Source organism: Sphingomonas sp. PP-CE-1G-424 (assembly GCF_004341085.1).
Classification (GTDB): Bacteria; Pseudomonadota; Alphaproteobacteria; order Sphingomonadales; family Sphingomonadaceae; genus Sphingomonas.
In genome coordinates, this window is the sequence record NZ_SLXW01000004.1 from 223455 (window position 1) to 280127 (window position 56673).

At 65.4% G+C, this 56673-nt stretch carries 57 protein-coding genes (2 of these 57 running past the window's edge); 32 read left to right on the plus strand and 25 right to left on the minus strand.

The window, feature by feature from the left end:
• The 4 genes from C8J43_RS15185 to C8J43_RS15200 form a co-directional block, all read left to right on the plus strand.
• On the plus strand, positions 1 to 1011 hold the 3' portion of the coding sequence (locus C8J43_RS15185; RefSeq protein ID WP_133031641.1) for an efflux RND transporter periplasmic adaptor subunit. It extends 372 nt beyond the left edge of the window; the window shows 1011 of its 1383 coding nt (coding positions 373–1383); its start codon lies beyond the left edge, outside the window; it ends in the stop codon at positions 1009 to 1011.
• Between the two features lie 55 nt (positions 1012 to 1066).
• A complete protein-coding gene (locus tag C8J43_RS15190; protein ID WP_133031849.1) occupies positions 1067 to 1723 on the plus strand; it encodes an ABC transporter ATP-binding protein in 657 nt (218 codons plus the stop codon).
• Positions 1724 to 1803: 80 nt separating this feature from the next.
• Complete coding sequence (locus tag C8J43_RS15195) at positions 1804 to 2166, plus strand: DUF559 domain-containing protein (protein ID WP_133031642.1); 363 nt, start codon at positions 1804 to 1806, stop codon at positions 2164 to 2166.
• Positions 2167 to 2169: 3 nt separating this feature from the next.
• Positions 2170 to 3378: an ABC transporter permease gene (locus tag C8J43_RS15200; protein WP_121886052.1), complete on the plus strand. Its 1209-nt coding sequence runs from the start codon at positions 2170 to 2172 to the stop codon at positions 3376 to 3378.
• Here C8J43_RS15200 and C8J43_RS15205 read toward each other — a convergent pair.
• The 6 genes from C8J43_RS15205 to C8J43_RS15230 form a co-directional block, all read right to left on the minus strand.
• A complete protein-coding gene (locus C8J43_RS15205; protein WP_133031643.1) occupies positions 3353 to 3970 on the minus strand; it encodes a nucleotidyltransferase family protein in 618 nt (205 codons plus the stop codon). The two genes, C8J43_RS15200 and C8J43_RS15205, sit on opposite strands and share 26 nt — an antisense overlap.
• Positions 3957 to 4880: an XdhC family protein gene (locus tag C8J43_RS15210; RefSeq protein WP_133031644.1), complete on the minus strand. Its 924-nt coding sequence runs from the start codon at positions 4878 to 4880 to the stop codon at positions 3957 to 3959. The genes C8J43_RS15205 and C8J43_RS15210 overlap by 14 nt, the downstream gene beginning before the upstream one ends.
• A 145-nt stretch (positions 4881 to 5025) precedes the next feature.
• Entirely contained in the window at positions 5026 to 7230 is a 2205-nt protein-coding gene (locus tag C8J43_RS15215) for a xanthine dehydrogenase family protein molybdopterin-binding subunit (RefSeq protein WP_133031645.1), read from the minus strand.
• 207 nt (positions 7231 to 7437) lie between these two features.
• Complete coding sequence (locus tag C8J43_RS15220) at positions 7438 to 9669, minus strand: xanthine dehydrogenase family protein molybdopterin-binding subunit (protein WP_133031646.1); 2232 nt, start codon at positions 9667 to 9669, stop codon at positions 7438 to 7440.
• Between the two features lie 2 nt (positions 9670 to 9671).
• Positions 9672 to 10652 (minus strand): xanthine dehydrogenase family protein subunit M, encoded by a 981-nt coding sequence (locus C8J43_RS15225; RefSeq protein WP_133031647.1) that lies wholly within the window; start codon positions 10650 to 10652, stop codon positions 9672 to 9674.
• Complete coding sequence (locus C8J43_RS15230; RefSeq protein ID WP_082441359.1) at positions 10649 to 11212, minus strand: 2Fe-2S iron-sulfur cluster-binding protein; 564 nt, start codon at positions 11210 to 11212, stop codon at positions 10649 to 10651. The genes C8J43_RS15225 and C8J43_RS15230 overlap by 4 nt, the downstream gene beginning before the upstream one ends.
• A 141-nt stretch (positions 11213 to 11353) precedes the next feature.
• On the opposite strand from C8J43_RS15230, the gene C8J43_RS15235 reads away from it, so the two are divergent.
• Together C8J43_RS15235 and C8J43_RS15240 are read left to right on the plus strand one after the other, a co-directional pair.
• On the plus strand, positions 11354 to 12370 hold the full coding sequence (locus C8J43_RS15235) for a glycerophosphodiester phosphodiesterase (protein ID WP_133031850.1): 1017 nt from the start codon (positions 11354 to 11356) through the stop codon (positions 12368 to 12370).
• A complete protein-coding gene (locus C8J43_RS15240; protein ID WP_056060708.1) occupies positions 12371 to 12649 on the plus strand; it encodes a hypothetical protein in 279 nt (92 codons plus the stop codon).
• A gap of 219 nt (positions 12650 to 12868) precedes the next feature.
• On the opposite strand, the gene C8J43_RS15245 is transcribed toward C8J43_RS15240, so the two are convergent.
• Positions 12869 to 13534, minus strand: coding sequence for a TIGR02117 family protein (locus tag C8J43_RS15245; protein ID WP_133031648.1), 666 nt, complete (start codon positions 13532 to 13534; stop codon positions 12869 to 12871).
• Positions 13535 to 13556: 22 nt separating this feature from the next.
• Between C8J43_RS15245 and phhA the strand changes: the two genes are divergently transcribed.
• Entirely contained in the window at positions 13557 to 14435 is an 879-nt protein-coding gene (gene phhA / locus C8J43_RS15250; RefSeq protein WP_133031649.1) for a phenylalanine 4-monooxygenase, read from the plus strand.
• A 215-nt stretch (positions 14436 to 14650) separates the two neighbouring features.
• Here phhA and C8J43_RS15255 read toward each other — a convergent pair whose 3' ends face one another.
• The 4 genes from C8J43_RS15255 to C8J43_RS15270 form a co-directional block, all read right to left on the minus strand.
• A complete protein-coding gene (locus tag C8J43_RS15255; RefSeq protein ID WP_133031650.1) occupies positions 14651 to 15586 on the minus strand; it encodes a 50S ribosomal protein L11 methyltransferase in 936 nt (311 codons plus the stop codon).
• Positions 15576 to 16265, minus strand: coding sequence for an SDR family oxidoreductase (locus C8J43_RS15260; RefSeq protein ID WP_056047423.1), 690 nt, complete (start codon positions 16263 to 16265; stop codon positions 15576 to 15578). The genes C8J43_RS15255 and C8J43_RS15260 overlap by 11 nt, the downstream gene beginning before the upstream one ends.
• A 227-nt stretch (positions 16266 to 16492) precedes the next feature.
• Entirely contained in the window at positions 16493 to 17881 is a 1389-nt protein-coding gene (locus C8J43_RS15265; RefSeq protein ID WP_121886042.1) for a methyl-accepting chemotaxis protein, read from the minus strand.
• Between the two features lie 8 nt (positions 17882 to 17889).
• Positions 17890 to 19233, minus strand: coding sequence for a methyl-accepting chemotaxis protein (locus tag C8J43_RS15270; RefSeq protein ID WP_133031851.1), 1344 nt, complete (start codon positions 19231 to 19233; stop codon positions 17890 to 17892).
• A gap of 276 nt (positions 19234 to 19509) precedes the next feature.
• Between C8J43_RS15270 and sdhC the strand changes: the two genes are divergently transcribed.
• From sdhC to C8J43_RS15290, 4 genes are read left to right on the plus strand one after another with little or no spacing between them, the layout of a single operon-like run.
• The gene (sdhC, locus tag C8J43_RS22370) at positions 19510 to 19920 is read left to right on the plus strand and encodes a succinate dehydrogenase, cytochrome b556 subunit (RefSeq protein ID WP_279388841.1); all 411 of its coding nucleotides are present in this window, start codon (positions 19510 to 19512) and stop codon (positions 19918 to 19920) included.
• A complete protein-coding gene (sdhD, locus tag C8J43_RS15280) occupies positions 19920 to 20306 on the plus strand; it encodes a succinate dehydrogenase, hydrophobic membrane anchor protein (RefSeq protein WP_060524023.1) in 387 nt (128 codons plus the stop codon). The genes sdhC and sdhD overlap by 1 nt, the downstream gene beginning before the upstream one ends.
• On the plus strand, positions 20303 to 22105 hold the full coding sequence (sdhA, locus tag C8J43_RS15285; RefSeq protein WP_120299368.1) for a succinate dehydrogenase flavoprotein subunit: 1803 nt from the start codon (positions 20303 to 20305) through the stop codon (positions 22103 to 22105). Before sdhD ends, sdhA begins: the two co-directional genes overlap by 4 nt.
• A gap of 16 nt (positions 22106 to 22121) precedes the next feature.
• Positions 22122 to 22394, plus strand: a complete 273-nt coding sequence (locus tag C8J43_RS15290) for a hypothetical protein (protein WP_133031652.1) — start codon at positions 22122 to 22124, stop codon at positions 22392 to 22394.
• 108 nt (positions 22395 to 22502) lie between these two features.
• Here C8J43_RS15290 and C8J43_RS15295 read toward each other — a convergent pair whose 3' ends face one another.
• Entirely contained in the window at positions 22503 to 22796 is a 294-nt protein-coding gene (locus C8J43_RS15295) for a type II toxin-antitoxin system RelE/ParE family toxin (RefSeq protein WP_133031653.1), read from the minus strand.
• Positions 22783 to 23031 carry a type II toxin-antitoxin system prevent-host-death family antitoxin gene (locus C8J43_RS15300; RefSeq protein ID WP_133031654.1) on the minus strand — a complete coding sequence of 83 codons (249 nt, stop codon included), beginning with the start codon at positions 23029 to 23031 and terminating at the stop codon, positions 22783 to 22785. Before C8J43_RS15300 ends, C8J43_RS15295 begins: the two co-directional genes overlap by 14 nt.
• A gap of 99 nt (positions 23032 to 23130) precedes the next feature.
• On the opposite strand from C8J43_RS15300, the gene C8J43_RS15305 reads away from it, so the two are divergent.
• The 13 genes from C8J43_RS15305 to C8J43_RS15365 all read left to right on the plus strand — a co-directional run bounded on the left by C8J43_RS15305 (position 23131) and on the right by C8J43_RS15365 (position 37791).
• Entirely contained in the window at positions 23131 to 23712 is a 582-nt protein-coding gene (locus C8J43_RS15305; RefSeq protein ID WP_056484564.1) for an ATP-dependent Clp protease proteolytic subunit, read from the plus strand.
• A 132-nt stretch (positions 23713 to 23844) separates the two neighbouring features.
• Entirely contained in the window at positions 23845 to 24639 is a 795-nt protein-coding gene (locus tag C8J43_RS15310; RefSeq protein WP_133031655.1) for a succinate dehydrogenase iron-sulfur subunit, read from the plus strand.
• Between the two features lie 146 nt (positions 24640 to 24785).
• Positions 24786 to 25277: a PaaI family thioesterase gene (locus tag C8J43_RS15315; RefSeq protein WP_133031656.1), complete on the plus strand. Its 492-nt coding sequence runs from the start codon at positions 24786 to 24788 to the stop codon at positions 25275 to 25277.
• Between the two features lie 122 nt (positions 25278 to 25399).
• Positions 25400 to 26491 (plus strand): cell division protein ZapE, encoded by a 1092-nt coding sequence (gene zapE / locus C8J43_RS15320; RefSeq protein WP_133031657.1) that lies wholly within the window; start codon positions 25400 to 25402, stop codon positions 26489 to 26491.
• 260 nt (positions 26492 to 26751) lie between these two features.
• A complete protein-coding gene (gene mdh / locus C8J43_RS15325; protein ID WP_133031658.1) occupies positions 26752 to 27714 on the plus strand; it encodes a malate dehydrogenase in 963 nt (320 codons plus the stop codon).
• A 75-nt stretch (positions 27715 to 27789) separates the two neighbouring features.
• Complete coding sequence (locus C8J43_RS15330) at positions 27790 to 28086, plus strand: GIY-YIG nuclease family protein (RefSeq protein WP_347812376.1); 297 nt, start codon at positions 27790 to 27792, stop codon at positions 28084 to 28086.
• A 55-nt stretch (positions 28087 to 28141) separates the two neighbouring features.
• Positions 28142 to 29026, plus strand: a complete 885-nt coding sequence (sucD, locus tag C8J43_RS15335; protein WP_132896083.1) for a succinate--CoA ligase subunit alpha — start codon at positions 28142 to 28144, stop codon at positions 29024 to 29026.
• A 160-nt stretch (positions 29027 to 29186) separates the two neighbouring features.
• A complete protein-coding gene (locus C8J43_RS15340; protein WP_133031659.1) occupies positions 29187 to 32123 on the plus strand; it encodes a 2-oxoglutarate dehydrogenase E1 component in 2937 nt (978 codons plus the stop codon).
• A gap of 126 nt (positions 32124 to 32249) precedes the next feature.
• On the plus strand, positions 32250 to 33512 hold the full coding sequence (gene odhB, locus C8J43_RS15345) for a 2-oxoglutarate dehydrogenase complex dihydrolipoyllysine-residue succinyltransferase (protein ID WP_133031660.1): 1263 nt from the start codon (positions 32250 to 32252) through the stop codon (positions 33510 to 33512).
• 7 nt (positions 33513 to 33519) lie between these two features.
• Positions 33520 to 33756 carry a DUF433 domain-containing protein gene (locus C8J43_RS15350; protein WP_056060652.1) on the plus strand — a complete coding sequence of 79 codons (237 nt, stop codon included), beginning with the start codon at positions 33520 to 33522 and terminating at the stop codon, positions 33754 to 33756.
• A 3-nt stretch (positions 33757 to 33759) separates the two neighbouring features.
• Positions 33760 to 34119, plus strand: coding sequence for a DUF5615 family PIN-like protein (locus tag C8J43_RS15355; RefSeq protein ID WP_133031661.1), 360 nt, complete (start codon positions 33760 to 33762; stop codon positions 34117 to 34119).
• Position 34120: 1 nt separating this feature from the next.
• Positions 34121 to 35515 (plus strand): dihydrolipoyl dehydrogenase, encoded by a 1395-nt coding sequence (gene lpdA, locus C8J43_RS15360; RefSeq protein WP_133031662.1) that lies wholly within the window; start codon positions 34121 to 34123, stop codon positions 35513 to 35515.
• Between the two features lie 1079 nt (positions 35516 to 36594).
• Entirely contained in the window at positions 36595 to 37791 is a 1197-nt protein-coding gene (locus tag C8J43_RS15365; RefSeq protein WP_133031663.1) for a GGDEF domain-containing protein, read from the plus strand.
• A 50-nt stretch (positions 37792 to 37841) separates the two neighbouring features.
• On the opposite strand, the gene C8J43_RS15370 is transcribed toward C8J43_RS15365, so the two are convergent.
• Positions 37842 to 38447, minus strand: a complete 606-nt coding sequence (locus C8J43_RS15370; protein WP_133031664.1) for a hypothetical protein — start codon at positions 38445 to 38447, stop codon at positions 37842 to 37844.
• A gap of 102 nt (positions 38448 to 38549) precedes the next feature.
• Positions 38550 to 39371, minus strand: a complete 822-nt coding sequence (locus tag C8J43_RS15375) for an energy transducer TonB (RefSeq protein ID WP_133031665.1) — start codon at positions 39369 to 39371, stop codon at positions 38550 to 38552.
• A gap of 203 nt (positions 39372 to 39574) precedes the next feature.
• Here C8J43_RS15375 and uvrA point away from each other — a divergent pair, with 203 nt between their 5' ends.
• Positions 39575 to 42469 carry an excinuclease ABC subunit UvrA gene (gene uvrA / locus C8J43_RS15380; RefSeq protein ID WP_133031666.1) on the plus strand — a complete coding sequence of 965 codons (2895 nt, stop codon included), beginning with the start codon at positions 39575 to 39577 and terminating at the stop codon, positions 42467 to 42469.
• Here uvrA and C8J43_RS15385 read toward each other — a convergent pair.
• From C8J43_RS15385 to C8J43_RS15395, 3 genes are read right to left on the minus strand one after another with little or no spacing between them, the layout of a single operon-like run.
• Complete coding sequence (locus C8J43_RS15385) at positions 42466 to 44235, minus strand: DNA repair ATPase (protein ID WP_165899644.1); 1770 nt, start codon at positions 44233 to 44235, stop codon at positions 42466 to 42468. The genes uvrA and C8J43_RS15385 overlap by 4 nt on opposite strands.
• A complete protein-coding gene (locus C8J43_RS15390) occupies positions 44187 to 44486 on the minus strand; it encodes a BrnA antitoxin family protein (protein ID WP_133031668.1) in 300 nt (99 codons plus the stop codon). Before C8J43_RS15390 ends, C8J43_RS15385 begins: the two co-directional genes overlap by 49 nt.
• The gene (locus tag C8J43_RS15395; protein WP_133031669.1) at positions 44446 to 44718 is read right to left on the minus strand and encodes a BrnT family toxin; all 273 of its coding nucleotides are present in this window, start codon (positions 44716 to 44718) and stop codon (positions 44446 to 44448) included. The genes C8J43_RS15390 and C8J43_RS15395 overlap by 41 nt, the downstream gene beginning before the upstream one ends.
• 170 nt (positions 44719 to 44888) lie before the next feature.
• On the opposite strand from C8J43_RS15395, the gene C8J43_RS15400 reads away from it, so the two are divergent.
• The 7 genes from C8J43_RS15400 (at position 44889) to C8J43_RS15430 (ending at position 49044) form a co-directional block, all read left to right on the plus strand.
• Complete coding sequence (locus C8J43_RS15400; protein ID WP_133031670.1) at positions 44889 to 45218, plus strand: hypothetical protein; 330 nt, start codon at positions 44889 to 44891, stop codon at positions 45216 to 45218.
• A gap of 540 nt (positions 45219 to 45758) precedes the next feature.
• On the plus strand, positions 45759 to 46001 hold the full coding sequence (locus C8J43_RS15405; RefSeq protein ID WP_133031671.1) for a hypothetical protein: 243 nt from the start codon (positions 45759 to 45761) through the stop codon (positions 45999 to 46001).
• A complete protein-coding gene (locus C8J43_RS15410; RefSeq protein ID WP_133031672.1) occupies positions 45998 to 47293 on the plus strand; it encodes a hypothetical protein in 1296 nt (431 codons plus the stop codon). Before C8J43_RS15405 ends, C8J43_RS15410 begins: the two co-directional genes overlap by 4 nt.
• Positions 47290 to 47733 carry a DUF3597 domain-containing protein gene (locus C8J43_RS15415; protein WP_133031673.1) on the plus strand — a complete coding sequence of 148 codons (444 nt, stop codon included), beginning with the start codon at positions 47290 to 47292 and terminating at the stop codon, positions 47731 to 47733. Before C8J43_RS15410 ends, C8J43_RS15415 begins: the two co-directional genes overlap by 4 nt.
• Positions 47734 to 47806: 73 nt before the next feature.
• Positions 47807 to 48220: a glycine zipper 2TM domain-containing protein gene (locus tag C8J43_RS15420; RefSeq protein ID WP_183128697.1), complete on the plus strand. Its 414-nt coding sequence runs from the start codon at positions 47807 to 47809 to the stop codon at positions 48218 to 48220.
• 278 nt (positions 48221 to 48498) lie between these two features.
• On the plus strand, positions 48499 to 48711 hold the full coding sequence (locus tag C8J43_RS15425) for a cold-shock protein (protein ID WP_031394996.1): 213 nt from the start codon (positions 48499 to 48501) through the stop codon (positions 48709 to 48711).
• Positions 48712 to 48816: 105 nt separating this feature from the next.
• The gene (locus C8J43_RS15430; protein WP_056047490.1) at positions 48817 to 49044 is read left to right on the plus strand and encodes a hypothetical protein; all 228 of its coding nucleotides are present in this window, start codon (positions 48817 to 48819) and stop codon (positions 49042 to 49044) included.
• 669 nt (positions 49045 to 49713) lie between these two features.
• Here the strand turns inward: C8J43_RS15430 and C8J43_RS15435 are convergent.
• From C8J43_RS15435 to C8J43_RS15465, 7 genes are all read right to left on the minus strand, one after another.
• The gene (locus tag C8J43_RS15435) at positions 49714 to 50709 is read right to left on the minus strand and encodes a cell wall hydrolase (protein WP_133031674.1); all 996 of its coding nucleotides are present in this window, start codon (positions 50707 to 50709) and stop codon (positions 49714 to 49716) included.
• Positions 50710 to 50866: 157 nt separating this feature from the next.
• The gene (locus tag C8J43_RS15440) at positions 50867 to 53692 is read right to left on the minus strand and encodes a pitrilysin family protein (RefSeq protein ID WP_133031675.1); all 2826 of its coding nucleotides are present in this window, start codon (positions 53690 to 53692) and stop codon (positions 50867 to 50869) included.
• Between the two features lie 8 nt (positions 53693 to 53700).
• A complete protein-coding gene (locus tag C8J43_RS15445) occupies positions 53701 to 53898 on the minus strand; it encodes a hypothetical protein (protein ID WP_197978314.1) in 198 nt (65 codons plus the stop codon).
• Positions 53895 to 55046, minus strand: coding sequence for a tRNA guanosine(34) transglycosylase Tgt (tgt, locus tag C8J43_RS15450; protein WP_133031676.1), 1152 nt, complete (start codon positions 55044 to 55046; stop codon positions 53895 to 53897). The genes C8J43_RS15445 and tgt overlap by 4 nt, the downstream gene beginning before the upstream one ends.
• A 1-nt stretch (position 55047) precedes the next feature.
• Positions 55048 to 55521, minus strand: coding sequence for an EF-hand domain-containing protein (locus tag C8J43_RS15455; protein WP_243645598.1), 474 nt, complete (start codon positions 55519 to 55521; stop codon positions 55048 to 55050).
• An 8-nt stretch (positions 55522 to 55529) separates the two neighbouring features.
• Entirely contained in the window at positions 55530 to 56555 is a 1026-nt protein-coding gene (gene queA / locus C8J43_RS15460; RefSeq protein WP_133031678.1) for a tRNA preQ1(34) S-adenosylmethionine ribosyltransferase-isomerase QueA, read from the minus strand.
• Between the two features lie 7 nt (positions 56556 to 56562).
• Positions 56563 to 56673: the final stretch of a peptidylprolyl isomerase gene (locus C8J43_RS15465; RefSeq protein ID WP_056047501.1), read on the minus strand. Its footprint extends 612 nt past the window's final position; only the last 111 of its 723 coding nucleotides appear in the window; its start codon lies beyond the right edge, outside the window; the stop codon is at positions 56563 to 56565.

Sequence of the window (56673 nt, forward strand, 5' to 3'; positions counted from 1 at the left end):
AACGAGGCGCAGGTCGCGCAAGCTCAGGCCACCGTCGCCGAATCGCGCGCGCAGCTGAACCGCCTCGAAGAGGTTTCGCGCCTCTCGGGTGGTCGCGTACCGTCGAAGACCGAGCTCCAGACCGGCCGCGCCGATTACGCCCGCGCCGTCGCCGCACAGAAGGTCGCCGAAGCCAACGTCGTCGCCAGCCGCGCGCTCCTCGCCCAGAACCAGACGCAGCGGGCGCGTGCGATCATCCGCTCGCCGGTGACGGGGGTGGTGCTCGCGCGCCAGATCGACCCGGGCCAGACCGTCGCCTCGTCGTTCAACACGCCGACGCTGTTCGTTATCGCCGAAGACCTCACCAAGATGAAGCTCGAGGTCGCGATCGACGAAGCCGACGTCGGCGAGGTCAAGGTCGGCCAGAAGGCCAGCTTCACGGTGGATGCGTTCCCCGGCCAGACCTTCCCCGCGACGATCACGCGCGTCGATCTCGGTTCGAACCTGACGGTCAGCTCGGCGACCTCGTCGACGACGACCACGGCGACGACCTCCACCGGCCAGGTCGTGTCCTACGCCGCCGACCTGACCGTCGCGAATCCGTCGCTGACGCTGCGCCCGGGCATGACCGCGACTGCGGACATCGTCACCTCGGATAAGCGCAACGTCATGCTCGTCCCCAACGCGGCGTTGCGCTTCAAGCCGAGCGCGGATGGCGCGAAGGATCAGGGCGGCGGCATCGCCGGCTCGCTGACCTTCCGGCCACGGCGCGGCGCCGGTGGCAACGCGCGGACCGCCAAGCTCGATCGCGGCTCGCAGCAGACGATCTACGTCAAAGGCGCCGACGGCACCCCGCAGCCGGTGCAGATCACGACCGGCGACACCAACGGGACGATGACCGAAGTCCTGTCGGGCAATCTCCAGCCCGGCGCGCAGATCATCATCGGCCAGCTCGCCACCGGCACCGACACGACCAAGACCGCCGCGCGTCGGTCGGGCGGGGCCAGCAAGGGTGCGGGTGGTGGCCAGTAATCCGCCGCTGATATCGTTGCGCGGCGTCACCAAGACGTATGGTACCGGCGCGACGATGTTCCAGGCGCTCAAGGGCGTCGACCTCGACATCGCGGCGGGCGATTTCGTCGCGGTGATGGGCCCCTCGGGGTCGGGCAAGTCGACGACGATGAACATCCTCGGCTGCCTCGACGTGCCGAGCGCGGGGACGTTCACGTTCCAGGGCCACCATGTCGAGACGCTCGACCGCGATCAGCGCGCGCTGCTCCGCCGCAATCACCTCGGCTTCGTGTTCCAGGGCTTCAACCTCCTCTCGCGCACGTCCGCGCTGGAGAATGTCGAACTCCCCTTGCTCTACCGCGGCGACGAAAAGCGCGCCCGCCGAGATGCGGCGATGGCGAGCCTCGACACCGTCGGGCTCGCGGACTGGTGGGATCACACCCCCGCGGAACTGTCGGGCGGCCAGCAACAGCGCGTCGCGATCGCCCGCGCGCTGGTCACCAGCCCCGACGTGCTGCTCGCCGACGAACCCACCGGCAACCTAGACAGCGAACGCTCGGTCGAGATCATGCAATTGCTCATGCGGTTGAATGCGGAAAAGAATATCACGGTCCTGATGGTCACCCACGAACCCGACATGGCCGCGTTCGCGCGGACGGTGGTCCACTTCAAGGACGGCCTGGTAGAACGCATCGAAACCCAGCACCGCCAAGGCGAAAGCGTGGACTCGTGAGTGGCGTGGCGCCGAAAAGCCCCTCCCCTTCAGGGGAGGGGTTGGGGTGGGGAGCAACGCTGGCCGTTCACGCGAAACATATGCGTCGAGAACCAACCGAGCCAGAGAAGCGCTTGTGGCGCGGCGTATCCAACAGCCAATTGGGTGGCTTGAAGTTCCGGCGGCAGGCTGTGCTCGGCAGTCGCATCGTCGATTTCTTCTGTCCTGCGATCGGCCTCATCCTCGAAGTGGATGGCCATACCCACGACCAGGCGACAGATCGGAACAGGGACGCCTTGATGCAGGACTTGGGATTCACGACTGTTCGGGTGACCAACGTCGACGTCATGACCAATGCCGAAGGTGTTCTCCTTCACGTTCTTTCGGTTGCCCGATCATTACCGGCGCGTGTGAACTGGCGGCTTCCCCACCCCAACCCCTCCCCTGAAGGGGAGGGGCTTTAGATCATGTTCGGCACCACCCTCGTCCTCGCGCTCCGCTCGATCCGTCGGCACATGCTGCGGTCGTTCCTCACCATCCTCGGCATCGTCATCGGCGTCGGTGCGGTCGTCACGATGGTCACGCTCGGCAAGGCGACCACCGCCGCGGTCCAGCAGTCGATCTCGTCGCTCGGCACCAACATCCTCCAGATCCGTCCCGGCCAGGGCTTCGGTCGCGGGGGCGGCGGACCGCCCCCGCCGCCGCTCAAGATGGACGACATCGACCCGATCGCACGGCAGATCGCCGGCGTTACCGCGGTCGCCCCGACCGAACAGCGCAGCGCCACCGCGATCTACAACGGCGCCAACTGGAGCACCACGATCAACGGCACCACCGGCGCCTATTTCGAGGTCCAGCCCTGGCCGCTCGCCGGCGGCCGCGTCTTCACCGGCCAGGAGGAAGCCGCGGGCAAGGCGGTCTGCATCCTAGGCAATACCGTCATCCAGAACCTGTTCCGCGGCGCCGATCCGATCGGCCAGCGAATCCGCCTCAACGACATCTCGTGTGACGTGATCGGCACGCTCAGCACGCGCGGGCAGGCGGGCTTCGGCGGCGACCAGGACGATGTCGTGGTCATGCCGATCAAGACCGTCCAGCGCCGCTTCACCGGCAACCAGAACGTCGCGGCGATCCTCGTCGGCGTCGACCAGGGCTATGACACGCAGCAGGTTCAGGCGTCGCTGACCGACCTGCTGCGCGAGCGTCGCCATCTCGCCGCGGGGCAGGACAACAACTTCAACATCTTCGATACCAAGCAGATTTCGGACACGCTGACCGGCACCACGACCCTGCTCACCGGTATCGTCGCCGCGGTCGCCGGGATCAGCCTGGTGGTCGGCGGGATCGGCATCATGAACATCATGCTGGTGTCGGTGACCGAGCGCACGCGTGAGATCGGCATACGGTTGGCCATCGGCGCAGTCGCGCGCGAGGTGCTGTTGCAGTTCCTCGTCGAGGCGATCGCGCTCTCGTGCCTCGGCGGCGTCATCGGGCTGATCGTCGCGCAGGCGGCGATTGCGATCATCGCGCCGCTGATCAAGGTTCAGTGGCTGTTCGTGCCCGAGATCAACATCTTCGCCTTCGCGATCTCCGCGGTGATCGGCGTCGTCTTCGGCTATTTCCCGGCACGACGCGCGGCGGCGATGAACCCTATCGACGCGTTAAGGCACGAGTGATCGCCGCCTTGGGATCGCGGACCAGCGCCTGCAGCCGGTCCAGATCCTCGGGCGTATCGATATCGATCAGCTCCGCGGGCGCGGTGACGACGTGCCGCCCCGCCTGCACCAGATCGCGCGCACCCGCATCGCCGTCCAGCGTCAGCAGGAAATCGAACCGCTCGCGCCCGAACAGGGCAGGGGGCGAGGGCTTCTCGCCATCGCTCGACGCGACCACTGCATCCGCGCTGTCGGCGGCATCGAGCATCCGGTAGATATGTGCGGCAGTCACGCGCGGCATGTCGGCGAGCGCGATCAGCACCGCCTCCGCACCCTCGTCCTTGGCGCACTGCACGCCGAGCTTCACCGACTGCGACATGCCCGACGACGGATCGTCGTTATGCACCACCTCGAAATGATGGCTGATGAAGTCGAGCTTGCAGCCATCGGTGACCACCAGCCGGCGCTTGAACGGAATGTTCTCGAACGCCGTGACGACGTGCATGCCCAGCGGCTTGTTGAGGAACGGCACCTCGAGCTTGTTCGGAATGCCGAACCGCTCCGAGCGGCCCGCGGCGAGCAGTATGAGGAAGACGTTTTCAGCGGCGATCATTGAACGCTCCTATCATCGCCGCCGCGACCGACAGCGCGATTTCCGATGGTCCGATCGCGCCGATGTCGAGCCCGACCGGCGCGTCGATCCGGTCGATGTTCTCCTCCGTAACGCCTTCCGAGGCAAGCCGCTCGCGCCGCGCCGCATGACTCTTGCGGCTGCCGAGCGCACCGACATACGCGGCATCGGACGCGAGCGCGGCGATCAACGCGGGGTCGTCGATCTTGATGTCGTGGCTCAGCGTCACGACCGCGGTCGAGGGGCCGGGGCGGAGCGCGGCGATCGCCTCGTCCGGCCAGCGATCGTCGAGCGTCACGCCCGGAAACCGCTCCTCGGTCAGGAAGCGCGCGCGCGGATCGATCACGACCGTCTCGATCCCGAGTTCGCGGGCCAGCCCTGCCAGAGCCTGCGCGATCTGCACCGCGCCGACGATCAGCAGCCGGCGCGGCGGATCGTAGCGGTTGACGAACACCTCGCCTGTTTCCAACGGTCGCGCGTCGCTGTGCCCGGTCGCGAGGTCGGTCGTCACCGTCAGCGCATCGCCCTGGTCGCGCGCATCGGCGATGCGATCGAACAGCTCCGGATCGAACCCTTCGGCGGACACCGGCTGCACCATCACCGCGATCTCGCCGCCGCACGGAAGCCCGACTTCCCACGCCGCCGCATCCGCCACGCCGTAGTTGCGCACCTGGAACGGCGCCCCTGCGATCACCTCGGCTGCGGTCGCCAGGATATCGCTCTCGACGCACCCGCCGGAGACCGATCCCTCGAACCGCCCATCGGCGTGGACGAGCATATGGCTCCCCTTGGGCCGCGGCGCGGAGCCCCAGGTCGAGACGACCGTGGCGATCGCCATCTTCTCGCCCTTCCAGGTCTTTGCAGCAGCGAGCACGCTATCGTTTTCTGCCATGTCTCGTTCTCTTTCTAATCCTCCCCGCACGCGGGGAGGGGGACCAGCGCAGCTGGTGGAGGGGGCCAGCCGCAGACGTTACGCTTGGGGTCGCCCCCCTCCACCACGCCAAGGGGCGCGGTCCCCCTCCCCGTGCCGGGGAGGATCAGATGGCCGGCAACCCTTCGAGCAGCTTGTCGAGCGTCACGGGAAAGTCCCGAACCCTCACCCCCGTCGCGTTATAGATGGCATTCGCCACCGCAGCCCCCGCGCCGGAAATCCCAAGCTCGCCAACGCCCTTCGCCCCCACCGGGTTCGCGGAGTCGTCGATCTCCTCGATGAAATGCACTTCCAGCTGAGGAATGTCGGCATTCACCGCGACGTGATATTCGCCGAAATCGGGGTTCACGAACGCCCCGGTGCGCGTGTCGACGATGCCTTCCTCGCTCAGGGCATAGGCGATCCCCCACGCCATCCCGCCGGTAATCTGGCTCGTAGCGGTCTTGCGATTGAGCACCCGCCCGACATCGAACACGCCCAGCATCCGCCGCACCCGCGTCTCGCCCGTCACCGCGTTCACCGCGACCTCGACGAAGTGCGCGCCGTGGCTCGCCTGGCTGGTGCGCTTGCTCTCGGCACCCGGCCCGGTCTTGCCCATCGCCACGATCGGTTCGCCTCGGACCAGATCGGCCAGCTTCACCGATCGCCCACCAGCGCTCACGCAGCCATCGTGCAGGCTCAAATCCTCGGGCGCGGCGTTCATCCGCAACGCCAGCTCGCCGAGGATATCCTCGCACGCCAGCACCACCGCCGAACACGCGCTGCCAGCGCCGAACGACCCGCCCGACCCAGCACTCGGCGGGAAGTCGGTATCGCCGAGCCGCACATTCACCTCGGCGACCGGCAACCCGAGCATCTCGCCCGCGGTCTGCGCGAGGATGGTGTACGTCCCAGTACCAATGTCCGTCATGTCGCACTCGACCGTCGCGCGACCATCCGCCTCCAGCCGCACGCGCGCCTGCGCCTCGACGGTGAAATTGCCACGCAGGCTCGCCGCCATGCCGATCCCGACCAGCCACTCGCCGTCACGCACCGACCCCGGCGCGGGCACGCTCGCAGGCCAGCCGAACCGCTCAGCGCCTTCCGTGTAGCAATCGAGCATCCGCCGCGTGGAGAACGGCTTGCCGCTCACCGGATCGGTCTCGGGCTCGTTGCGCCGCCGCAGTTCGATCGGGTCGATCCCGAGCTGCTCGGCCAGTTCGTCCATCGCGCACTCGACCCCGAACGTGCCCACCGCCTCGCCCGGCGCCCGCACCGCGCCACTTGCGGGCAGGTCGACGCGCACGAGGTCGGTCTTGAACCGCCGCGCGTCGCCTCGGTACAGCGGCAACGTCCCGAACGGCACCGGCTCGAGAAACTCGCCATCGTCGTTTTGCGCGACGACACTCTCATGCCCCATGCCGAGGATCACGCCGTTTGCGTCGGCGGCGATACGGATGCGCTGCGTCGTGTGCGAGCGGTGATGCACCATATACGCAGTCTGGCGGCGGGGCAGGGCGACCTTGACCGGCCGCCCGACGACCTCCGCCGCGATCGCCGCGAGAATCGCCTCGGGACCGACGCCGGTCTTCCCCCCGAACCCGCCGCCGACGTAGGGCGCCAACACACGCACCTTGTCCGCATCGATCTTCAGCGCCTTGGCGATCGTTTTCCGCGCGCCGCCGATCACCTGGTTGCTCGACCGCACGGTGAGTTTGTCGCCCTCCCACCACGCGGTGGTCGCATGCGGCTCCAGCGCGGCGGGGAAGTGCACGGGCGTCGTGTAGGTCCGGTCGAACGTCACCGCTGCGTCCGCCATCACCGCGTCGAGATCGCCATTGTCGATCGGCGGCAGGAAGCCGATCTTCGGCGCAGTATCGACCGGCTGTGCCTCGACGTCGAACCGATCCTCGCCCGCCTCGGTGCGAACCACGACCAGCGCCGCGGCGTCGCGCGCGATCGCCTGGTCCTCCGCGACGACGATCGCGACCGGCTGGCCGAGGTGGAGAATGACGTCGGTATCGAACAGCGGCATCGCGCGCGAGTTGGACTCGCCAGCCGGCATGCGCGGGTCGTTATGGATGATGGCGATGACGCCGGGCAGCGCCTCGGCCGCACTCACGTCGATACCGAGAATGCGCCCGCTGCCAATTGGCGTACCGACGATCGCCGCGTAGGCGATGCCGTCGGGCGTACCCTCATACGCATAGTCCGCAACGCCGGTGACCTTCGCCGGCCCCTCGATCCGGTCGAGCCCAAGCCCGAGAACGCCCTGCTTCGCGCGGTCGAGACCGCCCGGCCGAAACGCCGCATCCATCACGTGTTCGTTCATTCTGCGGTCCTCGGGTGGAGGGAAGGATATGGGTAGGGCGGGGGTGTTTGACGAGGGTGCTACGCATCCCCCCCAACACCACCCCGGCGAAGGCCGGGGCCCAGTTGGAAAGGTCTTGATAACGGAGGACGACCCTTCGTTATCTTCGTCTCCCAACTGGGCCCCGGCCTTCGCCGGGGTGGTACCTGTTTATGGTATCGTCAGCCCTCAAACAGCCGGCAACTGATCCAGCAGCTTGTCGAGCGTGATCGGGAACTCGCGCACCCGGATCCCCGTCGCATTATACACCGCGTTCGCCACCGCAGCACCCGCGCCCGAAATCCCCAGCTCGCCGATCCCCTTCGCGTGGATCGGGTTCGCATGGATGTCGCGCTCGTCGACGAAGTGGACGTCCATCTGCGGCACGTCCGCATTGGCTGGCACGTGATATTCGCCGAGGTCGTGGTTCACCAGCTTGCCGGTCCGCGTGTCATGCACGAGGTCCTCGGTCAGCGCGGTGCCGATCCCGAAGGTCATGCCGCCCAGACACTGCGACCGCGCGGTCTTCGCGTTGAGCACGCGCCCCGCCGCGAACGACCCGAGCATCCGCCGCACCCGCGTCTCGCCGGTGATCACGTTGACCGCGACCTCCGCGAAATGCGCGCCGAACCCGGCCTGCGACGTCTCCTTCTCCTGCTTGCCCGGCTTGATGTGCCCGGTAGCCTCGAGACCCTTGCCGACCAGCTCGCCGATCGGCGTCGAGCGATTGTCGCCGATCGCCTTGCCGTCCTTCAGCGTCAGGCCGTCCTCGTCGACGCCAGCCGCCTTGGCCAGCTTCCCACGCAGCATCTCGCAAGCCAGATACACGGCAGTCCCCGAAGACGCCGCACCCCAGGACCCGCCCGAACCAGCCGCCGGAGGATCGTTGGTATCGCCCAGCGACATCGTGATGTTCTCGACCGGGATGCCCAGGATCTCCGACGCGATCTGCGCCAGGATCGTGTAGCTGCCGGTGCCGATATCGGTCATCGCCGACGACACCGTCGCCGAGCCGTCCGGGTGGATCTCGACCTTGGCGGACGATTCCATCATCATGTTGCCGCGCACCGCCGAGGCGACGCCCATGCCGATCAGCCACTCGCCCTCGCGGCGCGTGCCGGCCTTCTGCCGCTTGTCCCATCCGAACTTCTTGGCACCCTCGTCGAGCGCACGCGTCAGGTTGCGCGACGAATAGGGCACGTCCTTCTCGGGATCGATCTTCGGATCGTTGCGCTTGCGCAGCTCGATCGGATCCATCTGGAGCTTCTCGGCCAGCTCGTCCATCGCGCCCTCAAGCGCGAGCATGCCGACGGCTTCACCCGGCGCACGCATCGAGCCCGACAGCACGAAGTTCACATCGACCACCTCATGCGTGATCAACCGGTTCTCACCACCGTACAGCAGATGCGTCCCGATACCCGCAGGCTCGAAATAATCCTCGGTCGGCTGGTTCGACGTCAGCGTCTCATGACCGATCGCCGACAGCTTGCCGTCCGCATCTGCCGCCAGCCGCACGCGCTGCTCGGTATTCGACCGCCGCACCGTCGCCTCGAACACCTGCGGCCGCGACATTACCGCCTTGACCGGACGGCCAAGCTGCTTCGCCGCAATCGCCGCCGCGACGCTCTCGGGCGCGATGCCGAGCTTCGATCCGAACCCGCCGCCGATATAGCGCGCGATGATCCGCACCTTCTTCTCGGACAAGCCCAGCGACTTCGCCAGCTGCTGCGCGTCCGAGGTCGGCATCTGGTAGGCGCCGTACAGCGACAGCGAACCGTCCTCTTCCCACACCGCGGTCGAGGCATGCGGCTCCATCGCCGCCGAGTTCTGGCTCGGCGTGACATAGGTCGAATCGATCGTCACCGCCGCCTCGGCCATCGCCTTGTCGACGTCACCCTGCTTGAAACGCGCGGGCGTCGCATCGTCCGGCGGCGTCCGCGTCTCGTCGCGGTGCGCAGCGAAGTCGTACTGACCCTCGGCCTCGTCATACTCGATCGGCAGCCGCGCCGCCGCATCGCGCGCGACCTCGAAGCTCTCGGCGAGCACGATCGCGACGATCTGACCAAAGAACGCGATGTCCTTCACGCCCTGCGTCGGGGCATCGGTCGCGCCGCCCTGCGCCGAGACGCGGATGAACTGGTCGAAATCGGTGACGACGTCGATCACGCCGGGGATCGCCTTCACTGCGTCGACGTCGATCGAAACGACCTTGCCCGCCGAGATCTTCGTGCCGACCAGCACGCCATACGCCATGTTCGCGAACTGGTATTCCGCGGCATAGGTCGCCGTGCCGGTGACCTTCAGCGGCCCGTCGATCCGGTCGAGCGGCTTGCCGATGACGCCCTGGACGCCCGTATCCAGAAGACTGTCGGGATGCGGCTTGTCCATCGTCAGGCTGTTCGTGGTGCCAAGACCAAACATGCTTATGCTCCCGTGACGTTGCGCAGCGTCGCGATCAGCGTGCGACGGGCGAGGGGGATCTTGAAGTCGTTCGAGCCATAGCCCTTGGCATCGGCCAGCAGCGCGGTCGCCGCAGCCTCGAACACGGCATCGGACGGCGCCTTGCCGACCAGAGCCGCCTCGACCGCCGGATTGCGCCACGGCATCGGGCCGAGCCCGCCGAACGCGAGCGAGGCCGACGCGATCACGCCGTCCTGCACGTCGACGATCGCCGCCACCGAGACGAGTGCGAACGCATAGGATGCACGATCGCGGACCTTGCGATATTCCTGCTTGCCCTTGACCGGTGCCGGCAGCTCGATGTGCGTGATCAGTTCACCCGCTTCGAGCGCGTTCTCGATCTGCGGCGTATCGCCCGGCAAACGATAGAAATCGTGGATCGAGATCCGCCGACGATCGCCATCCGCCTTCAGCGTCACGATCGTCGCGTCGAGCGCGCGCATCGCCACCGCCATGTCGCTCGGGTGCGTCGCGATGCAATGCTCGCTCGTCCCCAGCACGGAGAGGATGCGGTTGAAGCCACCGATCGCCGAACAGCCGCTGCCCGGCTCGCGCTTGTTGCAAGCCGCCGCGGTGTCGTAGAAATAATAGCACCGCGTCCGCTGGAGCAGATTGCCCCCGGTCGACGCCTTGTTGCGCAACTGCCCGCTCGCACCCGCCAGCAACGCGCGGCTCAGCACCTCGTACTTGGCGACGACGCGACGGTCGGCAGCAAGATCGCTGTTCGGCACCAGCGCACCGATCGTCAGCCCGCCATCCTCGCGCTCCTCGATCTTCGCGAGATCGAGCCGCGAGATGTCGACCAGCTTGTCCGGCGTCTCGACCTGCAACTTCATCAGGTCGAGCAGATTGGTGCCGCCCGCGATGAACTTCGCACCAACGGTATCGATATCCTTGACCGCAGCCTCAGGCGTCGCGGGCTTCTCGTAGGTGAAGGTCTTCATGCCACCAGCTCCCCACGCGCGTTGGCTTCCATCGCGGCGTCCTTCTCGTCCGCGGTCCGGCCTGCGGGCTCGGCACCACCGACTTCGCGGATCGCATCGACGATGTTCGGGTACGCGGCGCAACGGCACAGATTGCCGCTCATCCGCTCCGAAATCTCGGCATCGTCGAACTTCGGATCGGTCAGGTCGCCCGACGCATGGCTGGCCCAGCCCTTCTTGACCTCGTCGAGCATGCCGACCGCCGAACAGATCTGCCCCGGCGTGCAATACCCGCACTGATAACCGTCGTGCCGCACGAACGCGTCCTGCAATGCATGCAGGTTGCCCGGCTGGCCGATACCCTCGATCGTCGTGATCTCGTCGTCCTGGTGCATCACCGCGAGCGTCAGGCAGGAATTGACGCGACGCCCGTTGATCAGCACCGTGCACGCGCCGCACTGGCCATGATCGCAGCCCTTCTTCGAGCCCGTCAGCCCGAGATGCTCGCGGCACAGGTCGAGCACCGACGTGCGAATATCGGGCTCGGCGTCATATGATTGACCATTGATCGTGAAATGCATGGCGGTGCCCCTGGTTGAATGTGCCGGGAATGTACGGATTTCGAGGACTCAACGCCGATGCGACCGATCGTTTCCTATTGCGACAAGCTCTCACACATCGGTGCGCTGGCGCTCGTCGCGGCAAGCGGGCAAGCTGCTGCGATGACGCCAGCTTCTCCCCGATTATCGCCCCTTATCGTGATCGCCCACCGTGGCGCGAGCGGGCTCCGGCCCGAGCATACGCTAGCGGCCTATTCGCTCGCGATCGACCAGGGCGCGGACTTCATCGAGCCCGATCTGGTGCCGACCAAGGACGACGTCCTCGTCGCGCGCCACGAGAACAACATCGCGGAAACGACCAACGTCGCCGACTATTCAGAGTTCGCCGCGCGAAAGACCACCAAGACGATCGACGGCCAGACGATGACGGGCTGGTTCGTCGAGGACTTCACGCTCGCCGAACTGAAGACGCTGCGCGCAAAAGAGCGTCTGCCAAAGCTGCGCCCTGCGAACACCGCCTATGACGGCCAGTTCCAGATCCCCACGCTCGCCGAGATCATCGCGCTCGCCAAGCGCCGCACGACCGAGACGGGCCGGACGATCGGCATCTATCCCGAGACCAAGCATCCGACCTATTTCGCGAAGATTGGCCATCCGACCGACGCGAAACTGGTCGCCGAACTGCGCGAGGCCGGTTGGGACTCGGCGAAAGCGCCGGTGTTCATCCAGTCGTTCGAGGTCACCAACCTCCAGCGCCTCCACAAGATGACCAAGGTCCGCCTGATCCAGCTCATGGACGGGGAGGGCGGTCCCGCCGATGGCGCCCAGCCAAGCTACAAGGCGATGATCACGCCCGAAGGTCTGAAGGCGGTCGCGGCCTACGCCTTCGGCATCGGCCCGAACAAGAGCATGCTCTGGACCGATGCGACGCCCACCACACTGGTCGCCGACGCCCACGCAGCAGGACTGCGCGTCCATCCCTGGACCTACCGCGCGGAAAACTACTTCGAACCCACCCGCTTCCGCCGCGGCACCGACCCCGCAGCCCACGGCGACATTGCCGCGGAGATCGACGCCGGCCTTGCACAAGGTATCGACGGTTTCTTCACCGACTTTCCGCTATACGGAGCCCAAGCGCGCGACCGAGCCCAGGGAACTGCGCGTGCAGGAGTAAAGTAAATGCGTAAGGTTCTTCCCGTACTCGCGGTGCTGCCGTTCCTCGTAAGTGGCTGCATCAGCACCGCAACCTCGATCGTGAAGGCACCATTCCAGGTCGCCGGCAAGGCGGTCGACTGGACCACCACCAGCCAGGAAGAATCGGACCGCAACTACGGCAAGAAGATGCGCAAGCAGGAAGCCGAAGAAGGCAAGCAGCGCAAGGAACTCGCGAAGCGCTGCAAGCGCGACCCGCAACGCTCGGAATGCGGGCAGTACCAGGGCTATCGCGCGGGGAACTGAGCTCCCTTCTACCACCCCGGCGAAGGCCGGGGCCCAGTTGGGAAACAGGAGTAACGTAGCGCTGCGTTCAGTCAGCAACGTCCCCCAACTGGACCCCGGCTCCCGCCGGGGTGGTGCCCCAAGCCAATGTTCCCTGACTTCCTTGTTCTCCCGCGAAGGCGGGAGCCCAGTCTGGACTCCCGCCTTCGCGGGAGAACAAGCTGGCGGGCAGGATACCCCCTAAAACCACCCCATCACAGTAACCGGAAACGGCGTCCACCACCCAACCCGAACCCCCGCAAACCGCAGAGCATCCCCCGTCCAAGCATTACACGTCCGCACCGCGCTATACCGCCCGTTAGCCTCATAAAACGCGTCATACCCAGCATACCCCCGATACCGCGCACCCCCATCGCGAAAGCTAGCCCGGATATACGCCGCCAACCGCCGATACTGCGCCGGCGTCACCACGATCTCCCGAGCCCCGTCCCCCGCGCGCGGCCTCGGCAGATGATCGACATGCATCAACGTCCGCGTACTGCCGAACGCCGCGCCGACCACGGTTCGCAGCTTCACGTCAGCCCAGGTCGGGGTCTCGAGATAAAACGTCTTCTCGCCCCACCCGAACGACACATGATCGAACGCCCCATACCGCGGATCACGCAGATCCTCCGCCCGCGCCACCCCGCGCCAATCGACCCCAGCGGCCACCTTCGGCACGATGATCCCGGTATGCACGCCGTTGCTCTCGACGAAGATATGCACGCCCTCGGCCGGCGCTCGCCAGTCGCGATTGCTCGGGATCGACCCGCCGACCAGCCCCGCCACCGCATAGCTCGCAACCACCCCGAACACCGCCGCGACTGCCCGTAAAATCGACTTAACCCAACGCGTTTCCGTCTTCATTCCGTCATGCTAGACCAGCCGCATGGCCAATGACACACACGTACTGAGCACCCCGCCCGAAGGCGCTCCCGACTGGACGATCCCGCAGAACTGGGCGGATTACACCGCGGAGGATCACGCGACCTGGGACACGCTGTTCGCGCGCCAGTCGAAGCTGCTCCCCGGCCGCGCGTCGAACGCCTGGCTGCGCGGGCTCGACGTGCTGAAGCTGTCGAAGCCCGGCATCCCCGATTTCGAGGAGCTGTCCGAGCGCCTGACCAAGCTCACCGGCTGGTCGGTGGTCGCGGTCCCCGGCCTCGTCCCCGACGACGTGTTCTTCGACCACATGGCCAACCGCCGCTTCGTCGCCGGCAACTTCATCCGCCGCCCCGACCAGCTCGACTACCTCCAGGAGCCCGACGTCTTCCACGACGTGTTCGGCCACGTCCCGATGCTCGCCGACCCGGTGTTCGCAGACTATCTCGCCGCCTACGGCCGTGGTGGCCAGCGGGCGCTGGGGCTCGACGCGCTGAAGTATCTCGGAAGACTCTACTGGTACACGGTCGAGTTCGGCCTGATTGCGGAACCCGAAGGCCTGCGCATCTACGGCTCCGGCATCGTCTCCAGCTACGCGGAAACCCGCTTCGCGCTCGACGATCCGAGCCCCAACCGGATCGCGCTAGACCTCGCCCGGGTGATGCGCACCGAGTACCGGATCGACGATTTCCAGCAGAATTACTTCGTGATCCCGAGCTTCGAGGAGTTGCTGAGACTGACGGTAGAGACCGACTTCGCGCCGCTGTACGAGGAGCTGAAGGCGCTCCCGGATATTCCCGTCGCGGGGATCGAGCCGGGGGATGTGGTAATCACCGAGGGTACCCAAGACTACGCGAGGTCGAAGGCGTCCGCCGAGACCGCGTAAGCATCCTCTAGAAGCCACCACCCCGGCGAAGGCCGGGGCCCAGTTGGGATAGCGGTGCGGTTCTATCGCAAAGCTTCACCCAACTGGGCCCCGGCCTCCGCCGGGGTGGCGGCAGAGATGGGGTGAGGGCAACCCTTCCCAACTTGTTCCCCCGCGAAGGCGGGGGCCCAGACTGGACCCCCGCCTTCGCGGGGGAACAACCTTCTACCGTGGGCTCAAATATCCAACGCCCACCCATCACGCCCCTTGGGATCGAACGGCCCCTCCGCCACAAACCTCTCCGCCCCCGCGCGCAACCGAAGCACACTCCAATCCCCCCGCCGGTCGACCGCCTTGAGCGAACACCCGCAAGCCTCATACGCCGCCACGACCCCGGCCCGCTGCGTCTCCAGCAACCCCGCCAGCACGATCGTCGCCCCCACATCCGAAATCGAAGCGATCTCCGGCGCCATTGACACCAGCGGCCCCGCCAGAATATTCGCGATCACCAGATCATACGGCGCCCGAACCACGATCGCATCGTCCAGTGTACCGTCCGCCACAACGAGATCGATCCCCTCGACCCCATTGAGCGCAGCATTCTCAGCCGTCACATCGATCGAGACCGGATCGATATCCGTCCCCATCACCGCAGCCTCCGGCCAAAGATGCGCCGCCGCAAACGCCAGCAACCCGGTCCCCGTCCCGATATCGATCACGTTGGCAAACGACGCATCCGCCAACCCGTCGAGCATCGCCAGACACCCGCTGGTCGTCTCATGATGCCCCGTCCCGAACGCCCGGCTCGCTTCGATCAGGAACGCCCGCTTGTCCGCCGGCACCGCGCCCGAATGCGCCCCGGTGTGCACGAAGAATCGCCCAACCGACAAAGGCTCCAGCCCGGCCTGACTCATCGTCACCCAGTCCGCATCGCCCAACCGCTCGACCGCGATCTCGGCCCCCGCCGCACTCGGCACCAGCGCCCGCACCGCCGCGACCGTGTCGGCCGCCGGCTCATGCTCGAAATACGCATCGAGCCGCCAGGACTCGACGTCGTCCTCGATCTCCTCGGTGGTCATCAACACGCCATCGATCGTCAGATCGTCGCTAGCGTCGATCGCCTCGGCCTCCGCGCGCGTACAGGGCAGGGTGAGCTTCCAACTATCGGACATAGCTCGCCCCGTTCACGTCGATCACCGACCCGGTCATCGAAGCCGGCGCCTCCAACGCCAGAAACTTCGCCGCCGCCGCGATCTCGTCAGGCGCTGCAACCCTGCCGAGCGGAATATCCGCCAGCAACGCATCGCCGCCACGGCTCGACAGATAATCCTCCGCCATCCCGGTCATCGTGAACCCGGGGCACACCGCAAACGCGAGAATCCCCTCCCGAGCATACCCCCGGGCAATCGTCTTGGTCATCGCCACCATCCCCGCCTTCGACGCGGCATAATGCCAATGCGCCGGCGAATCCCCGCGATAGGCGGCCCGGCTCGCGATATTGACGATCCGCCCACCGACCCCGCGCGCCTGCCAGTGCAGCACCGCCAGCCGGCAAAGCTCAGCGGAGGCGGTCAGGTTGATCCGCATCGTCCGCTCCCACTGCGCGGTCCAGTCGTCATCGGCGAGCGGTGCCGCCTCGAACACGCCAGCATTGTTGATCAGCACATCGATCGTACCGCCAGCCTGCGCCAACGCAGCGTCCCACAACGCAGTCGGTCCCGCAGGATCACTAAAATCGGCCGGGATGCCGCTGGCGGTCCCATGCCCGATGACGGAAGCGCCCGCGTCGGTCAGCGCCGCATGAATAGCCGCGCCGATACCGCGACTAGAGCCGGTGAGAAGAATAGTCATCCCCGCGCTCTAGCGCCGCAGGCTGAGGCCGTCACCTGAGACCAAGTGAGAAATGGGTTCGCGCAGAGGCGCAGAGGACGCAGAGTGCGTACACATCGAGGTGACGGCGCGGCAATACTGCGATTTTGAGAACCTGCGGTTCCGCGTAGGTCTCTGCGTCCTCTGCGTCCTCTGCGCCTCTGCGCGAGAAATTCTTCGATCGCGCCCCTGATAGAAGGACGCCGCCCTCAAGCCACGCTAGCCGAGAACCCGTCCGCCGCGCCGCGCAGCTCGCCCAGCTTGTCGTCGACCTCGCCGAACTGCCGCCCAAGTCCGTCGATCTCGGTAGCCACGCTCTCGGTATCCTCGCGGATCGCGGCGATCGTGGTCGACATCGAATCCGCCGCCAGCGCGGTTTCGTCGACCGCGGCGGTGATCGCGCACACGGTCTGCGCCTGCGCTTCCATCGCGTAACGGATGCGGCCGGCGGATTCCTGCACGTCGGCGACCGTCGACTTGATGATCGCGTTGGTCTCGACGGTCGCGCGCGTCGCCGCCTGGATTGCGGCGATCTTCGCGGCGATGTCGTCGGTCGCCCGCGCGGTCTGGCTCGCAAGCGATTTCACTTCCTGCGCTACGACCGCGAAGCCGCGCCCCGCATCGCCCGCGCGCGCCGCCTCGATCGTCGCGTTCAGCGCCAGCAGATTGGTCTGCCCGGCGATGTTCCGGATCAACCCGAGGATCGAATCGATCGATTTGGCATGCTCGCTCAGCGCGTCCGAGGTCCCGACCGCGAGATCGGCCTGGACCGAGGCACGGTCGGCGATCCGCGCGGCGGACTCGACCTCGACGCGCGCGTCCTCGATCGCGCGGATCAGGCCGGCGGCGACCTGCGCGGCTTCGCGCATCGCGACCGCGGATTGCTCAGCGGCGGCGGCGACCTCGCTCGCCTTGCCGAGGACGCTGCGGGTCGACGACGATGCACCTTCCGCCTGGATCCGGATGCGCGCGCCGAGTGCCGCGGTATCCTCGATCGACGCGGCGATCGATTCGCGAAAATCCGCTGCCCGTGCGCCGCGCTCGCCCCGTGCCTGTGCGGCATCAGTGGCACCGAGATGCGACGCCATCAGGTCCGCCTCGATCAGCGCTAGGCGCTGGACGATATCGCCCAGCCTCTGCATCTGTGCGGTGTCGGTGCCCATCCGGTCCGCCACCAGGCTCAGCGTCACGCTATGCGCGAACGCCAGCGACGACAGCAGCGCGGGCAGGGGAATACCCGATTTGCGCGAATCGTCGGCATGGCCGATCGCGATCGCCTTCCAGGCCTCGTCATAGGGCGACTGGTATTTCAGCCGCGCATACTCGGCACTGGCCGTGATACGGCGCGCCAGTCGCTCGGGCGTGAAATACGCCACGACGTGACTCACCGCCTCCAGCGACAGATAACGCTGCCAGAACGTCTCGGCGATCCGGCGATGGTCGGCGTCGTCGAGCAGCGCGGTCAGCGTGGCGCAGGTCGGCGCGATCAGCCCATCCCAGTCGTAATCGCGCACGCGGTCGCGCAGCGATCGACTGTCGCTGTCCCAGGCCGCGGGAAGTAGGGGGCGGGGCGACGCGCTGGCGGGTGTTGCAGTCATCGGGGTTCCTATGCAGCGACCTTGGCCACGAAATCGCCCGCGCTGTTCTTCAGATGGCCGAGCCGTCCGTCGAGCACGTCGAAGCCGCGCCCGACGCTGTCGATCTCGCGCGCGACCGTTTCGGTGTCCTCGCGGATGGTGGCGATCGTGGTCGACATCGAATCCGCGGCCAGCGCGGTTTCGTCGACCGCGGCGGTGATCGCGGTCACGGTCTGCGCCTGCGCCTCCATCGCGTAGCGGATCCGGTCGGCGCTCTCCTGCACTTCGGCGACGGTCGACTTGATGCTGGCGTTGGTCTCGACCGTGCCCCGCGTGGCAGACTGGATCGCGGCGATCTTGGCGGCGATATCGTCGGTCGCCCGCGCGGTCTGGTTGGCGAGGCTCTTCACTTCCTGCGCCACCACCGCGAACCCGCGGCCGGCATCGCCTGCGCGCGCTGCCTCGATCGTCGCGTTTAGCGCGAGCAGATTGGTCTGCCCGGCGATATCGCGGATCAGCCCGAGGATCGATTCGATCGACTTGGCATGGTCGCTCAGCGCCTCGGACATGCCGACCGCCTGGCCCGCCTGCACCGACGCGCGATTGGCGATCTCGGCGGCGGCCTCGACTTCGGTGCGTGCATCCTCGATCGCGCGGATCAGCCCCGCCGCGGTCTGTGCGGCCTCGCGCATCGCCACCGCGGATTGTTCGGCGGCGGCCGCCACTTCGCTCGCCTTGCCCAGCACCGCGCGGGTCGATGCCGAACTGCGCACGGTCTGCTCGCGCAACGTATGACCCTCGTGCGTCGCGGTCTCGACCATCGCCGCGATCCCGTCGCGGAACTCAGTGGCCAGCTTGTCGCGTGCATCCTGCGCCGAATGCGCGCGATACGCGGTATAGATCGCGACGGTGATTTCGCCCTCGAGCGCGGACAGCCGCATGAGCGTGTCGATATACACCGGCAACGTCTCGCTGCTGCGATCGACCCGGCGCATCAGCACGTCCAGCGCGGCGCGATCGCTCGCGCTGATCATCGACAACAGCGCCATCGGCGACACGTCGGCGGCGTAGGCCGCTGCGACCGACCGTTCGATCGACTCGACCCAGCCGCGACCCGCGGTGTCGAGGAAGCGGTTGCGCAGGAACGTGCAGCCGATCGCGATCATTTCCTCGGTCTTGTGCGCCGCCCAGACCCGTTCATCGGAGAAGCAGCGCTGCCACTGCTCCCAATATGCCTTCGACACCGCCGCGATCTCGGGTTCGATCGCGTCCCACACCGCGCGGCTCGCGGCGGTCAGCGAACCGTCGAAGTCGAATGCCCGCAACCGCGCCGGAAGGTCGATGGTGGCAGCGATCGCGCCGATCATCGGCATGTCTGTGGTCAAGGCGGTAGACTCCGGAAACGGGTTTTGCCCGTCGAGCGCTAAGGCCTATTGATTAAAAGCTGGTTAGGGATGGCCGGTAACGGCGGCGACGGTTTCGCGTGGGTGTTCCTGGGTAGCCAGGACGTGTCCAGCTATTGCCTTGGGTTATCGGAACCCGAGCGATGGGTTGCATCGCAGCACGCGGTGGCTAATAGGTCGCCCAATCTCTATATTCTGGACCAAGCTGTTCTTGGTTCGTCATCTTCTGGTTCGAGGACTCCGCCCTTGGCATCGCGCAACCCGGCACGCCCGCTATCTCCCCATCTGCAGGTCTATAAATGGGGCCCGCACATGCTGGTCTCGATCCTGCACCGCGTGACCGGCAGCGGGATGGCGACCGTCGGCAGCATTCTGCTCGTCTGGTGGCTGGCCGCGATCGCCGCGGGCGATCAGGCCTATGCGACCTTCGTCGACGTGTTCACCACCGACACCGGCCGGCTCAACATTCTCGGCTATGTCGTCGCGGTCGGGCTGACGCTGTCGCTGTTCCAGCACATGATGACCGGCATCCGCCACTTCGTGCTCGATACCGGCGCGGGCTACGAACTGAAGCGGAACAAGATGGGCGCGATCGCGACGATGGTCGCCTCGGTCGCGCTGACGGTCGTGTTCTGGCTCTACATGGGGATCAAGTAATGGGTTCGGGTACGGCAATCGGTCGCGTCCGCGGCCTCGGCAGCGCGAAACATGGCGCGCATCACTGGTGGCAGCAGCGCCTGACGGCGGGCGCGAACCTGTTCCTCATGCTGTGGCTGATGATCTCGGTCGCGCGGATGCCCGGCTATGACTATGCCGCGGTCCACCTGTGGCTGCAGTCGGCCTGGGTCGCGGTGCCGATGGCGCTGCTGATCCTGTCGGTCTTCTATCACTTCCGTCTCGGTCTGCAGGTCGTGATCGAGGATTACATGCACGACGAAAGCCGTGTCGTGACGATGATCCTCCTCAACCTGTTCACCTTCACGCTGGGCGGCATCGCCCTGTTCGCGATCCTGAAGGTCGCCTTCTCCGGAGCCCCCGCCTGATGTCTGCCTACAAGATCATCGATCATACCTATGATGCGGTCGTCGTCGGTGCCGGCGGGTCCGGCCTGCGCGCGACGATGGGCATCGCCGAGAGCGGCCTGAAGACCGCGTGCATCACCAAGGTCTTCCCGACCCGTTCGCATACCGTTGCAGCCCAAGGCGGCATCGCCGCCAGCCTTGGCAACAACTCGCCGGATCACTGGACCTGGCACATGTTCGACACCGTCAAGGGTTCCGACTGGCTCGGCGACCAGGACGCGATCGAGTATCTCTGCCGCGAGGCTCCGCAGGCGGTCTACGAACTCGAACACGCCGGCATGCCGTTCAGCCGTAACGAGAACGGCACGATCTATCAGCGTCCGTTCGGCGGCCATATGCAGAACATGGGTGAGGGGCCGCCGGTCCAGCGCACCGCCGCCGCCGCCGATCGCACCGGCCACGCCATGCTCCACGCGCTGTATCAGCAGAGCCTGAAGTACAACACGGACTTTTTCGTCGAGTATTTCGCGCTCGACCTGATCATGGAGAACGGCGTCTGCCGCGGCGTCATCGCGCTGTGCATGGAAGACGGCTCGATCCACCGCTTCCGCAGCCATCAGACCGTGCTCGCGACCGGTGGCTACGGCCGCGTCTATTTCTCGGCGACCTCGGCGCACACCTGCACCGGCGACGGCAACGCGATGGTGCTCCGTGCCGGCCTGCCGCTCCAGGATATGGAGTTCGTCCAGTTCCACCCGACCGGCATCTACGGCGCGGGCGTGCTCATCACCGAGGGCGCACGCGGTGAGGGCGGTTACCTGACCAACTCCGAGGGCGAGCGCTTCATGGAGCGCTATGCCCCGTCGGCGAAGGACCTCGCCTCGCGCGACGTCGTCAGCCGCTCGATGGCGCTCGAAATGCGCGAAGGTCGTGGCGTCGGCAAGAACGGCGACCACATCTTCCTGCATCTCGATCACATCGATCCCAAGGTGCTCGCCGAGCGCCTGCCGGGCATCACCGAGACCGGCAAGGTCTTCGCCGGCGTCGATCTCACGCGCCAGCCGCTGCCCGTCACGCCGACCGTGCATTACAACATGGGCGGCATCCCGACCAACTTCCACGGCGAAGTCGTCAACCTCGTCGACGGCAACCCCGACGCGGTAGTACCCGGCCTGTTCGCGGTCGGCGAGGCAGCGTGCGTTTCGGTCCACGGTGCCAACCGTCTCGGCTCGAACAGCCTGATCGATCTCGTGGTGTTCGGCCGCGCGACCGGCCTGCGGATCAAGGACACGCTGAAGCCCGGTACGGCACACGCGCCGCTGCCCAAGGGGTCGGAAGATCTCGCGCTCACGCGTCTCGACCATTTCCGCAACGCGAGCGGCGGTTCGCCGACCGCGCAGATCCGCCTCGACATGCAGCAGACCATGCAGAAGCATTGCGCCGTGTTCCGCGACACCGAGCTGCTCAACCAGGGCGTCGAGAAGATGGCCGGGATCTACAGCCGGATGACCGACGTCGCCGTGAAGGATCGCAGCATGATCTGGAACACCGATCTGGTCGAGACGATGGAGCTCGACAACCTGATCGGCCAGGCGGTCGTGACGATGAACTCGGCGGCCAACCGCACCGAGTCGCGCGGCGCGCACATGCACGAGGATTTCCCCGAGCGCGACGACGCGAACTGGATGAAGCACACCATCACCACCTTCAATGGCTGGGGCGGCAAGGGCGGCGAGACCAAGATCGATTTCCGCCCGGTCCACGACTACACGCTCACCGACGACATCGACTACATCAAGCCCAAGAAGCGGGTATACTGATGAAGCGGATGTTTCGATGACGTGGGCCATCATCGCGATCGGGTTCCTCGTGCCCGTCGCGGTGGGGCTCCTGACGCGCTTCCAACCGATGATCGCCGGCTTCCTATGGCCGGCGGTCGTCGCGGTAGTGACCGCGATCTACGTCTTCGCCATCGAACCCCGCGGTGTCGGCGAAGAACCCCAGAAGATAGCGATCACCTTCTACGCGCTCTTCTCGCTAGTAGGCGGCGTCCCCGGTGGCCTCGTAGGCTGGATCCTTCAGTACAAGCGCACAACCAAGGCTAGCTAAACCCCCTCCCGTTCTCCTGCGAACGCAGGAGCCCAGGATCACAAACGCCACGTTCCGTAACCCTGGACTCCTGCGTTCGCAGGAGAGCGGGCGGCTGTGACAGATGTGCTACCGCTCGATCCGCCCAGCCGCGATCTTGTACACCAAGTTACGATCCCGTCGCCCGACGGCCACGACGATCACCGTCACCAGGCCATCGTCGACCCGGTACACCAACCGATACCCCGCAGCCCGAAGCTTGATCTTGTAGCACCCGGTCATCCCGCTCAGCCGCGCACTCGCAATATGCGGCTCGCCCAACCGCTCGGTCAGCTTCGCCTTGAACTGCTCGCGAACATTGGCGCCAAGCTTCTCCCATTCCCGCAGCGCACTCGGCAGGAACGCTAGACTATAGGTCGCCAAGCGACACCGCGACCGGCACCTCGTCGGCACGCGCGCGCACCAGTTCCGCCAGTTCGACGTCTTCCAAACGGTCCATCAACTCTTCCCAAGCCGCTGCCGGCACAAGATACGCGGCGGGCGTATTCCGATTGAGCACAGCTACTGGAAATCCGCCCGCAGCCTCGATGACCCCAGACGGATTCTTCTTCAGGTCGCTGATGCTAACCGTAGCGCCGGCAAATATGGTTTCGATCATGACCAGTCTATAGCACGTCGAACAGGTCTCACCAAATCACCGTGCTGATATGCCGCAACCCATCCGGAACCCACCGCCCCCGCGGCAGTTTGCCGCGGCATGACCGACACATCCCCCGCTTCGAACGCCCGCAACTATCCGCTGCTGGCCGCCCCCCACATTCACCTCCACGGCCCCGTCGACGACGCGATGTACGACAATTTCAAGTCGCAACTCGTCGCCGCCCCAACCGAAGGCCCGCTGGTCGTCTCGATCACCACGCTCGGCGGCGACCCCGAAGTCGCCCGCGCGATGGGCGACAACATCCGCCTGCTCCGCGAATACACCGGCCGCGAGACGCTCTTCCTCGGCAAGGTCGCGGTCTATTCCGCCGGCGCGACGTTCATGTCCGCCTTCCCGGTCGACAGCCGTTTCCTCACGCGCAACAGCCGCATCATGATCCACGAACGCCAGATGCAGAGCACGATCGAGCTCAACGGCCCGCTCAACACGCTGTCCTACACGCTCAAGGCCAAGCTCCACGAGATCGAGGACTCGATCAACATCCAGGAGGAAGGCTTCCGCGCGATCGTCGAGGGCTCGAAGGTATCGCTCGAGGAATTGAAGAAGAAGGCCCCCTCCAACTGGTACATCGAAGCCGAGGAAGCCCGCGACCTGGGGCTCGTCCTCGACATCATCTGACCCGGCGCGAGCAGCCGACGCGGCAGCGGTGTGACGCATGTTGCACCCGCGAAGCTAAGGATTTGCGGGGAGGGCCCCTGTCATGTATCGGCTCTGACAACCTATAATCACACCACGGACGGACCGCTCGCAATGGCCGAATTCTCGCTCCCGAAAAACAGCGTCGTCAAGAAGGGCGTCAAGCACGCCTCGACCAGCCAGGGCTCGGGGGCGGGTAAGCGTCTCAAATCGTTCAAGGTCTACCGCTACGATCCCGACAGCGGCGAGAACCCGCGCTACGATAATTTCGAGCTCGATCTCGACGATACCGGCCCGATGGTGCTCGACGCGCTGATCAAGATGAAGAGCGAGCAGGATTCCTCGCTCACCTTCCGTCGCTCGTGCCGCGAGGGCATTTGCGGCTCGTGCTCGATGAACATCAACGGCAAGAACGGCCTCGCCTGCACCACCGCGATCGAGGATTGCAAGGGCGAGGTCCAGATCACCCCGCTGCCGCATATGGACGTGATCAAGGACCTGGTCCCCGACTTCACGCATTTCTACGCGCAATATTCGTCGATCAAGCCGTGGCTGCAGACCGTCACCCCGCCGCCCTCGGGCAAGGAACGCCTCCAGTCGCCGGAAGACCGCTCGAAGCTCGACGGCCTGTACGAGTGCATCCTGTGCGCCTGCTGCTCGACCTCGTGCCCGAGCTACTGGTGGAACGCCGACAAGTTCCTCGGCCCCGCGATCCTGTTGCAGGCCTATCGCTGGCTCGCCGACAGCCGCGACGAGATGACCGGCGAGCGCCTCGACGAGCTCGAAGATCCGTTCCGCCTGTATCGCTGCCACACCATCATGAACTGCGCGAACGCGTGCCCCAAGGGGTTGAACCCCGCCAAGGCAATCGCCGAGATCAAGAAGATGGAAGCCGAACGGATCGTCTGATCCGGTCGGTTGGGGGGTGTCAGTCCTTCCCCCGTCCCGTTCGTCCCGAGTAGCCATCGAGCTTGTCGAGATGGCGTATCGAAGGACATGTACCTCGATACGAGCCCTCGACTTCGCTCGGTCTCTACTCGGCACGAACGGAAATTATGACGGATAAGTCTGCCCCCCAACCCCATTTCGTCGAAGCCGAAGACCCCGCCAACCCAGGCTGGCGCAGCTGGTCGCTCTCCGACCCCACCCGCTTCAACACGCTGCTCGGCCCCATGCTCTACCGCGTCGACGACGACACCGTCCGCGTCCGCATCACCCCCGAGCATCGCCACTCCAACCTCCAGAACAACGTCCACGGCGGCGCTCTCCTCGCCTTCATCGACGTCGCGCTATTCGCAGCCGCAAGAGGCTTCGGACTGATCACCGCCGGCACCGCGGTCACGCTCGATCTCAACACGCAGTTCATCGGCGGCGGCCGCATCGGCGAGCCGATCGAGGCGCAGGTCGAAGTCCTCAAGGAAACCGGCCGCCTCTTGTTCCTCCGGGGCCTCGTGGTGCAAGGGGACGACGAAACCAAGATCGCCGCCTTCTCGGCCACGATCCGCAAGCCGTCCGGCAAGCCTCCAAGGGCTGACACCGCCACCTAACACCACCCCGGCGAAGGCCGGGGCCCAATTGGGAAAAGATTAGTGTTGAAGCGCCCCGCTCCGTTATCGAAACCTCTCATATTGGGCCCCGGCCTTCGCCGGGGTGGTGCAGGGATGGGGAAGTGACCGTCCTCAAAGCCTACGAAGCCCTCGTAGCGTCAGGCGAACTCCGCCCCGACCCGGAACAGACCGCCGCCGCCGCGCGCCTGAGCACCCTGGCCACCGAACTCGCCACCCCCAAATCCACCGGCTTCTTCGCCCGCTTCTCCAAGAGACCAGACCCGCGCGGCGTCTACCTCTGGGGCGGCGTGGGCCGCGGCAAGTCGATGCTGATGGACCTCTTCTTTGCCAACGCGCCCGTCGAGAAGAAGCGCCGCGTGCATTTCGGCGAGTTCATGCTCGAGGTCCACGCGCGCATCGCCGCCGAGCGTCGCAAGGAAGTCGGCGACCCGATCGTCCCCGTCGCCACCGCGATCGCCGACGAGACCCGCCTGCTCGCGTTCGACGAGATGATGGTCACCAACAGCCCCGACGCGATGATCCTGTCGCGGCTGGTGACCTCGCTGCTCGATTCCGGCGTGACGATCGTCACTACGTCCAACCGCCCGCCCGCCGATCTCTACAAGAACGGCCTCAACCGCGAGCATTTCCTGCCGTTCATCGCGACCATCGAGCACCGCCTAGACGTGCTGCCGCTTAACGGCCCGGTCGACTATCGCCGCGACCGGCTCGGCAGCCAGGACACATGGCTCGTCCCCAACGGCCCTGAGGCGACCGCGCAGTTGTCAGCCGCATTCTTCCGCCTCACCGACTTCTCGACCGACGACAGCGAGCACGTTCCGGCCGAGGACCTGATCGTCCAGGGCCGCACGCTCCGGGTGCCCAAGTCGCTCAAGGGCGTCGCGGTGTTCAGCTTCAAGAAGCTGTGCGGCGAAGCCCGCGGCGTGGCCGACTACCTCGCCATCGCGCGGAAATTCCACACTGTCATCTTGGTCGGCATCCCCAAGCTCGGCCCCGAGAACCGCAACGAGGCGGCGCGCTTCGTCGCGCTGATCGACGCGCTGTACGAGCACAAGGTGAAGCTCCTCGCCGCCGCCGATGCGCAACCCGGCGACCTCTACGAAAGCGGCGATGGCAGGTTCGAATTCGACCGCACGATAAGTCGCCTCGAAGAGATGCGCTCCGAGGAATACTTGGCTGAGGGACACCTCTAACCGATCCACACCACCCCGGCGAAGGCCGGGGCCCAGTTGGAAAGGTCGTCGTAACGATGAACTGCGCGCAGTTAGCACTGTCCCCCAACTGGGCCCCGGCCTTCGCCGGGGTGGTAGTGTTAAAGGCAGAACTGCTTATTGCACATGCGAACCACTTGCAATAACAACCCGCTTTTGTCCTTTTAGCGGTTGCCGTAGCGGGATAATGCGCGTAACCGGCGTCACCAATCACCCCGCACATCAGACGGAGACGGATTGGAATGGCTCGCAAGAAGATCGCGCTGATCGGCGCCGGTAACATCGGCGGTACGCTCGCGCACCTCGCAGCACTCAAGGGCCTTGGCGATATCGTCCTGTTCGACGTCGCCGAGGGCATCCCCCAGGGCAAGGCGCTCGACCTGTCGCAGTGCGGACCCGTAGAAGGCTTCGACTCGCAGATCACCGGCTCGAACGATTACGCCGACATCGCCGGCGCGGACGTCATCATCGTCACCGCCGGTGTCGCGCGCAAGCCCGGCATGAGCCGCGACGACCTGCTCGGCATCAACCTCAAGGTCATGAAGGCCGTCGGCGAGGGCATCAAGAATAACGCCCCGAATGCGTTCGTGATCTGCATCACCAACCCGCTCGACGCGATGGTGTGGGCGCTCCGCGAGTTCTCTGGCCTGCCGCACCACATGGTCGTCGGCATGGCTGGCGTGCTCGACAGCGCGCGCTTCAGCCACTTCCTCGCCGACGAGTTCAAGGTCTCGGTTAAGGACGTCACCAGCTTCGTGCTCGGCGGCCACGGCGACACGATGGTCCCGGTCATCAGCTACTCGACCGTGTCGGGCATCCCGGTCCCCGATCTCATCGCGATGGGCATGTCGAGCCAGGAAAAGATCGACGCGATCGTCAAGCGTACGCGCGGCGGCGGCGGCGAGATCGTCTCGCTGCTGAAGACGGGTTCGGCATACTACGCGCCGGCGACCAGCGGCATCGCGATGGCCGAAGCGTATCTGTACGATCAGAAGCGCGTGCTTCCGGCGGCGGCGTATGTGTCGGGCGAGTACGGCCTTACCGATCTGTATGTCGGCGTGCCGGTGGTGATCGGTGCGGGCGGCGTCGAGAAGATCGTCGAGATCAAGCTGGATGATGAAGCGAAGCAAAACCTCACCGTGTCGGTCGACGCGGTCAAGGAGCTGATCGTGGCCTGCAAGGGCATCGATGGTTCGCTGAACTGATTTGAGGTGAGGTAACGAACCAAAAGGAGTAACCACCACCCCGGCGAAGGCCGGGGTCCAGTTGGGAAAGCCGAAATGATGGAAGAACAAGCGTTCGTCTACATCATGGCCAACTTTCCCAACGGTGCGATCTACCTCGGTTCGACCGTAAACCTGCCGAAGCGTGTGTGGGAGCATCGCAACGGTTTCGGCGGTTTCACCAAGCGTTATGGCTGCAAGATCCTCGTCTGGTACGAGGCCTGCGGTGAATGGGAAGCGGCACGGCAGCGCGAGCTGCAAATGAAGGAGTGGAAGCGGGCCTGGAAAGTGCGTGAGATCGAAGGGTTCAATCCTGCTTGGGATGACCTGTACGATCGTATCGCGTTACCATGACCGCCTTCCCAACTGGACCCCGGCCTTCGCCGGGGCGGACCGGACTGGAGATAGAATGAGCATCCTCGTCGACAAGAACACCAAGGTCATCACCCAGGGCATGACCGGCGAAACCGGCAGCTTCCACACCAAGATGGCGCTGGAATACGGCACGCAGATGGTCGGCGGCGTCACGCCCGGCAAGGGCGGTACGACCCACCTCGACCTCCCCGTCTACAACACCGTCGCCGAAGCCAAGGCGATGACCGGCGCGACCGCGTCGGTCATCTACGTGCCGCCTCCCTTCGCCGCCGATTCGATCCTCGAGGCGATCGACGCCGAGATCGAGCTGATCGTCGCGATCACCGAGGGCATTCCCGTCCTCGACATGGTCAAGGTCAAGCGCGCGCTGTCGGGCTCCAAGTCGCGCCTCATCGGCCCGAACTGCCCCGGCGTGCTGACCCCCGGCGAGTGCAAGATCGGCATCATGCCCGGCTCGATCTTCAAGAAGGGTTCGGTCGGCGTTGTCAGCCGTTCAGGCACGCTCACCTATGAGGCGGTGTTCCAGACGTCGAACGCAGGCCTTGGTCAGACGACCGCGGTCGGCATCGGTGGCGATCCGGTCAACGGCACGAACTTCATCGACGTGCTCGAGCTCTTCCTCGCCGACGACGAAACCCAGTCGATCATCATGATCGGCGAAATCGGCGGCGACGCCGAGGAGCAGGCGGCGCAGTTCCTCCGCGACGAAGCCAAGCGCGGTCGGTCGAAGCCGATGGCAGGCTTCATCGCCGGCCGTACGGCGCCTCCGGGCCGCCGCATGGGCCATGCCGGCGCGATCGTGTCGGGCGGCAAGGGCGACGCGGAGAGCAAGATCGCGGCGATGGAAGCTGCCGGGATCCGCGTTTCGGAAAGCCCCAGCCTGCTCGGCGAGACGCTGCTGAGCGTGTTGAAGGGTTGAGCTGACTACCCCTCTCCCGTTCGGGGAGAGGGAAGGAGCTGCCTTTTGGCAGCGGAAGGGTGAGGGCACGTGACCGCCCGTGCCCTCACCCTCCCACCCGCAAGTGCGGGCGGGCCCCTCCTTCTCCCCCGCGGGGAGAGGGACACTGAGGACGAGAACGATGGGCTACGAAGGCCAGGATTTCAGCGATATCGCAGCCGGCGTCAGCCCGGCGTTCGTGGAGACGCTCTACGCCAAGTTCAACGCGGACCCGGCCTCGGTCGAATCCGGTTGGCGCGCGTTCTTCGAAGGTCTCGAAGGTTCCGCGCAGGGCCCGAGCTGGGAGAGTGCCCGCTGGCCGCTCACCACCACGGATGACCTGACCGCAGCGCTCGATCCGACCCAGATGGAGCCCGCGCCCAAGCCGTCGAAGGGTGGCAAGCCGGCGCCCGCCGCAGCGGCTCCCGCCCCCGTCTCCAAGGAAGAGATCGCCAAGGCCGCTGCCGACGCGATCCGCGCGCAGTTGCTCGTTCGCACCTACCGGGTCCGTGGCCATCTCGCTGCAAACCTCGATCCGCTCGGCCTTTCGAAGCGCGAGATGCCTGAGGATCTGAAGACCGAATATCATGGCTTCTCCGATGGCGACATCGACCGGAAGGTCTATCTCGGCGGCACGATGGGCTTCGAATGGGTCTCGATCCGCGAGCTCGTCGACACGTTGCGCAAGAATTATTGCGGCAATGTCGGCCTCGAATACATGCACATCTCCGACGTCGAGGAGCGCCGCTTCCTCCAGGAGCGCATGGAGGGCCAGGACAAGGCGATCGAATTCTCCATCGACGGCAAGAAGGCGATCCTCACCAAGGTGATCGAGGCCGAGCAGTGGGAGAAGTTCCTCGGCAAGAAGTATGTCGGCACGAAGCGCTTCGGGCTCGACGGCGGTGAATCGATGATCCCCGCGCTTGAGAGCGTGATCAAGTATGGCGGCCAGATGGGCGTGCGCGAGCTCGTCATCGGCATGGCGCATCGTGGTCGTCTCAACGTGCTGGCGAACGTGATGGCCAAGCCGTTGCGCGTCATCTTCCACGAATTCGCTGGCGGTTCGGCCAACCCTGACGACATCGGCGGTTCGGGCGACGTGAAGTATCACCTCGGCACCAGCACCGATCGCGAGTTCGACGGCCACAAGGTTCACATGAGCCTCGTCGCCAACCCGTCGCATCTCGAGGCCGCCGACCCCGTCGTGCTCGGCAAGACGCGCGCGATCCAGACGCTCAACAATGACCTCAAGGACCATGTTGCTAGCTTGCCCGTGCTGATCCACGGCGACGCGGCGTTCGCGGGGCAGGGGATCGTCTGGGAGTGCCTCGGCTTCTCCGGCATCCGCGGCTACAACACCGGCGGCTGCGTCCACTTCATCATCAACAACCAGGTTGGCTTCACGACCTCGCCGCAGTTCGCGCGCTCGTCGCCCTACCCGTCGGACGTCGCCAAGGGCGTCCAGGCGCCGGTCTTCCACGTCAACGGCGACGATCCCGAGGCAGTCACCTTCGCGACCAAGATGGCGATGGAATTCCGCCAGAAGTTCCACCGCGACATCGTCATCGACATGTGGTGCTATCGCCGCTTCGGCCACAATGAGGGCGACGAGCCGTCCTTCACGCAGCCGCTGATGTACGACATCATCCGCAAGCACCCCGGCGTCTCGTCGGTGTACGGCGATCGCCTGATCAAGGAAGGCGTGATCGACCAGCCCTGGATCGACGAGAACGTGAAGCAGTTCACGCTCCGCCTCGAAGGTGAGTTCGAAGCCGGGTCGTCGTACAAGCCCAACAAGGCCGACTGGTTCGGCGGTCGCTGGACCGGCCTCAGCGCGCCCACCGATGGCGCGTCGGCACGCCGCAACGTCGAGACGGGTCTCAGCACGAAGCTGTTCGACTCGCTCGGCCGCACGCTGACGACGATCCCGGACAGCGTGAAGATCCACAAGACGCTCAACCGCGTGATCGATGCCAAGCGCGAGATGTTCAAGTCGGGCAAGGGCTTCGACTGGGCGACCGGCGAAGCACTCGCATTCGGCGGCCTGCTCTCGGAAGGGTACGGCGTCCGCCTGTCCGGCCAGGATTCGGGTCGCGGCACCTTCTCGCAGCGCCACGCCGTCTGGGTCGACCAGACCGACGAGCACAAGTACGTGCCGTTGCAGGAGATCGAGCACGGTCGCTTCGAAGTGCTCGACAGCCCGCTCAGCGAATACGGCGTGCTCGGGTTCGAGTACGGCTACGCGCTCGCCGACCCGAAGACGCTCGTCCTCTGGGAGGCGCAGTTCGGCGATTTCGTCAACGGCGCGCAGATCATGATCGATCAGTTCATCACGTCGGGCGAGTCGAAGTGGCTCCGCGCCAACGGCCTCGTGATGCTGCTCCCGCACGGCTATGAAGGGCAGGGGCCTGAGCACAGCTCGGCACGTCCCGAGCGCTTCCTCCAGTCATGCGCGGACGACAACATCCAGGTCGCCAACTGCACCAGCCCGGCGAACTATTTCCACCTGCTCCGCCGGCAGATGCACCGCAACTTCCGCAAGCCGCTGATCGTGATGACGCCGAAGTCGTTGCTCCGGCACAAACTGGCGGTCTCGAACGCGGAGGATTTCCAGGGCGACAGCCACTTCCGCCGTCTGTTGTCGGATACCAATCCGGCCGCCGACGTCGATACGAAGCGTCTGGTCCTGTGCACCGGCAAGGTCGCGTACGACCTGATCGAGGCGCGCGATGCGGCGGGCGACACCGACACGCAGATCGTCCGCGTCGAACAGCTCTATCCCTTCCCCGGCAACCCGATCGCCGAGCGCGTCGCACGGATGCCGAACCTGGAAGAGATCGTCTGGGCGCAGGAAGAGCCGAAGAACAACGGCTACTGGTTCTTCGTCGAGCCGCTGATCGAGGAAGCGCTGGCAACGGTCGACTCCCGCGTGAAGCGCGCGCGCTATGCCGGGCGCAACGCCTCGGCATCGCCCGCGACCGGCCTGATGAAGCGTCACCAGGCCGAACAGGGCGCGCTCGTCGCCGACGCGCTCGGCCACTCCGTCCGCGACGAAATCCGCCGCACCCGCGCAAACTAAGTTTTTCTACCACCCCGGCGTAGGCCGGGGCCCCGTCGGGATGGTAGATGTAATTGAGCGAAACGCCGGCCACTCAGCGTTTCGTAACTGGACCCCGGCCTACGCCGGGGTGGAGGAAACGAGAAAATGGCAACCGAAGTCACCGTCCCCGTCCTGGGTGAATCGATCACCGAAGCCACCCTCGGCGAGTGGCTGAAGCAGCCCGGCGACCCCGTCGCGGTAGACGAGCCGATCGCCAGCCTCGAGACCGACAAGGTCTCGGTCGAGGTCCCGTCGCCGGTCGCCGGCGTCATGGGCCAGCACGCGGTCGCCGTCGGCGACACCGTGCAGGTCGGCGCGATGCTCGCCACGATCGACTCCGGTGACGGCGCCGCCGCTGCGCCCGCCCCCGCTACCGCAAAGGCGCCAGAGCCCGCCGCGACCGCAACGCCGTCCGCCCCCGCCAAGGACGAGTCCGGTGCAGGCTACGGCGACCAGCCCGGCGCCGGCACCAGCGACTCGCCCGCCGCGCTCTCCCCGTCGGTCCGCCGCGCGGTCCTCGAGCACGGCGTCGACCCCGGCACCGTCAAGGGCACCGGCCGCGACGGTCGCATCACCAAGGAAGACGTGACCGCCGCCGCATCGAGCAAGCCAGCGCCTGCTCCCGCCGCAGCGCCCGCACCGGCAGCAGCCCCCGCCGCCGCATCGGGTCGTGGCGAAGAGCGCGTCCGCATGACGCGCCTCCGCCAGACGATCGCCAAGCGCCTCAAGGAAGCGCAGAACACCGCCGCCATGCTGACGACGTTCAACGACGTCGACATGACCGCGGTGATCGAGGCGCGTGCCAAGTACAAGGACCTGTTCGAGAAGAAGCACGGCGTCCGCCTCGGCTTCATGGGCTTCTTCGTGAAGGCCGCGACGATGGCGCTGTGCGACATCCCGTCGGTCAACGCGTCGATCGACGGCGACGACATCGTCTATCACGATTACGCCGACATCTCGGTCGCGGTCTCGTCGCCGGGCGGCCTTGTCGTTCCCGTGATCCGCGATGCCGACCAGATGTCGGTCGCGACGATCGAGAAGACGATCGGCGACTTCGGCAAGCGCGCCAAGGAAGGCGCGCTCAAGATGGACGAGATGAAGGGCGGCACCTTCACGATCTCGAACGGCGGCGTGTTCGGTTCGCTGATGTCGACCCCGATCATCAACCCGCCGCAGTCCGCCGTGCTCGGCCTCCACCGCATCGAGGAGCGCCCGGTCGTCGTCAACGGCCAGATCGTCATCCGCCCGATGATGTACCTCGCGCTCAGCTACGACCACCGCCTGATCGACGGCCGCGAAGCCGTGACGTTCCTGGTGGCGCTCAAAAATGCTATCGAGGATCCGACCCGTATCCTGATCGACCTGTGAGGTAGCGATGAACTGGCGCGACCATATCCATTCGGACCCCGAAATCCTGGGCGGCAAGCCCGTGGTTAAGGGTACGCGGATATCGGTCGAGCTGATCCTCGAATATTTCGAAGACGGTGCGAGCATCACCGATGTTCTCGCCGCCTTCGACCATATCACCGAGGAAGACGTCCGTGCAGCGATTGCGTTCGCGCGAGACCTGCTGGTCGACTCGACGGTCGCGGCGCAGCGCAAAGCGGCCTGACGGGTGCATCTGCTCGCCGACGAAAACCAGCATCCGGTTGTCGTCGCGCGGTTGCGAAGTGCGGGTCACGCCGTCGAATGGATCCGGGAAACATCGCGCGGCGCCAAGGACCCGGAGATACTGGCCCGCAACGATATCGCGGCGCTCATCTTGGTCACGGACGACCGCGACTTCGGCGACCTGATCTTCAACCGTGGTTACCCTGCGCCCCGCGCGATACTATATAATCGACTGAACCGCGTGCATCCGGATGCCATCGCCGACCGCCTGATCGCAGTGTTGGCCGGTGGGGGCTTCGAAGGGCACATCACAACGATAACCAAGGACGGCGAACGCAGTAAGCCGTTCCCCGCTGGAGCATAACATGGCTGACTACGACTATGACGTCCTCGTGATCGGTGCGGGCCCCGGCGGTTACGTCGCGGCGATCCGTGCCGCGCAGCTCGGCCTGCGCACCGCCTGTGCCGAGTCCCGCGAGACGCTCGGCGGCACCTGCCTCAACGTCGGCTGCATCCCGTCGAAGGCGCTGCTGCACGCCTCCGAGATCTACGAGGAGGCCAAGGGCGGCCACATGACGAAGTTCGGCATCGACTTTCAGGGCGTCACCCTGAACCTCGACCAGATGCACGCCGAGAAGGCCAAGGCCGTCAAGGAACTCACCGGCGGCGTCGAATTCCTGTTCAAGAAGAACAAGGTGACCTGGCTCAAGGGCAAGGCCGCGTTCCAGGACGCACACACGGTTGACGTCGCGGGCCAGAAGGTCACCGCGAAGAACATCGTCATCGCCACCGGTTCGTCGGTCATGCCGCTCCCCGGCGTCGAAGTCGACCAGACGACCGTCGTCGACAGCACCGGCGCTCTCGCACTGCCGAAGGTCCCCGAGCATATGGTCGTCATCGGCGGCGGCGTGATCGGTCTCGAACTCGGCAGCGTCTGGCGTCGTCTCGGCGCGAAGGTCACGGTCGTCGAGTTCGTCGACCAGATCCTCCCCGGCTTCGACGGTGAAGTCCGCCGCGAGACCGCCAAGCTCTTCAAGAAGCAGGGCATGGAGCTCAAGCTCTCGACCAAGGTCACCGGCGTGACCGTCGCCGACGGCGTCGCGACCGTTACCGTAGAGCCCGCCGCGGGTGGCGTGTCCGAGACGCTGACCGCGGACGCGGTGCTCGTCTCGATCGGGCGCAAGGCCAACGTCGACGGCCTCAACCTCGAAGCTATCGGCCTCGAACTCAACAAGCGCGGCCAGATCGAAACCGACCACAGCTTCCGCACCAAGGTCGACGGCGTCTGGGCGATCGGCGACTGCATTCCCGGCCTGATGCTCGCGCACAAGGCCGAGGACGAAGGCGTCGCGGTCGCGGAAAACATTGCCGGCCAGACCGGCATCGTCAACGAGGACGTCATCCCGAGCGTCGTCTACACGATGCCCGAGATCGCCGGCGTCGGCCTCACCGAAGAGGCGGCGAAGGAAAAAACCGAGATCAAGGTCGGCAAGTTCCCGTTCGCCGCGAACAGCCGCGCCAAGACCAACCGCGACACCGACGGCTTCGTGAAGATCATCGCCGACGCCAAGACCGACCGCGTCCTCGGCGTCTGGATCGTCTCGAGCCTCGCCGGCACGCTGATCGCCGAAGCCGCCATCGCGATGGAATTCGGCGCGACTAGCGAAGACATCGCCTACACGTGTCACGCGCATCCGACGCACGCCGAGGCCATTAAAGAGGCGGCGATGGCGGTACAGGGCAAGCCGATACACATCTGAGTACGACCGCGCGAAGGCCGTAGCGCAAGCTAAGGCCGAGCATCTGGCGGTCGGACCGGCCGGCGCGGCGAAAAGCCGCGTCCGACGACAGGGGCTTTGCCCCTGTCCGGCCAAGCAGGGCTTCGCATCTGCGAGTGAAGAAAGATCGAGAGGGCGTCGGTGGCAATCCACCGGCGCCCTCTCTGCGTTTGCGGGGAGAGCGGCGAACGGCTTAAATCGAGTGGATAAGGGCAAAGGGTGGGGATCGGACTGTGGGGAAGCGATACTATTGCATGCCCTTCTGAAAGCCCGTCCGACCACCCCTATCCGTCATCCCGGCGAAGGCCGGGACCCACGGTTACTGTGGACCCGGCGGTATCGTGCTGTCATCGCCCGCCCCGCGACCATGGGTCCCGGCGTCCGCCGGGATGACGGGGGGAGGGGTAGCGCGCTGTAGAATGGCAGCGCGAACCGCAAGAAGCTCACGATCCGCAACTTCTATGGCGGCATCACGCACTCTAAGCCGCAAGCGCCGCATCTTTCTTAAACCCGTCCAACCACCCCCTATCCGTCATCCTGGCGAACGCTGGGATCCACGGTTAAGGCGGACCCGGCGATACCGCGCCATCATTACCCATTCCGTGACCATGGGTCTCGGCGTCCGCCGGGATGACGGGGGGAGGGGGTAACGCGCTATAAAATGGCAGCGCGAACCACGGGAAGGTCACGATCCGCAACGTCTATGGCGGCATCACGTACTCCAGGCCGCAAGCGCTGCACGCTTCTCAAACCCACCCAACCCGCACCCCATCCGTCATCCCGGCGAACGCCGGGACCCACGGTTGCGGCGGACCCCGCGATATCGCACCAGCATGACCCATTCCGCGACCAAGGGTCCCGGCGTCCGCCGGGATAACGCGGGAAGGGGAACGCAATAACCGAGCGCGATCAGAGTGGCGCGCAACGCGTGGCGGGGCCGTTCGAGCCGAAGCACCCAAAACCCAACAAAAAGCAAATTTCCGTCCCAACGCACCAACCGGAACCAATCCTTAGCAAAGCCAACCTATCAGCCCGCGTAACGAACGAACAAGCAGGTCTCCGTGGCGCTCGATCTCTCTACTCTCTACGTCGTCGCAGGCCTCGGCATGCTGGTCGCCGGGTTCATCCACCTCATCCCCCTCGCGACTGGTCGGTTCGGATCATGGGCAGGCTTATGGGGCGCCGGCCACCTGATCGCGGGTTGCGGCGCGCTGATGGCGGTGCTGAACGATCGGATCGGTCTCCCCTGGGCGCCCAGCATCGGCAATCCCGCGGTGGTGATGGGCTATGCGCTGATCGCCGGCGCGGCGGTGAAATTCGACCGCCCGGACGCGCGCCTGAGGTCGCTGCTGGCGATCGCCGCGGTCCTGGGCCTGCCCTTGTGGTTCAGCCACGACCCGGCGCATTTCCACATTCGCGTCGCCTATCTCAGCGTCATCCGCGCCGGGTTCGACCTCGTCGTGGTCGTCGTCGCCGTCCGTTTCGCGCGGCGTGACTCGCTCCAGACCGGCTGGATCGTCGCCGCGCTGTTCGCGGTCACCGTACCGATGTTCCTCGGCCGCGCCTGGCTGGCGTACGGCGACCAGATCGGCACGCAGCTGACCGGGCGCCACGACGGTCTCGGCGCGTGGCTCGCGGCCGGCCAGATCGCCTTCATCATCTTCCGCGCGTTCTCGCTGCTGATCCTCCAGGCCGAGCGCGGCCAGAACCTGCTGCTCGATCAGATGGAGCGCGACTGGCTCACCGGCGCGTTCAACCGCGCCGGCCTCGATCGCATCGTGCGGACGTTCGCGGGCTGCCATGCGCCGCGTACGCTGACGGTGATGATGCTCGATCTCGATCGCTTCAAGACGCTCAACGACACGTTCGGCCACGCCGCCGGCGACGCCGCGCTCCGCACCTTCGCGGAGATCGCCCACGAGGCCCTCGGCCGGCAAGGCCATCTGGTCCGTTGGGGCGGCGACGAATTCGTCTGCGTGCTACCCGACGTCCCGACAACGCAGGCCCGCGCGATCGGCACCAGCATCGCGACACGGTTCGCGCAGACCATGGCGCCGCGCATGGCGACGCATGGCACGCTCGGGGTCAGCTTCGGCATCGTCGAAGGCGAGCCCCAGACGCCGATCGTCGACCTCATCGCCGACGCAGACCGCGCGATGTACCGCGCGAAGAGCGACCGCCGCCAACCTGCCGTCTGCATTCCTCCCGTCTATATCCCGGACGTCTACCTCCCCGACGTCTACACCAAGGCCGCCTGAGCCCCGGGGCAGAACCGCAACGCCACGCGCGGCGTCGCGGTCCCGCACGATCAAGCGGTCGGCGGGTCCTTCTTCCCGGTCGGCTTGCCGAACCCGACGAACAACCGCTCCAGTCCTACCGTCACCGAGTCCAGCACCTTGGTGAACTCGGGCGGCAACGCTGTCTTCTCGCTCCGCGGCGGCTCCGGCGTATCCCCGGCGAACGGACCATTGCCCTGCGGCTTGGCCGTCTCTGCCGCCACGTCCGGCTCCACCTTCGACGCACCAGGCTCAGCCTGTTGCGAGGGTGCGGCAGGCGAGGGCGGGGCAGGGGGCGTCGGCGGGGTCGGCGGCGTCGGCCGCGCATTAGCCTTCGCGTCGTGCTTCGAGATCGCCGTCGCCGCGGCCATCAGCCCGGCCGCGATCATCTGCCGCCCGACCGGCGTTCCCATCTGCCGTGCGATCGTCGCGGCGATCCCGGCGAACGGCGCCCCACCCGCATGCTTGCCGCCCGCCTGCTTTCCACCGTCGTGCTTGTGGTCGGCATGCTTGCCATCGTCATGCTTGTGGCGCTTGTGCCCGCCGCCGTCCGGCTCACCCTCGTGATGCCCGCCCGCGCGCATTTCGATCTCCACCTCGCGTTCGCGCCGCTTACGCTCGTCCTTCTTCTTGCCCATGTCGTCCTCTGTGCCGTTCGCAATGTGTACGACAAAGATAATACACCGATTTAGGATCGCAAGCCCGATGGCGCCCGTCCTCCGGTCGCCACCGGAGCGCGCTTACTTGCCGGACCAGGTCCCCGGCAGTCGCCACATCACCTTGCGCGAAGTATGGCTGATCATCGGCTTGCCGTCTAAGCCGAGCGCCGGGCTGTAGCGCCCCCGTGCGACGATCGCGTGGCACGCCGCCTTGTCGAGCTCGACCTCGCCGCTCGACACCACGGTTCGGCAATCGGCGACATGGCCATCCAGACCAATCGTCCACAGGATCGTCGTCGTGCCCTGCGCGCCCTTGCTGACGATCGACATTGGGTAGTCGCTGGTCGAGATCCAGTCTCCCGGAGAGCGTTTAGGCTCGGCGGCTTGCGCGATCCGCGATCGCTCGGTCGGATCGAGCCCCCACAGCTTGACCGTCGAATCGTTGCATTTGGCCAACGCCTCGAACGCCGCCTTCGCATTGGGCAGGGTAAAGCTCCATCCGCGCATCTTCTCGGGCGCGACCCGCAGCACCGCGTCGGGAGGAAGAGCCTCGAACAGCGCGGCGTCGACGGGCATCTGCGTCATCCGCTTCCCCGACGCCTGCGTCGGAAAGCTTTCGTAACGCCCCTCGTGCGTTTCGCCGCCAGCGACGCTGACCTTTGCCTGGCCCATTCGCATCGCCGCGCTACTGTCGTTGGTATAGACCATCAGGTCGAGCGACGACCCGAGCGGCACTTGGCGCAGCGCAAGGACCGTCTCCGCCTTGCCGGTACCATAGGTGCGGCCGAGCATGCAGGCGGTCGCGCCATAGTCGACGTTCCACTTGCCCACCGGCGTCAACGGCGCGGTCGCGGCGGGCTCGGCCAGCGCTGCGGCGGTGGCCAGCGCCATCATCAGCGGCATCGAAAATCAGTCCTCATCGCATTATCCCCTGCACGCCGTACCTCCCGCCGGTTGTCATCAATACCCACGGGCTTGCAAGCCGGATGTGCGCTCGCATGACGACCGTCACGCAATCGATCGTCGCGGATGAACTGGCACCCGGCCTCATGCATTCCTATCTCTCCCACTAGTCTCCCGATCAGAACAGAAGTAGAACCAGCCTCATGCTGACCAAGATTTCCGTACGCGGCGCGCGCGAGCACAACCTCAAGGACGTCGACATCGACATCCCCCGCGACACGCTCACGGTGATCACCGGCCTCTCGGGCTCGGGCAAGTCGAGCCTCGCCTTTGACACGATCTACGCCGAGGGCCAGCGCCGCTACGTCGAGAGCCTGTCCGCCTACGCCCGCCAGTTCCTCGAACTGATGCAGAAGCCCGACGTCGACCATATCGAGGGCCTCTCGCCCGCGATCTCGATCGAGCAGAAGACGACGTCACGCAACCCGCGCTCGACCGTCGCCACCGTCACCGAGATCTACGACTATATGCGCCTGCTCTGGGCGCGCGTCGGCATCCCGTACTCGCCTGCCACCGGCGAACCGATCGCCGCGCAGACCGTCAGCCAAATGGTCGACCGCGTCATGGCGCTCCCCGAAGGCACCCGCCTGTACCTGCTCGCCCCGGTAGTCCGCGGCCGCAAAGGCGAGTACCGCAAGGAACTCGCCGAGTGGCAGAAGGCGGGCTTCGCGCGCGTCCGTATCGACGGCACGATCCACGACATCGACGAAGCCCCCGCGCTCGACAAGAAGTACAAGCACGACATCGAAGTCGTCGTCGACCGCCTCGTCGTCGGCGGCGAGATCGCCACGCGTCTGGCCGAGAGCTTCGAAACCGCACTGAAACTCGCCGACGGCCTCGCCTATGTCGACCCCGCCGACCCGGTCGAGCCACACACGCCCAAGTCCGAAATCCTCGGCAACAACGCCCCAGACGGCCGCATCGTGTTCAGCGAGAAGTTCGCCTGCCCGGTCAGCGGCTTCACCATCTCCGAGATCGAGCCGCGCCTGTTCTCGTTCAACGCACCCCAAGGCGCGTGCCCGGCCTGCGACGGCCTCGGCGAAAAGCTGCTGTTCGACGAAGACCTCGTCGTCCCCAACCACATGCTCAGCATCAAGAAGGGCGCGGTCGTCCCGTGGGCGAAATCCAACCCCCCATCGCCCTATTACATGCAGGTCCTCGGCAGCCTTGCGCGCGAGTTCAAGTTCGACATCGAGACGCCCTGGTCGGACCTCCCGCCGGAGGTCCAGAGCACCATCCTGCACGGCTCGAAGGGCAAGCCCGTCACGCTCACCTTCATCGACGGCAAGAAGAAATACGACGTCAGCAAGCCGTTCGAGGGCGTCATCGGCAACCTCAACCGCCGCATGCTCCAGACCGACTCCGCCTGGATGCGCGAGGAACTGAGCAAGTACCAGTCCGCCGCCCCCTGCGAAGTCTGCGGCGGCGCGCGCCTGAAACCAGAGGCGCTCGCGGTCAAGATCGCGATGAAGGACATCTCCTACGCCACGCATCTCTCGGTGGTCGACGCGCTCCAGTTCTTCACCGACATGCCGCAGCACCTCGGCGACCAGCAGAACGCGATCGCCGAACGCATCCTCAAGGAGATCGTCGAGCGCCTGGGCTTCCTCAACAACGTCGGCCTCGACTACCTCAACCTCGACCGCACCAGCGGCACGCTCAGCGGCGGCGAAAGCCAGCGCATCCGCCTCGCGTCGCAGATCGGCAGCGGCCTGTCGGGCGTGCTCTACGTCCTCGACGAGCCCTCGATCGGCCTGCACCAGCGCGACAACGACATGCTCCTCAAGACGCTCCGCCGTCTGCGCGATCTCGGCAATACCGTGCTCGTCGTCGAGCATGACGAGGACGCGATCCGCACCGCCGACTACATCATCGACATGGGCCCGGGCGCCGGCGTCCGCGGCGGCCAGGTCGTAGCCCAAGGCACGCTGAAGCAGATCCTCAAGTCGAAGGGCAGCATCACCGCCGACTATCTCAACGGCACGCGCGAGGTGCCGGTCCCAACCACGCGTCGGAAAGGCAACGGCAAGAAGCTCACCGTCCACAACGCGGTCGCCAACAACCTGCGCGGCGTCACCGCCAGCCTCCCGCTCGGCACCTTCACCTGCATCACCGGCGTCTCCGGCTCGGGCAAGTCGAGCTTCACGATCGACACGCTCTACGCCGCCGCCGCACGCGAGCTGAACGGCGCGCGCATCGTCCAGGGCAAGCACGACAAGATCACCGGCCTCCAGTATCTCGACAAGGTCATCGACATCGATCAGTCGCCGATCGGCCGCACCCCGCGCAGCAACCCCGCCACCTACACCGGCAGCTTCACGCAGATCCGCGACTGGTTCGCCGGCCTGCCGGAATCACAGGCGCGCGGCTACAAGCCCGGCCGCTTCAGCTTCAACGTCAAGGGCGGCCGCTGCGAGGCGTGCCAGGGCGACGGCGTGCTCAAGATCGAGATGCACTTCCTCCCCGACGTCTACGTCACCTGCGACGTCTGCCACGGCGCGCGCTACAATCGCGAGACGCTCGAGGTGAAGTTCAAGGGCCATTCGATCGCCGACGTGCTCGACATGACGGTCGAGGACGCCGCCGAGTTCTTCAAGGCGGTCCCCCCGATCCGCGACAAGATGGCGATGCTGGTCGAGGTCGGCCTCGGCTACGTCAAGGTCGGCCAGCAGGCGACGACGCTCTCGGGCGGCGAAGCGCAGCGCGTCAAGCTCGCCAAGGAACTCTCGCGCCGCGCCACCGGCAACACGCTCTACATCCTCGACGAACCCACCACCGGGCTCCACTTCGAGGACGTGCGCAAACTGCTCGAAGTCCTCCACGCGCTGGTCGAGCAAGGCAACACGGTCGTCGTGATCGAACACAATCTCGACGTCATAAAGACCGCCGACTGGGTCCTCGACCTGGGGCCAGAGGGCGGCGTCAAGGGCGGCGAGATCGTCGCCGAAGGCACGCCGGAGAAGGTGGCGAAGGCCAAGGGTAGCTTTACGGGGAAGTATCTGGCGCCGTTGCTGCAGAAGAGAGGTACCTCCTCTTAGGACTCGATCCTCTTCGGGTCGGCATAAACATTTAGCGCTTTGAAAAGCATCGGATGGATCGCGAATTTGGATTCGTGATCTACCCGGTTAATGTCTAGAGTTGGTTCGTTTTTATAACTCCATTCGAACCGACTATTTTTTGCTATCTTAACGCCAATTGCGCCTATCACATACATTGTTTGCAGGAATCCGTCCCGAACCCATGAAGATGTTGCATGCCCACCTGCGAGAGCATTGCACTCACGCGAAAAGGCAAGTGTTTCCGTGTCTTCACCGTAACTCAAAAGACCTATGCAAAAGTCATCGATTATTGAATTGTTAAGATCAGTGACCATAAATCTTGCATCGAGATTTTTGAGAAAGCCGATTGCGGGCTCTAGGGCACCGTAGACTTCTCGCCATTCGTCAGCCAGATACGTAAGCCTCTTTGAAGAATAGGTCGTTTCTGCATCACGGATAACTCGAGAAGTTATCTGTGTTTGACCGGGCGCTTGTTCCAAGCACTGGTTCACAAAAGCTATAAGATCGCGTGGACGATCTAATGTTCGTTCTAAAATGTACGACAGTGCATCATCATCGCCAACTTTTCGTGAAAAAACATCATATATCTCAATTTCTTTGCCCGTGTACTGATCTTTAAAGCTAAAATTTAGTCTCTTGGTGAGTAGCGATAAAAGGTCATCACGTGACCATCTCAGCCGCAAAAAGAGGTCCTCATATTTTTCAATCTGAAAGCCTGATGATGCTGTGTACTTGAGAACGGTCTGAAGTAGATCTGCCCGAAGACTAATTATAATTTTTACGTTACGAAGTCGCCTAAATTTCTTAATTGTTTCAATTAGCGCCCTAATAAGTTTGAACCTAATTTGATCATGAGACCAGTCCTTATCGAGGTCATCTATAACTATATAATACCTTTGCTGGTCATCGGCAAATATATCTGTAGCTAGCAACTCGATTACGTCGTTCAGTCTCTGTATCTGGACTTGGTCAACGACCTTTTGAGCTTTGTGAATGACTTCGGTAGTTACGGAAATTCGTTCGGCAGTCTCTGCCGCACTCTTTCCTTTTATGCTTGCTAGATAGGCCTTTACGTCGATGCCAGACTCGTCCTGTAGCTTTTTCTCGATTCCTTGAACGACTTCTCGGACTCGCGTTTCGGTGTCAGACCAAAATGAATCACCGAACTCGAAAAGATATTCGAGTGCTTGTTTCTTCTTTGGGTTGGACTTGAACCTTTCCAAGAGTCCATCGATCCAGCTCTTGCTTGTCTTCTCGTCATAAAACTGCTTTTTGGCTTTTATAACCTCAACTACTAAGACATGCCGCCACAGTAATTGGTAAAAAACGTCCAACTTAATGTTTAGATTTTCAAAGAATGGAATAATATCAGAATTGCTGATGAAATTTAAAGAAAGTGCCTCGGGATCTATTTTAATAACATTTTGCTGGGAGTTCTCGATTTCCCAAATAAGTGCGCTCTTACCGCTGCCTGTCCTGCCAAGGATAATGCATCGTGGATCATCCATCGATTTTGCAGCATTCGCATTGGCTGTAGATACGAAACAATTTTCCAAATAGATCATGTCGTCTTCTGCTGAGACGTTTCCGACCTTCATTCCGGGTCTGAGAACAACAGGCAAAAAGGCCTCCCTAATCAGGTAACATTTGTACGGGAAAGTGCGGCGGCGCGATGTTCCCGTCAAGTCAGCAGTCTCTAAAGCCCCGCCGCCGTCCGCAACGCAGCATTGATCCGCCCCTGCCACCCCGGCCCGCCCTCGCGAAACTTCGCCAGTACATCCGGATCGAGCCGCAAGGTCACCTGCTGCTTGGCGCGGTCGCGCAGCGGCGGGCGGCCCTTCACGACGCCGTTCGGCCCCAGATAGCCCGTCGCCGGCCGCATCACCTTCCCGCCGATCGCCAACTCGGCATGTTCGAACATCTCGTCCGTCCACTCCGGCGCGTCGTCGTTCGGATCAAGCGAGGTAGCGTTTAAATCGCGTGCGTTCTCGGGCATTGGCCTTCCTCATCGATATGACGCGCCGGCCGTCTTCGGCGTCGACCCATATTACCACGACCATGCGATCTTCGAGCATGCCGATCGTCGAATATCGCCGCTCGGGATACGCGACGCGGTCATCCTCGAACTCGAACACCGTCCCCGCAAACACCTTGCCCGCATCGGCGAAATCGAGCCCTCGCTCCGCCAGCGTCCAAGCGCGCTTTACCGGGTCGAAGCTGATCTCCACATCCGACCCGTTATGTAACTACAACAATGCCACCGTCAATCAGAGCATAGCGTGTCATCACACTCAGCAAGGGTAATCGTATCGGTAACGGATGCATCTCGGTCGCCAGCGGAAAGCGGAACCCCTGCCACCGACCGTCCGTTTCCGAGGCTGCATCAAAGGACATTCCCATGACCAAGCCTCACCCGCACAAGCCCGCCCCCAGCTCCAAGCCAAACGCCAAGACGTTCGGCATCAACGCGCTGTCGATCGGGGCCGCGGCGATCGGTCTTGGGGGTGCGTTGCTGGCGGTGTTCCTGCGCTCGAAGGCCAACCCCGCCGAGCATGCCGCGCCCGATCTCGCGCTCGACAAGCCCCGCCCGGGTGCGACCGATCGCGCGCCGGACGCCTTCCGCCCCGATCCCACCGCGGTCCCCACCAAGGCCGAGCGCGAGTCGCTCCGCCCCGCCACCGGCCCGGCCCCGTCGTTCGCCGCGGATCGCGGTTCGACGCTCGGCTGACGCGCCTTCCTGATCCTCCCCCGCAAGGGGGAGGTGGCTGGCGCTTGCTAGGCGGAGGGGGAGGGGGCGACGACCTTCGTTCCGTGTCCTCCCCATCCGTCACCTGCGGTGCCACCTCCCCCTGGCGGGGGAGGATAAGAAAGGCCCGGCCGTCGAAGCTGATCCCGACGCCGTCACCCTCGCTTCGTCACCCCGGACTGGTTCCGGGGTCCACGGTCCCCCGAACGCGATAGCGGCGGCCGTGCGGAACGGTGGATACCGGAACAAGTCCGGTATGACGCGGGGAGGGGGGGCGCCACGCCAGTCGGTCACGCCCCTCCGCCACGCCCACGTTGCCGACGCCAGCCGCCATCCCCCTTCCGTCATCCTGACGAAAGTCAGGACCCAGAGCCTAAAGCGCCATACCCCGTAACCCTGGGTCCTGACTTTCGTCAGGATGACGAGGGGGGCGTCCGGACGCGCATCCACCCCATAAAACCGCTGTCCTACACACCCCGATCCGGCATACCTGATCGGTCCTCTCCGCAACGAGGATCGATTATGGCGAACGCACCCACCCCGGCCGACCCGCCCCCGTGCTACATCGCAACGCGCGCGATCCCCGCACCCCGGCCACGCTACGAACCCCCGATCCCCGACCATCTCCCCGACGCGGTCCGCAACGTCATGGCCTGGCAAGCGCATGTGGACGCCGGCCGGATCGGCAACCGCATCCCCGTATCCCCCGAGATCGCCGCCAACCGCGACCGCTGGACCGCGCTCGCCCGGACCATGCGCAAGTGACCGCCGATCTCCAGGACCAAGGTGTCGACGCGCCGCCCATCGACTCCTTCACGCGGCAACATCGCCAGCGCATCGACGGCTGGTCCCCCGAGCGCCAGCGCGGCTTTCTCGAACGCATCGCCGAGGGTGCCACCGTCGACGAGGCGACCGCCAGCGTCGGCCTGTCGCCACGCGCCGCGTACAGCCTGCGCCGCCGCGCAGCGGGCGCGGCGTTCGCGCTCGGCTGGGACGCCGCCAAGCTCGTCGCGCGACCGATCGTCGCCGAGGCGCTGTTCTGTCGCGCGATGGTCGGCCAGATCGAGCGCCTCACGAAGGCCGACGGCGACGTGATCGAACGCCACCGCTTCGACAACCGCCTCGCCATGTCGCTGCTCGCCCGGCTCGATCGCCATGCCGAGGAGAGCGAGACCACCAACGCCGCCGCCCGCCTGATCGCGACCGAGTTCGACGCGTTCCTCGACCTCGTCGAGCGCGATGCAGGCCCGGCGCGCGCCGGTCTGTTCCTCGGCGAACGCGTCCGATCGTCCGACGCAGGGGAGGGGATGGCGCCGATCGTCGCGCTCGCCCGCGCAGACCGCTGGCTTCGCAGCAACGCCGGCCTCGCGTCGGAGATCGACGTCGCCGATCTCGATCCCGCCGCCCGCGCAGGCTGGACGGCCGAGCAATGGGCGCGCGCGGAGGCCGCCGGGCTGCTCAGTCTAGCCCCCGAACCCGTCGCCAAACCCGCGCCCCCGAAACCTGCTCCAGCGTCTGCACTTTCTGCACTTCCGGCGGTCGAGCCCGACGGACCCGACGGCGAATGCCCGGTTTGGTGGGACGACGTCACCTGTGCCTGGCGCACCCGCTTCCCACCGCCGAGCGACTATGACGAAGAGGACGGCAGCAATTTCGGCGACGACGATTACAGCCGCGACTGTTCCGAGGAGGAGGTGATCATCCTCGATGCGCCGCGCGACCGCGAGACCGCCGAGCGGGTTGTCGTCGAGGGCGCGGACCGCGACAGCTGGTTCATCGGCTATGCGGTGGACTGCGGGCTGATCGGCGATGAAGAGGTCGACGCGGTGGCCCCCACCGATGCGGCGCGCGTCGCGGCGCTCGCCGATATGTTCGATCCGGAACGCCCGAGCGAACCCGACCCCGAATTCGAACCCCGTGACGATGCTTCGCCCAGCGCCGGCCCCGGCCAGTCGCGCGACGCGGCCGATCTGGCGCCGGCGCTTGCGGACCCTGCACCCAAATCCGCCACCGGGCGTTCTCCCGCCATACGCCTCATCAACGGAGACCCCCCATGAGCATCTTCAGCAAGATCAAGTCCGCCATCTTCGGTGAGCACGGCCCGCTCGGCAGCGGCCATTTCGGTACGCCCAAGGCCGACGCACCGGCTCCAGCGCCCACGCCGCAGACTACCGCCGCCCAGCCAGCACCGACCCCTGCCGCGCCGGCTCCGCAGGCCGCGCCCGCCGCGCCCGCCCAGCCGGTCGACGTCGAGGCCGTGCTGTCGGGCATCGCTTCGAAGAAGGGTTCCGACCTCAACTGGCGCACCTCGATCGTCGACCTGATGAAGCTGCTCGATCTCGATTCGAGCCTCGACAACCGCAAGGAACTCGCCACCGAGCTCGGCTATACCGGCGCGAAGGACGGCAGCGCCGAGATGAACATGTGGCTGATCAAGGCCGTGATGCGCGAGCTTGAGAAGAACGGCGGCACTGTGCCCGCCAACCTCAAGGACTGATGTGGGATAGGCGCCGGCAACCAAACCCCGGCGCCGATCATTACGCTCTCGATATCCACGAAAAGGACACGACATGCGCGTTGCGATGCTGGGCCTGCTGGCCGCCTCCACCCTGGTCGCCGGTTGCGTCGGCGACGGCGGCAGTCGCTACGGCGCCGACCCGCGCTATCGGTCCTACGACTATAATCGGCCGGACCCGGCGTACAACGGCTACGATGCCGGCCGCTATTACCGCGACGACCGCCGCTATCGCGAGCGCCGCCTGTCGCAGAACGAGCGCGTCTATCGCGGTAACGACGGCCGGTATTATTGCCGCCGCAACGACGGCACCACCGGGCTGATCGTCGGCGGAGTCGCGGGCGGCGTACTCGGCAACGTCATCGCACCGGGTGGTTCGGGTCTGCTCGGCACCGTGCTCGGGGCAGCCGGCGGCGCGCTGGCCGGGCGTGCCATCGACCGCAACAGCAACGAGACGCGTTGCCGCTAAGCCGCTCGACCGGCACCGAAATATCGGTGCCGGTCGTCGCGCAGTATTGCTGCTTAGGGATGGCGGCACGAAAATATTAGTTGTGTAAATCGACGTGTTTCTTGAGCCATTTTATCGGCAAGATTTGCATTTCCGGCGATCTTGGCCCATATGGTGCTCAGCTACAGTCGCATATCGACGGTTCTTGGCGCTTTGCGGCACCTTTCTCCTTCTTTCCCTGCTCCGCGGCACGGGCCGCCCGAACGTCGGGTTGCCCCATACTAAGAAGGAGCCATCTCATGGCTATCACCGGAACCGTAAAATTCTTCAACGCCGACAAGGGCTATGGCTTCATCGCGCCGGATGGCGGCGGCAACGATGCATTCGTGCACATCACCGCGGTTGAGCGCGCCGGCATGCCGACGCTGAACCAGAACCAGCGCGTCACCTACGAGCTCGAGCCCGACAAGCGTGGCAAGCAGTCGGCCGTGAACCTCCAGCCAGCCGATTGATCACGCTGGCGGATTACGGTCCGCCAACCCGATCTCGGTTGCGATGCGGCGGCTATCATGGCCGCCGCATCACCCCTTTGAAATTTCCCGCAGGAGCGCACCAGCATGGCCGATAATCCAGAATTTTACCGGGCCCGCGCTGATGAAGAGCGTCGCAACGGCGATGCCGCCCTCCTCGACAATGTCCGCGACCGCTGCCGCCGCGCCGAAAAGGCCTGGGACGAAATGGCCTCGCGCGCCGAGCGCACCCAGGTCCTCCGCGCCGCGCGCGAAGCAGCCCCTCCGGGCGGCGAGCGCATGAACATGATGAACGTGATGGTCGCCGCCGAATAGGCGCACCCGCGATCACCGCGATGCGATCGACAAGTGAAAACAGCCCGGGCGCAACCAGCGCCCGGGCTTTTCTTTATCAGAAGGCGGCCGCCTAGGGCCGGTTAAGTCCGCAGACCCTCGATCCCGTCGCATCGAACCCTCGCGTACGCTTGAGAACCGCCTGCACCCGCAATTCGGCGAAATCGACGTTACTGGATTGGGCAAGTTCAGCCCGGAAACCAGTCCGTGATGGCCAACCTTTGGGACCGTCCTGTGCCCAGGCGGTGGAAGTCGTGCGGCTCTAGGCGTCGATGCCTGGAACTGATCGACAATCAGTTTGAACCACCAATCCGCTCTTTCGCGCGTTATGCCGGCCCCTTCGGCTTTAATCAGGAGAGCCTACTTTCAGCATCGGCGATGCCGCCAGATCGGTAGAATTTGGCCCGCGAAACGGTGTGCCCTGGAACCCGTCGCTGATCATACTTTGAAGCAAATAGTCGTCATTCCCGCGCAGGCGGGAACCCATGATGGCAAACCTCGCGATGTGATCGCCGACGCGTGAGCATATGGGTCCCCGCCTCCGCGGGGATGACGATGGTTAGATGGCGATGGGTATAACCACGGAACATTGCCGAGCGACGGAGCAATCGTGGCACTGCCGCACCCCAACACACTGAATGTCGATCGGTCCTATTTCAACGGCTTCCCCGAGTCCTTCCAGCGATCCAGGATCTGCGATTCGGGCGGCAGCATGTCGCCGGCCACCGGCGCGGGTGGAGGGGTGGCGGACTTCATCGACATCGCGCCCCGCTGAACCGACGCCATCGAGACAGCGGCAACACTCGGAGTCGGAACGGCATCCGCCGCGGCGATGCCTGCCGCGATCATCGCCGGCGTGGGCGGAGCGATCGGTGCCAGTGGCGTGTGCGGTCCCGGCACGGGCTCGCCGCCGCCATAATGCTGGCTGAACGCGGCCGATGTTCCCCAATACCCCTTCCATCGGTGGAAGAAATGCGCGCCGACGACATCGGTCATCACCATGCCGCGGTTCCACGCCGGGGTCACCGCATAGGTATGATAATGCGTCGCCAGCCCGACCGGTGCGTAGACATAGCCGGACAGCGCCATGCCCGCGGTCCGCGCCGCACGCATCCACGCCGCGCGATTGGGAATGCGCGCCATCGCGCCATCGCACGCGAAGCTGAACTGGCAGCCGGCATGTTCGGACCCTTGATACACCACCCCGCACACGGTCGCGGGAAACGCCGGATGACGCGTGCGATTGAGGATCACCTGCGCGACGGCCTGCTGGCCGGCATCAGGTTCCGATGCCGCTTCATAATAGATCGCAGCGGTCAGGCACTGCACCGCGCGGCCACGATCTATGGCCGAGATACCGGTCGTCGAGAACGGCCGGGCGGGGACGATACCGACGTCGATCGCCGTACCGGCAGGGATGGGCAGGTCGGGAAGGTCGATCGTTCCGGTCACGCCGGCAGCGGGCGCCGCGGTTTCCTGCTTGTCCGACACCATTGGCAAAGCGGTATCGCCCGGCAAGGTCGGGGCACCCGTGCGATCGGACGTTACCGCGCCGTGGCGCGCGATGGCGCGCAGTGCGGCCTGCGCGGATATCCCGGCACCGATCACCAACAGCACCGCAACCATGCCCAACCAGATGCGGCGCATCAGCCGAAATGTTCGCATCTGAACCCGCAACCGACTTACCTCGCCTTTGCCCGAACGCCGCGGGACAATCGGAGCATAGCCGATTATGCCGCCGCGAACTGTTCCGTATTTACCGTGCGTCCCGTCTCGGGACGCACGGCGTCGTGGCAGGAATTGTTTACCGCAAGGTTGGCGTGTCGAGGTTCAAGGCGGCTTCGGGAATGACTTCGACGTTGGGATAAGCTTTGCGCAAGGGAGCGATGAACTGTTTCGCATCGCCGACCACGACGATGCTCGCTGCCTTCGGGTCGAGCAGCGCGATCGCCGCCGCCTGTACGGCCTTTGGATCGACCGCTCCGACCGCGGCCGTGAAGCGTTGGAGTTCACCCAGCGGTACGCCGTTCTGGACATACGCGCCGAGAATGTTGGCGACACCGGAGGTCGTCTCGATCCCGCGTCCGAAATTGCCGATCAGCACGGCTTTACGCGTGTCGAGTTCGGCCGCCGGGACGGGGGCTGAGCCCATCCGGGTCATCTCGGCGGCGATCAGCGTCACCACCTCCGCGGCGGTCGGGTTCTTGGTCTGCGTTCGCGCGGCGATCGTCCCCTGGGTCTTGCCCGCATCCAGCGCGCTGCCCGCACCGTAGGCCAGCCCGCGCTTGATCCGGATTTCCTGGTTCAGCCGCGACGAGAAGCCGCCGCCGAGCACGGTGTTGCCCACCGCCAGCGGATAATAGCGCGGGTCGGCGCGTTCGATGCCCGGCCGCGCGACGACGACGCCCGCTTGCCCCGCCTCGGGCATGTCGACGACGATCACGCGCGGCTTGGGATAGACGACCGGTGTAGCCTTCGGTGCACCTGCGCCCTGTGTCGTCCAGCGGCCGAACTGCGCCTCGGCCAACGCCTTGGCCTTGGCGGCGGTGACGTCGCCGACCATGATCAGCGTCGCCTGGTCCGGCTGGAAGCTGCGCGCATAGGCCGCGGTGATGTCGTCGCGCGTGATCGCTTTCAGCGATAGCGGCGTTCCCCCGCTGGGCGCACTATAAGGCGATGCGCCAAGCACCGCCCGGTCCGCGACGAGCCCGGCAACCTGCGCGGGGTCCTTAAGCGCCAGCGTGACTGCGTCGACCTGCTGCGTGCGTGCACGCTCGATCTCCTCGGGCGCAAACGCCGGGTTGATCGCGACGTCGGCGAGGATCGCCATCGCGGGCGCCAGCTGATCCGATTTCACGGTCACGTCGACCGACGCCCCGTCGCTCGCCGCATCGCTGCCGATCACACCACCAAGACCTTCGATGGCGCGCGCGATCTGCGTCGCGGACCGCGTCTTCGTACCCTTGGTCAACAGGTCGGCAGACAGGCTGCTGACGCCGGCGCGGTTCGCCGGATCGGTCGCCGCGCCGCCTGCGGTCACGAGATACGCGGTGACGATCGGCAGGTCGTGCCGCTCCACCGTCACCAGTCGCATGCCGTTGGCAAGGTGGGTCTCGACCGGTTGCGGGATCGTCGGCGATACCGGCGCACTGGGCGCGGGCGGCTGGACGCGCTGGCCTTCGATAGCAGGCGTGACGATCTCGATATTCGTCGGCGCCTTTAGGTCGGCAACCTGCACCGTCGGCGCCACTGCGATCGTATCCACGATACCGCCCGCAGGTTTAGCGGCAAGTGGCATGTAACGGATCGTAGCGGACTGATTTTCGGCCAGATATTTCCGCGCGACCCGCTGGATATCCGCCGCCGTCACCCGCGATATCGCCGCCAACTGCTTGTCAGCCGCCGCCGGATCGCCATCGATCAGCACCGCTGCGGCCAGCGTGCTCGCCTTGCCCTCCGCAGTTTCGCGCGACAGTATCGATCCGGTCAGGATCTCGTTCTTTGCCTCCGCCAGTTCCGCGGCGGTCACCGGTGCATCGCGGAACCGGGCGATCTCGCGCTTCAACGCGGCCTCACCCGCCTCGACCGTCTTACCGCCTGCGAGGATGGCATAGACGACCATGTTGCCGGTCGCCTGCTTGGTATCGAGCATGGCCTCCGCAGACTGCGCCAGCTGGTCCCGGTAAACGACGCTTTCGTACAGCCGTGAACTCTCGCCGGTCGCCAGCACTGCTTTCAGCACCGTCAGCGCGGGGATATCCGCGTCGCGGTCCGGCGGCAGGTGATAGCTGACCAGCACGGCAGGCAACGGCGTGTTCGGCTCGTACACCGTCCGCGTCACTGCCTTGGCCCGTGCAGGCTCGGCCACCGTCACGCGCGGGATCGGCGCGGTCGGCTTCTTGATCCCCGCGAAATACTGGTCGACCCAGCCGTTCAGCTGTGCCGGATCGAAATTGCCCGACACCACGAGGATCGCGTTGTCCGGCCGATAATAGGTCGCATGGAACGCCCGGACGTCGTCGATTCCGGCCGCTTCGAGATTCTCCAGGCTGCCGATCCCCGGCCGCGCATAGGGATGAACCTGATAGGCGAGTTCCGGATAATAGATCGAGAACAGCTTGCCGTACGGTTGCGCTAGAGTCCGCTGGCGCAGTTCCTCCTTCACGACGTCGCGCTCCGAGCCGAAGCTTTTGGGCTCGACGACGAGGCTCGCCATCCGGTCCGCCTCCGCGAACAACAGTCGCTGGAGGTGGTTCGCCGGGATCACCTCGTAATAATTGGTATAGTCGTCGTTGGTCGACGCGTTGTTGTAACCGCCGACATCCTCGGTCAGCCGGTCCATCTGCTCCGACACGAGGTTGCGCGTCGACTTGAACATGAGATGTTCGAACATATGCGCGAACCCGGACTTGCCCTTGGGATCGTCCTTCGAGCCGACGTCGTACCAGACCTGCACCGACACGTTCGGCGTGCCCGTGTCGCGGATCGCATACACCCGCAGGCCGTTCGGCAGCGTGCGCTCCGTGTAGGCGAGCGGCTTCACGGAAACCTGCGTGGGAGCGGTCTGCGCCACCGCCGCTACGGGAAGACACGCTGCGGTCAGCAGCAGCGCGGAGCGGAGGAGGCGCATGGAGATCCTTACTTGTTGCGGTTCGCGAACAGCACCGCGCCCGCGATCGCCGCGGAGCCGATGCCGACGCCGAGCCCGATCTTCGCGAGCGGCCAGCTCTTGGCCTTCTCGGCGGCGTTATGCGCGGCGGCTTCGGCCTGCAGCTTTGCCTCCTTCGCGGCGGCGAGGATTTCGTTCGGGGTGTCGCTGTCGATCTTGATGGTCACTTGGGCTCTCCTTCACTCTTCCGGGCATACACCGCACGGAAATCATTCGCGAACCGCGTCAGCGTGCCCGAGGCGATCGCCGCCCGCAGATCCGCCATCAGCGTTTCGTAGAACCAGATGTTATGCTCCGTCATGAGCATCGCGCCAAGCATTTCGCCCGACCGTACCAGATGATGCAGATACGCCCGGCCCCAGGTCGCGCACACGGGGCAGGGGCAGGCGGGATCGAGCGGCCCCATATCCTCGGCGAACTTCGCATTGCGGATGTTGATCGGGCCGGTCCGCGTGAAGGCCTGGCCGGTGCGACCCGACCTAGTCGGCATCACGCAATCGAACATGTCGATCCCGCGTTCGACCGCACCGACGATATCGTCCGGCTTGCCGACCCCCATCAGATAGCGCGGCTTGTCGACCGGCAACTGGTCCGGCGCGAAGTCGAGGCACCCGAACATCGCCTCCTGGCCCTCGCCGACCGCCAGCCCCCCGACCGCATAGCCGTCGAAGCCGATATCGATCAGCGCATCCGCCGAAGACTTCCGAAAGCCCTCGTTCAACGCGCCCTGCTGGATGCCGAAGATCGCGTTGTTCTCGGCATGATCTTCGCCCGCATCGAATGCCGCGCGCGATCGCTTCGCCCAGCGCATCGATCGCTCCATCGCCGCCGCCTGCACTTCACGCGTCGAGGTTGTCGGCACGAGTTCGTCGAACGCCATGACGATGTTCGAGCCGAGCAGCCGCTGGATCTCGATCGACCGCTCGGGGCTCAGCAGATGCCTCGTGCCGTCGAGGTGCGACTTGAACGAGACGCCTTCCTCGGAGCGCTTGGTCAGGTCGGCAAGGCTCATCACCTGATAGCCGCCGGAGTCGGTGAGAATTGGCTTTGACCACCCCGAAAACGCGTGCAGCCCGCCCAGCCGCGCGACCCGCTCGGCACCCGGCCGCAACATCAAATGATAGGTGTTGCCGAGGATGATGTCCGCGCCTGCACCGACGACGTCGGCGGGTTTCATCCCCTTGACGGTCGCGGCGGTGCCGACCGGCATGAACGCGGGCGTGCGGATGTCGCCGCGCTGCATCGCGATGACGCCGGTGCGCGCCTTGCCGTCGGTGGCGGAAATGGTGAAGTCGAAGCGGGGGCGGGTGGTCATATTACTTTTTCTTGCGGAGGCCGTAGCGATCGCCGGCCGGCGCGCCGCGGATGGTGATGAGTTCGGCACGAGTCAGCACGCCGTCCTTGTCGCGGTCGAACCGCACGAAGAATTGCGCGAACCGCGCGTGGAGTTCGACGAGCGTGATCCGGTTGTCGCCGTCGCGATCGATCTCGAACGGACTTGGCAATGCGTTGCGATCGCCGAGCCACGCCTGCGCCCAATCGGCATAGGCAATGTACCCGATCGATCCCGACGCAGCGCCCTCGGCGGTCGCATAGCTCCGCGCGACGCACGCAGTCAGCTCAGTCTGCGTCACGCGGCCGTCACCGTTCGCATCGCACGCGGCGATGAACAGTGCAGCCGGCTCGGCGAAGATCGTCGCGGGTGGTTGCGGCGCGCCCGCGGGCGGCGGCGCGCCCGCGGGCGGCGGCGCGGCCGTGATAGCCTGAAGCAGAGCAAAAGCGAGCAGCATGCCGCCCGTCATGGCAGCAGAAGCGAGGCGTCGCCATAGCTGTAGAACCGATACTTTCCAGCGATCGCATGGGCGTACGCCGCCTGCATCCGCTCGCGGCCCATCAGCGCCGACACCAGCATGAACAAAGTCGAGCGCGGGAGGTGAAAATTGGTCATCAACCCGTCGATCCCGCGGAACCGGTATCCGGGGGTAATGAAGATCGCGGTATCGCCGTCGAACGGCCGAATGACGTCGTCCTCACCGGCTGCACTCTCGATCAGCCGCAGCGACGTCGTACCCACCGCGATCACCCGACCACCGTTCGCGCGAACCGCGTTGAGCCGGTCGGCGGTGGCGGCATCGATCCGGCCCCACTCGGCGTGCATCCGGTGCTCGGTCGTATCGTTTGCCTTGACCGGAAGGAACGTCCCCGCACCGACATGCAGCGTCAGCGTCGCGTGACCGATCCCCGCCGCGTCGAGCGCCGCCATCAACTTGGGCGTGAAGTGCAGTGCCGCCGTCGGGGCTGCGACCGCCCCCGGCTCCGACGCGAACATCGTCTGGTAATCGTCCGCATCGCGTTCGTCGGTCGGGCGCTTGCTGGCGATGTACGGGGGCAGGGGCATGTGGCCCGCGCGTTCGAGCAGCAGTTCGACCGGTTCGTCGCCAGCGAATACCAGTGCGTAGCTGCCGTCGTCTTCGCGATCGACCGCCGCCGCGCTCACGCCGTTGCCGAACGCGATCACGTCGCCGTCGTGAAGTCGCCGCGCGTTGCGGATGAATGCCCGCCACCGACGCGGGCCCTCGCGCTTGTGCAAGGTCGCACCGATCTTCGAATCGCCGCGCCGTCCTTCGAGTTGGGCGGGGATGACGCGCGTATCGTTGAACACGAGCATGTCGCCACGCCGCAGCAAAGACGGCATGTCGGATACGCCCGCATCAAGGGTCCGGTCACCTTCGAGCACCAGCATCCGTGCAGCATCACGCGGCGCCGCGGGGCGCAGCGCGATGTTGTCGGTCGGCAGGTCGAAGTCGAAAAGGTCGACGTTCAACGGAGTCTCACTTCTTGGCAGGCGCCTTCTTGACCGGCGCCTTGCGGGCCGGCGCGAGCTTGGGCTTCGCCGCGTTCGGGCCCGAAGCCGTTCCCGGCAACGTCACCGGCGCACCGAG

What these genes read in the sequence shown, in the direction of transcription:
- C8J43_RS15190 (WP_133031849.1), top strand. Translation starts at nt 1,067, where the DNA reads ATGTTCCAGGCGCTCAAGGGCGTCGACCTCGACATCGCGGCGGGCGAT.
- C8J43_RS15195 (WP_133031642.1), top strand. Translation starts at nt 1,804, where the DNA reads ATGCGTCGAGAACCAACCGAGCCAGAGAAGCGCTTGTGGCGCGGCGTA.
- C8J43_RS15200 (WP_121886052.1), top strand. Translation starts at nt 2,170, where the DNA reads ATGTTCGGCACCACCCTCGTCCTCGCGCTCCGCTCGATCCGTCGGCAC.
- C8J43_RS15205 (WP_133031643.1), bottom strand. Translation starts at nt 3,970, where the DNA reads ATGATCGCCGCTGAAAACGTCTTCCTCATACTGCTCGCCGCGGGCCGC.
- C8J43_RS15210 (WP_133031644.1), bottom strand. Translation starts at nt 4,880, where the DNA reads ATGGCAGAAAACGATAGCGTGCTCGCTGCTGCAAAGACCTGGAAGGGC.
- C8J43_RS15215 (WP_133031645.1), bottom strand. Translation starts at nt 7,230, where the DNA reads ATGAACGAACACGTGATGGATGCGGCGTTTCGGCCGGGCGGTCTCGAC.
- C8J43_RS15220 (WP_133031646.1), bottom strand. Translation starts at nt 9,669, where the DNA reads ATGTTTGGTCTTGGCACCACGAACAGCCTGACGATGGACAAGCCGCAT.
- C8J43_RS15225 (WP_133031647.1), bottom strand. Translation starts at nt 10,652, where the DNA reads ATGAAGACCTTCACCTACGAGAAGCCCGCGACGCCTGAGGCTGCGGTC.
- C8J43_RS15230 (WP_082441359.1), bottom strand. Translation starts at nt 11,212, where the DNA reads ATGCATTTCACGATCAATGGTCAATCATATGACGCCGAGCCCGATATT.
- C8J43_RS15235 (WP_133031850.1), top strand. Translation starts at nt 11,354, where the DNA reads ATGACGCCAGCTTCTCCCCGATTATCGCCCCTTATCGTGATCGCCCAC.
- C8J43_RS15240 (WP_056060708.1), top strand. Translation starts at nt 12,371, where the DNA reads ATGCGTAAGGTTCTTCCCGTACTCGCGGTGCTGCCGTTCCTCGTAAGT.
- C8J43_RS15245 (WP_133031648.1), bottom strand. Translation starts at nt 13,534, where the DNA reads ATGAAGACGGAAACGCGTTGGGTTAAGTCGATTTTACGGGCAGTCGCG.
- phhA (WP_133031649.1), top strand. Translation starts at nt 13,557, where the DNA reads ATGGCCAATGACACACACGTACTGAGCACCCCGCCCGAAGGCGCTCCC.
- C8J43_RS15255 (WP_133031650.1), bottom strand. Translation starts at nt 15,586, where the DNA reads ATGTCCGATAGTTGGAAGCTCACCCTGCCCTGTACGCGCGCGGAGGCC.
- C8J43_RS15260 (WP_056047423.1), bottom strand. Translation starts at nt 16,265, where the DNA reads ATGACTATTCTTCTCACCGGCTCTAGTCGCGGTATCGGCGCGGCTATT.
- C8J43_RS15265 (WP_121886042.1), bottom strand. Translation starts at nt 17,881, where the DNA reads ATGACTGCAACACCCGCCAGCGCGTCGCCCCGCCCCCTACTTCCCGCG.
- C8J43_RS15270 (WP_133031851.1), bottom strand. Translation starts at nt 19,233, where the DNA reads ATGCCGATGATCGGCGCGATCGCTGCCACCATCGACCTTCCGGCGCGG.
- sdhD (WP_060524023.1), top strand. Translation starts at nt 19,920, where the DNA reads ATGGGTTCGGGTACGGCAATCGGTCGCGTCCGCGGCCTCGGCAGCGCG.
- C8J43_RS15290 (WP_133031652.1), top strand. Translation starts at nt 22,122, where the DNA reads ATGACGTGGGCCATCATCGCGATCGGGTTCCTCGTGCCCGTCGCGGTG.
- C8J43_RS15300 (WP_133031654.1), bottom strand. Translation starts at nt 23,031, where the DNA reads ATGATCGAAACCATATTTGCCGGCGCTACGGTTAGCATCAGCGACCTG.
- C8J43_RS15305 (WP_056484564.1), top strand. Translation starts at nt 23,131, where the DNA reads ATGACCGACACATCCCCCGCTTCGAACGCCCGCAACTATCCGCTGCTG.
- C8J43_RS15310 (WP_133031655.1), top strand. Translation starts at nt 23,845, where the DNA reads ATGGCCGAATTCTCGCTCCCGAAAAACAGCGTCGTCAAGAAGGGCGTC.
- C8J43_RS15315 (WP_133031656.1), top strand. Translation starts at nt 24,786, where the DNA reads ATGACGGATAAGTCTGCCCCCCAACCCCATTTCGTCGAAGCCGAAGAC.
- mdh (WP_133031658.1), top strand. Translation starts at nt 26,752, where the DNA reads ATGGCTCGCAAGAAGATCGCGCTGATCGGCGCCGGTAACATCGGCGGT.
- C8J43_RS15330 (WP_347812376.1), top strand. Translation starts at nt 27,790, where the DNA reads ATGATGGAAGAACAAGCGTTCGTCTACATCATGGCCAACTTTCCCAAC.
- sucD (WP_132896083.1), top strand. Translation starts at nt 28,142, where the DNA reads ATGAGCATCCTCGTCGACAAGAACACCAAGGTCATCACCCAGGGCATG.
- C8J43_RS15340 (WP_133031659.1), top strand. Translation starts at nt 29,187, where the DNA reads ATGGGCTACGAAGGCCAGGATTTCAGCGATATCGCAGCCGGCGTCAGC.
- odhB (WP_133031660.1), top strand. Translation starts at nt 32,250, where the DNA reads ATGGCAACCGAAGTCACCGTCCCCGTCCTGGGTGAATCGATCACCGAA.
- C8J43_RS15350 (WP_056060652.1), top strand. Translation starts at nt 33,520, where the DNA reads ATGAACTGGCGCGACCATATCCATTCGGACCCCGAAATCCTGGGCGGC.
- lpdA (WP_133031662.1), top strand. Translation starts at nt 34,121, where the DNA reads ATGGCTGACTACGACTATGACGTCCTCGTGATCGGTGCGGGCCCCGGC.
- C8J43_RS15370 (WP_133031664.1), bottom strand. Translation starts at nt 38,447, where the DNA reads ATGGGCAAGAAGAAGGACGAGCGTAAGCGGCGCGAACGCGAGGTGGAG.
- C8J43_RS15375 (WP_133031665.1), bottom strand. Translation starts at nt 39,371, where the DNA reads ATGCCGCTGATGATGGCGCTGGCCACCGCCGCAGCGCTGGCCGAGCCC.
- uvrA (WP_133031666.1), top strand. Translation starts at nt 39,575, where the DNA reads ATGCTGACCAAGATTTCCGTACGCGGCGCGCGCGAGCACAACCTCAAG.
- C8J43_RS15390 (WP_133031668.1), bottom strand. Translation starts at nt 44,486, where the DNA reads ATGCCCGAGAACGCACGCGATTTAAACGCTACCTCGCTTGATCCGAAC.
- C8J43_RS15400 (WP_133031670.1), top strand. Translation starts at nt 44,889, where the DNA reads ATGACCAAGCCTCACCCGCACAAGCCCGCCCCCAGCTCCAAGCCAAAC.
- C8J43_RS15405 (WP_133031671.1), top strand. Translation starts at nt 45,759, where the DNA reads ATGGCGAACGCACCCACCCCGGCCGACCCGCCCCCGTGCTACATCGCA.
- C8J43_RS15415 (WP_133031673.1), top strand. Translation starts at nt 47,290, where the DNA reads ATGAGCATCTTCAGCAAGATCAAGTCCGCCATCTTCGGTGAGCACGGC.
- C8J43_RS15420 (WP_183128697.1), top strand. Translation starts at nt 47,807, where the DNA reads ATGCGCGTTGCGATGCTGGGCCTGCTGGCCGCCTCCACCCTGGTCGCC.
- C8J43_RS15425 (WP_031394996.1), top strand. Translation starts at nt 48,499, where the DNA reads ATGGCTATCACCGGAACCGTAAAATTCTTCAACGCCGACAAGGGCTAT.
- C8J43_RS15430 (WP_056047490.1), top strand. Translation starts at nt 48,817, where the DNA reads ATGGCCGATAATCCAGAATTTTACCGGGCCCGCGCTGATGAAGAGCGT.
- C8J43_RS15435 (WP_133031674.1), bottom strand. Translation starts at nt 50,709, where the DNA reads ATGCGCCGCATCTGGTTGGGCATGGTTGCGGTGCTGTTGGTGATCGGT.
- C8J43_RS15440 (WP_133031675.1), bottom strand. Translation starts at nt 53,692, where the DNA reads ATGCGCCTCCTCCGCTCCGCGCTGCTGCTGACCGCAGCGTGTCTTCCC.
- tgt (WP_133031676.1), bottom strand. Translation starts at nt 55,046, where the DNA reads ATGACCACCCGCCCCCGCTTCGACTTCACCATTTCCGCCACCGACGGC.
- C8J43_RS15455 (WP_243645598.1), bottom strand. Translation starts at nt 55,521, where the DNA reads ATGCTGCTCGCTTTTGCTCTGCTTCAGGCTATCACGGCCGCGCCGCCG.